General features: G+C 70.7%; 49 protein-coding genes and 1 pseudogene (1 of these 50 cut by a window edge). 14 read left to right on the top strand and 36 right to left on the bottom strand.

What is annotated here, in order from left to right; all coding sequences use genetic code 11:
• Positions 1–288: 288 nt before the first annotated feature.
• The 3 genes from ACFYST_RS32880 to ACFYST_RS32870 are packed head-to-tail and all read left to right on the top strand — an operon-like array spanning position 289 to position 2,731.
• Complete coding sequence (locus ACFYST_RS32880; RefSeq protein WP_387867689.1) at positions 289–1,323, top strand: hypothetical protein; 1,035 nt, start codon at positions 289–291, stop codon at positions 1,321–1,323.
• Positions 1,320–2,057 (top strand): DUF4166 domain-containing protein, encoded by a 738-nt coding sequence (locus ACFYST_RS32875; protein WP_387649374.1) that lies wholly within the window; start codon positions 1,320–1,322, stop codon positions 2,055–2,057. Before ACFYST_RS32880 ends, ACFYST_RS32875 begins: the two co-directional genes overlap by 4 nt.
• 32 nt (positions 2,058–2,089) lie before the next feature.
• Positions 2,090–2,731, top strand: a complete 642-nt coding sequence (locus ACFYST_RS32870; protein ID WP_387867687.1) for a TetR/AcrR family transcriptional regulator — start codon at positions 2,090–2,092, stop codon at positions 2,729–2,731.
• A 59-nt stretch (positions 2,732–2,790) separates the two neighbouring features.
• On the opposite strand, the gene ACFYST_RS32865 is transcribed toward ACFYST_RS32870, so the two are convergent.
• The 3 genes from ACFYST_RS32865 to ACFYST_RS32855 all read right to left on the bottom strand — a co-directional run bounded on the left by ACFYST_RS32865 (position 2,791) and on the right by ACFYST_RS32855 (position 6,770).
• Positions 2,791–4,314 carry a CoA-acylating methylmalonate-semialdehyde dehydrogenase gene (locus ACFYST_RS32865; protein WP_387649369.1) on the bottom strand — a complete coding sequence of 508 codons (1,524 nt, stop codon included), beginning with the start codon at positions 4,312–4,314 and terminating at the stop codon, positions 2,791–2,793.
• A gap of 106 nt (positions 4,315–4,420) precedes the next feature.
• A complete protein-coding gene (locus ACFYST_RS32860) occupies positions 4,421–5,182 on the bottom strand; it encodes a hypothetical protein (protein ID WP_387867684.1) in 762 nt (253 codons plus the stop codon).
• Positions 5,183–5,255: 73 nt separating this feature from the next.
• Positions 5,256–6,770: a gamma-aminobutyraldehyde dehydrogenase gene (locus ACFYST_RS32855; RefSeq protein ID WP_387649363.1), complete on the bottom strand. Its 1,515-nt coding sequence runs from the start codon at positions 6,768–6,770 to the stop codon at positions 5,256–5,258.
• 184 nt (positions 6,771–6,954) lie between these two features.
• Between ACFYST_RS32855 and ACFYST_RS32850 the strand changes: the two genes are divergently transcribed.
• The gene (locus tag ACFYST_RS32850) at positions 6,955–8,601 is read left to right on the top strand and encodes a PucR family transcriptional regulator (RefSeq protein WP_387867681.1); all 1,647 of its coding nucleotides are present in this window, start codon (positions 6,955–6,957) and stop codon (positions 8,599–8,601) included.
• A gap of 26 nt (positions 8,602–8,627) precedes the next feature.
• Here the strand turns inward: ACFYST_RS32850 and ACFYST_RS32845 are convergent, their stop codons facing one another.
• The 5 genes from ACFYST_RS32845 to ACFYST_RS32825 form a co-directional block, all read right to left on the bottom strand.
• On the bottom strand, positions 8,628–9,245 hold the full coding sequence (locus tag ACFYST_RS32845; protein WP_387867678.1) for a hypothetical protein: 618 nt from the start codon (positions 9,243–9,245) through the stop codon (positions 8,628–8,630).
• On the bottom strand, positions 9,242–10,270 hold the full coding sequence (locus ACFYST_RS32840; protein ID WP_387867677.1) for a WXG100 family type VII secretion target: 1,029 nt from the start codon (positions 10,268–10,270) through the stop codon (positions 9,242–9,244). The genes ACFYST_RS32845 and ACFYST_RS32840 overlap by 4 nt, the downstream gene beginning before the upstream one ends.
• On the bottom strand, positions 10,267–10,494 hold the full coding sequence (locus ACFYST_RS32835; RefSeq protein WP_387649353.1) for a hypothetical protein: 228 nt from the start codon (positions 10,492–10,494) through the stop codon (positions 10,267–10,269). The genes ACFYST_RS32840 and ACFYST_RS32835 overlap by 4 nt, the downstream gene beginning before the upstream one ends.
• 209 nt (positions 10,495–10,703) lie before the next feature.
• The gene (locus ACFYST_RS32830; protein WP_387867674.1) at positions 10,704–12,062 is read right to left on the bottom strand and encodes an aspartate aminotransferase family protein; all 1,359 of its coding nucleotides are present in this window, start codon (positions 12,060–12,062) and stop codon (positions 10,704–10,706) included.
• A 173-nt stretch (positions 12,063–12,235) separates the two neighbouring features.
• On the bottom strand, positions 12,236–13,681 hold the full coding sequence (locus tag ACFYST_RS32825; RefSeq protein WP_387649349.1) for a gamma-aminobutyraldehyde dehydrogenase: 1,446 nt from the start codon (positions 13,679–13,681) through the stop codon (positions 12,236–12,238).
• Positions 13,682–13,947: 266 nt separating this feature from the next.
• Between ACFYST_RS32825 and ACFYST_RS32820 the strand changes: the two genes are divergently transcribed.
• The 4 genes from ACFYST_RS32820 (at position 13,948) to ACFYST_RS32805 (ending at position 17,883) form a co-directional block, all read left to right on the top strand.
• Positions 13,948–14,421 (top strand): Lrp/AsnC family transcriptional regulator, encoded by a 474-nt coding sequence (locus tag ACFYST_RS32820; RefSeq protein WP_014138339.1) that lies wholly within the window; start codon positions 13,948–13,950, stop codon positions 14,419–14,421.
• Positions 14,418–15,812: an aspartate aminotransferase family protein gene (locus tag ACFYST_RS32815; protein WP_387649345.1), complete on the top strand. Its 1,395-nt coding sequence runs from the start codon at positions 14,418–14,420 to the stop codon at positions 15,810–15,812. Before ACFYST_RS32820 ends, ACFYST_RS32815 begins: the two co-directional genes overlap by 4 nt.
• 214 nt (positions 15,813–16,026) lie before the next feature.
• Complete coding sequence (locus ACFYST_RS32810; RefSeq protein WP_387649343.1) at positions 16,027–16,734, top strand: ABC transporter ATP-binding protein; 708 nt, start codon at positions 16,027–16,029, stop codon at positions 16,732–16,734.
• A gap of 9 nt (positions 16,735–16,743) precedes the next feature.
• Positions 16,744–17,883: a hypothetical protein gene (locus tag ACFYST_RS32805; protein WP_387867672.1), complete on the top strand. Its 1,140-nt coding sequence runs from the start codon at positions 16,744–16,746 to the stop codon at positions 17,881–17,883.
• Positions 17,884–17,942: 59 nt separating this feature from the next.
• Here the strand turns inward: ACFYST_RS32805 and rlmN are convergent, their stop codons facing one another.
• From rlmN to ACFYST_RS32790, 3 genes are all read right to left on the bottom strand, one after another.
• Positions 17,943–19,043, bottom strand: coding sequence for a 23S rRNA (adenine(2503)-C(2))-methyltransferase RlmN (gene rlmN, locus ACFYST_RS32800; RefSeq protein WP_387867670.1), 1,101 nt, complete (start codon positions 19,041–19,043; stop codon positions 17,943–17,945).
• Positions 19,044–19,176: 133 nt separating this feature from the next.
• A complete protein-coding gene (locus ACFYST_RS32795; RefSeq protein ID WP_387867669.1) occupies positions 19,177–19,731 on the bottom strand; it encodes a GNAT family N-acetyltransferase in 555 nt (184 codons plus the stop codon).
• Positions 19,728–20,495: a GntR family transcriptional regulator gene (locus ACFYST_RS32790; RefSeq protein WP_387867667.1), complete on the bottom strand. Its 768-nt coding sequence runs from the start codon at positions 20,493–20,495 to the stop codon at positions 19,728–19,730. Before ACFYST_RS32790 ends, ACFYST_RS32795 begins: the two co-directional genes overlap by 4 nt.
• Positions 20,496–20,718: 223 nt before the next feature.
• Here ACFYST_RS32790 and ACFYST_RS32785 point away from each other — a divergent pair, with 223 nt between their 5' ends.
• The 4 genes from ACFYST_RS32785 (at position 20,719) to ACFYST_RS32770 (ending at position 24,885) form a co-directional block, all read left to right on the top strand.
• On the top strand, positions 20,719–21,171 hold the full coding sequence (locus ACFYST_RS32785; RefSeq protein WP_387867664.1) for a hypothetical protein: 453 nt from the start codon (positions 20,719–20,721) through the stop codon (positions 21,169–21,171).
• 791 nt (positions 21,172–21,962) lie between these two features.
• Positions 21,963–22,271 carry a helix-turn-helix domain-containing protein gene (locus tag ACFYST_RS32780; RefSeq protein ID WP_387867661.1) on the top strand — a complete coding sequence of 103 codons (309 nt, stop codon included), beginning with the start codon at positions 21,963–21,965 and terminating at the stop codon, positions 22,269–22,271.
• Positions 22,272–23,383: 1,112 nt separating this feature from the next.
• Positions 23,384–23,641 carry a helix-turn-helix domain-containing protein gene (locus ACFYST_RS32775; protein WP_387867660.1) on the top strand — a complete coding sequence of 86 codons (258 nt, stop codon included), beginning with the start codon at positions 23,384–23,386 and terminating at the stop codon, positions 23,639–23,641.
• A gap of 2 nt (positions 23,642–23,643) precedes the next feature.
• Positions 23,644–24,885: a tyrosine-type recombinase/integrase gene (locus ACFYST_RS32770; protein WP_387867659.1), complete on the top strand. Its 1,242-nt coding sequence runs from the start codon at positions 23,644–23,646 to the stop codon at positions 24,883–24,885.
• Between the two features lie 149 nt (positions 24,886–25,034).
• On the opposite strand, the gene ACFYST_RS32765 is transcribed toward ACFYST_RS32770, so the two are convergent.
• The 6 genes from ACFYST_RS32765 to rpsB form a co-directional block, all read right to left on the bottom strand.
• Positions 25,035–25,223 (bottom strand): hypothetical protein, encoded by a 189-nt coding sequence (locus tag ACFYST_RS32765; RefSeq protein ID WP_387649337.1) that lies wholly within the window; start codon positions 25,221–25,223, stop codon positions 25,035–25,037.
• Between the two features lie 99 nt (positions 25,224–25,322).
• Entirely contained in the window at positions 25,323–26,336 is a 1,014-nt protein-coding gene (locus ACFYST_RS32760; RefSeq protein WP_387649388.1) for a phosphatidate cytidylyltransferase, read from the bottom strand.
• Positions 26,333–26,890, bottom strand: a complete 558-nt coding sequence (frr, locus tag ACFYST_RS32755; protein WP_014138333.1) for a ribosome recycling factor — start codon at positions 26,888–26,890, stop codon at positions 26,333–26,335. The genes ACFYST_RS32760 and frr overlap by 4 nt, the downstream gene beginning before the upstream one ends.
• An 81-nt stretch (positions 26,891–26,971) precedes the next feature.
• Positions 26,972–27,727 carry a UMP kinase gene (gene pyrH, locus ACFYST_RS32750; protein ID WP_387649334.1) on the bottom strand — a complete coding sequence of 252 codons (756 nt, stop codon included), beginning with the start codon at positions 27,725–27,727 and terminating at the stop codon, positions 26,972–26,974.
• A gap of 287 nt (positions 27,728–28,014) precedes the next feature.
• Entirely contained in the window at positions 28,015–28,854 is an 840-nt protein-coding gene (gene tsf / locus ACFYST_RS32745; RefSeq protein ID WP_387649333.1) for a translation elongation factor Ts, read from the bottom strand.
• A 131-nt stretch (positions 28,855–28,985) separates the two neighbouring features.
• Positions 28,986–29,846 (bottom strand): 30S ribosomal protein S2, encoded by an 861-nt coding sequence (gene rpsB / locus ACFYST_RS32740; RefSeq protein ID WP_387649330.1) that lies wholly within the window; start codon positions 29,844–29,846, stop codon positions 28,986–28,988.
• 592 nt (positions 29,847–30,438) lie between these two features.
• On the opposite strand from rpsB, the pseudogene ACFYST_RS32735 reads away from it, so the two are divergent.
• Positions 30,439–30,924 (top strand): annotated as a pseudogene (locus ACFYST_RS32735) (peptidoglycan DD-metalloendopeptidase family protein); the annotation flags it as partial.
• A 72-nt stretch (positions 30,925–30,996) separates the two neighbouring features.
• Here the strand turns inward: ACFYST_RS32735 and ACFYST_RS32730 are convergent.
• The 18 genes from ACFYST_RS32730 to proS form a co-directional block, all read right to left on the bottom strand.
• Complete coding sequence (locus ACFYST_RS32730) at positions 30,997–31,632, bottom strand: TetR/AcrR family transcriptional regulator (RefSeq protein ID WP_387867656.1); 636 nt, start codon at positions 31,630–31,632, stop codon at positions 30,997–30,999.
• 98 nt (positions 31,633–31,730) lie between these two features.
• Entirely contained in the window at positions 31,731–32,600 is an 870-nt protein-coding gene (gene whiG, locus ACFYST_RS32725; protein WP_387867694.1) for an RNA polymerase sigma factor WhiG, read from the bottom strand.
• A 1,273-nt stretch (positions 32,601–33,873) separates the two neighbouring features.
• On the bottom strand, positions 33,874–35,028 hold the full coding sequence (gene dprA / locus ACFYST_RS32720) for a DNA-processing protein DprA (RefSeq protein ID WP_387867653.1): 1,155 nt from the start codon (positions 35,026–35,028) through the stop codon (positions 33,874–33,876).
• 607 nt (positions 35,029–35,635) lie between these two features.
• The gene (locus tag ACFYST_RS32715) at positions 35,636–37,288 is read right to left on the bottom strand and encodes a YifB family Mg chelatase-like AAA ATPase (RefSeq protein WP_387867651.1); all 1,653 of its coding nucleotides are present in this window, start codon (positions 37,286–37,288) and stop codon (positions 35,636–35,638) included.
• Between the two features lies 1 nt (position 37,289).
• Positions 37,290–37,760, bottom strand: coding sequence for a YraN family protein (locus ACFYST_RS32710; RefSeq protein WP_387649382.1), 471 nt, complete (start codon positions 37,758–37,760; stop codon positions 37,290–37,292).
• Positions 37,761–38,049: 289 nt separating this feature from the next.
• Entirely contained in the window at positions 38,050–38,376 is a 327-nt protein-coding gene (locus tag ACFYST_RS32705) for a DUF2469 domain-containing protein (RefSeq protein WP_030458804.1), read from the bottom strand.
• A gap of 56 nt (positions 38,377–38,432) precedes the next feature.
• Complete coding sequence (locus ACFYST_RS32700) at positions 38,433–38,906, bottom strand: NUDIX hydrolase (RefSeq protein WP_387867650.1); 474 nt, start codon at positions 38,904–38,906, stop codon at positions 38,433–38,435.
• A 70-nt stretch (positions 38,907–38,976) separates the two neighbouring features.
• Positions 38,977–39,726: a signal peptidase I gene (lepB, locus tag ACFYST_RS32695; protein ID WP_387867647.1), complete on the bottom strand. Its 750-nt coding sequence runs from the start codon at positions 39,724–39,726 to the stop codon at positions 38,977–38,979.
• Between the two features lie 167 nt (positions 39,727–39,893).
• Positions 39,894–40,817, bottom strand: coding sequence for a signal peptidase I (lepB, locus tag ACFYST_RS32690; RefSeq protein WP_387867645.1), 924 nt, complete (start codon positions 40,815–40,817; stop codon positions 39,894–39,896).
• A 205-nt stretch (positions 40,818–41,022) separates the two neighbouring features.
• A complete protein-coding gene (gene lepB / locus ACFYST_RS32685; protein ID WP_387867642.1) occupies positions 41,023–41,787 on the bottom strand; it encodes a signal peptidase I in 765 nt (254 codons plus the stop codon).
• Positions 41,788–42,037: 250 nt separating this feature from the next.
• Positions 42,038–42,838 carry a signal peptidase I gene (gene lepB, locus ACFYST_RS32680; RefSeq protein ID WP_387867640.1) on the bottom strand — a complete coding sequence of 267 codons (801 nt, stop codon included), beginning with the start codon at positions 42,836–42,838 and terminating at the stop codon, positions 42,038–42,040.
• Between the two features lie 176 nt (positions 42,839–43,014).
• Positions 43,015–43,365 (bottom strand): 50S ribosomal protein L19, encoded by a 351-nt coding sequence (gene rplS, locus ACFYST_RS32675; RefSeq protein WP_030458810.1) that lies wholly within the window; start codon positions 43,363–43,365, stop codon positions 43,015–43,017.
• A gap of 155 nt (positions 43,366–43,520) precedes the next feature.
• The gene (trmD, locus tag ACFYST_RS32670; protein WP_380488282.1) at positions 43,521–44,339 is read right to left on the bottom strand and encodes a tRNA (guanosine(37)-N1)-methyltransferase TrmD; all 819 of its coding nucleotides are present in this window, start codon (positions 44,337–44,339) and stop codon (positions 43,521–43,523) included.
• Positions 44,340–44,344: 5 nt separating this feature from the next.
• Positions 44,345–44,977, bottom strand: a complete 633-nt coding sequence (gene rimM / locus ACFYST_RS32665; RefSeq protein ID WP_387867638.1) for a ribosome maturation factor RimM — start codon at positions 44,975–44,977, stop codon at positions 44,345–44,347.
• A gap of 251 nt (positions 44,978–45,228) precedes the next feature.
• Positions 45,229–45,468 carry an RNA-binding protein gene (locus tag ACFYST_RS32660; protein ID WP_043916171.1) on the bottom strand — a complete coding sequence of 80 codons (240 nt, stop codon included), beginning with the start codon at positions 45,466–45,468 and terminating at the stop codon, positions 45,229–45,231.
• A 2-nt stretch (positions 45,469–45,470) separates the two neighbouring features.
• Complete coding sequence (gene rpsP / locus ACFYST_RS32655) at positions 45,471–45,899, bottom strand: 30S ribosomal protein S16 (protein ID WP_043916170.1); 429 nt, start codon at positions 45,897–45,899, stop codon at positions 45,471–45,473.
• A gap of 398 nt (positions 45,900–46,297) precedes the next feature.
• On the bottom strand, positions 46,298–46,876 hold the full coding sequence (locus tag ACFYST_RS32650) for a hypothetical protein (protein ID WP_043916169.1): 579 nt from the start codon (positions 46,874–46,876) through the stop codon (positions 46,298–46,300).
• A gap of 422 nt (positions 46,877–47,298) precedes the next feature.
• A complete protein-coding gene (proS, locus tag ACFYST_RS32645) occupies positions 47,299–48,711 on the bottom strand; it encodes a proline--tRNA ligase (protein ID WP_387867635.1) in 1,413 nt (470 codons plus the stop codon).
• A gap of 243 nt (positions 48,712–48,954) precedes the next feature.
• Between proS and ACFYST_RS32640 the strand changes: the two genes are divergently transcribed.
• Positions 48,955–49,764: a class I SAM-dependent methyltransferase gene (locus ACFYST_RS32640; RefSeq protein ID WP_387867634.1), complete on the top strand. Its 810-nt coding sequence runs from the start codon at positions 48,955–48,957 to the stop codon at positions 49,762–49,764.
• On the opposite strand, the gene ftsH is transcribed toward ACFYST_RS32640, so the two are convergent.
• A protein-coding gene (gene ftsH, locus ACFYST_RS32635) for an ATP-dependent zinc metalloprotease FtsH (RefSeq protein WP_387867631.1) crosses the window boundary here: on the bottom strand, positions 49,751–51,484 show its 3' portion. It continues 171 nt past the right edge of the window; 1,734 of the gene's 1,905 nt are visible here — the last part of the coding sequence; the start codon falls outside the window, past its right edge — the gene reads right to left on this strand; it ends in the stop codon at positions 49,751–49,753. The genes ACFYST_RS32640 and ftsH overlap by 14 nt on opposite strands.

Here is a 51,484-nt window from a genome sequence, read left to right as displayed (position 1 = left end):
ACAGCAAATACGAACGGAGACGCGAAAAGGACGCGACCCGTCACGGATCAACTGGGTGGTTCTCAGGGATTGGCCGCCCCGGGACCGTCCACACAGATTGCGTGTCCGGTGCTCCCTGCCGAGCGACCAGTGAACACTACGCCAGATCCGCCCCAGGTGCAAACACCTCCCGCGGGCACCCCGCCATCCACCCCGCAGCGCCAACTCTTGAGCAGTCGCTCAAACCTCTGCCATGATGGCCGCGCCAAGCGTTGAGCGATCGCTCAAACTCGGAACAGGGGGACATTCATGCCTGGTCAGGGGCGACGCCCGACCAAACCGATCTATGTGGAGCTGTCGATCCGCACGGATCTGGACACGCTCTGGGAGCTCACCCAGCGGCCGTGGCACCACCAGCGATGGGACGCCCGATTCAGCCGCATCGACTACCTGAACTCCCCGAGCGAGCAGGGCGAGCAGGGCGAGCAGGGCGCGCGGAGCGAGCAGGGCGCGCGGAGCGAGCACCCGCCCGAGTCCGGTGCGGAGAAGGGGACGGAGAAGGGGACGGCGGAGGGAGCGGAGCCGGTCCGGTTCCGGTACCTGCTGGGGCTGGCAAGCGGGCCGGCGCTGACGGGAAGCGGGGTCACCACGGCCGAGCGGCGGCGACCGGACGGGCAGCGGGTGAGTGCGTTGCGCTTCGCGTCCGACTCGGGCTGGTCCCCGCTGCGGGAGGGTGCGGGGTACTGGCGCTACCTGCCCAGCGGTTCCGAGGGCCCGGCGGCTGATGGGACGTCGGCGGACGGAGAGCCCCACGTCGCGTTCGTCACCGGCTACGACTACCGCAGTTGGCGTTGGCCCGGCGGTGCGCAGCTGGACCGCTGGCTGGTGCGGCCGTTCGTGGGGTGGCTGACGGCCTGGTCGTTCGACCGGCTGCGGCTGTGGGCGGAGCGCGGGATCTCGCCGGAGCGGGCGTTGTGGCACGGGCTGGCCGAGGTGGCGGTCCGGGCGGGAGCTGTGGTGCTGGCGGGGGTGGTGGATGCGGCGGTCACGGGGCAGGCCGTCGCGGGCGTGCTCACGGCGGGGGTGATGCTGGTGTTCGCGGCGCTCGTCCCGCCCTCGCCGCTCACTCCGGCTGCCCGCCGCTGTCGTCGTCGCCCGCGTCCGAGTGCTCGCGGCCGGGCCGCCGCCCGCGCACCCCGTCTCCTGACGGCGCTCGCCCCACCGTCCGACCGCTCCGCTCCTTCTACGAGTTCTACGAGTTCTACGAGTTCTACGAGCCGGAAGCACCTCTCCCCACGCCGACCCAGCAGGAACCTGGGCACGATCACCCTGGAGCAGCCATGACAGTCACCCTTGCCGTCACCGACCCGGCCGGCTCCCCCACCGCCGCGGCTCCGACTCGTTCGATCTTCCATGCGGCGCTCGGCGCGGACTTCGAGCGTCTGCACCCGGAGTTGCAGCGCCGGTTCGGCTTCTCCAGTGCGGACGGGATCGCCTGCATCGGCACGGGACGAATGGATCGGATCGAGCGCGGGTCGCGGCTGCTGGTGCCGTTTCTCCGTGTGGGGGCGCGCCGCAACATCCTGTTTCCGGAGCAGGGGCGGGACATTCCGTTCACGATCGCCAATTACGCGTACCGGGACGGGTTCGGGCGGGAGACGGTGACGTTCGTGCGGACGTTCCAGTTCACCCGGCCGCGGCGGTTCGACGCGACGATGGTCGCGGCGGCGGGCCGGCCGGGGACGGTGCTCGACTATCTGGGCACGCATCAGGAGCTGGCGGTGGATCTGCGGCTGGGGGTGACAGCGCGTGGCGGGTTGACGATCTCCTCGGCGGCGCAGCGCTTGGCGCCGCTGGTGGGGGCGCCGGTGGTGCCGGAGTTGCTGACGGGGCGGGCGGAGTTGCACGAGTGGTTCGACGACGAGGCGGGGCGGTTCCGGATCAAGGTGCGGGTGAGCAATCCGCTGGTGGGGCTGGTGCTGGGGTACCAGGGGTGGTTCACGGCGGAGTACCCGCGGGTGGGGGCGGAGGGGATTCCGCGCCATGTCCGTCCGGTGCGCGAGAGCTTCCGGATGTAGTGCGACAACGACCGGCGGCTACGCTGCGGCCCATGAGCGACACACGTGAGCGATTGATGGATGCGGCGATCAGTGCGCTCAAGCGGCAGGGGATCGCGGGGGTGTCGGCGCGGACCATCGCCGGGGAGATCGGGGCCAATCAGGCGCTGGTGTTCTACCACTTCAAGACGGTGGAGGGGCTGCTCGCTGCGGCGGCGCTGCGCGAGACGGGTCTGCGGCTGGAGCGGTACCGCGAGCGGTTCGCGGAGGTGCGGTCGCTGCGCGAGTTGCTGACGGTCGGCCGGGAGCTGCACGCGCGGGAGCAGGAGGAGGGGAACGTCGCGCTGCTGGAGCAGTTCCTGGCGGGGGCGAAGGGCTATCCGCAGCTGGCGGAGGTGACGGCCGAGGCGCTGCGACTGTGGACGGTGGAGATCGAGGCCGTCCTGGTCCGGCTGTTCGTCGGTCATCCGCTGGCGGAGTTCCTCGACCTGAAGGGGCTGGCGCAGGCGGTGACGGCCGGGTTCATCGGCCTGGAGCTGTACGACGGTGTGGACCCGGCGGGCGCGGCGGGCGCGTTCGGGGCGCTGGACCAGCTGGGGGTGCTGGTCGAGGTGGTGGACGGCCTCGGCCCGGTGGTGTCGCGGGCGGTGCGGGCGACGGTGCGCCGGCAGGTGAAGAACAACAGCACGGAATAGCGGAACGCCGAACGGCCGGCCCCGGGCAGGGGGCCGGCCGTTCGGCTCGTACGGCGTTCTCAGCTGTTGGTGGGGAAGCCGAGGTTGATGCCGCCGTGCGAGGGGTCGAGCCAGCGCTGGGTGACGGCCTTGCCGCGGGTGAAGAACTGGACGCCGTCGGCGCCGTACGCGTGGCTGTCGCCGAACAGCGAGGCCTTCCAGCCGCCGAACGAGTAGTAGGCGACGGGGACGGGGATCGGCACGTTGATGCCGACCATGCCGACCTCGACCTCGTTCTGGAAGCGCCGGGCCGCGCCGCCGTCGTTGGTGAAGATGGCGGTGCCGTTGCCGTACGGGTTGTTGTTGATCAGTTCCAGGCCCTCGTCGTAGGAGGGGACCCGGACGATCGACAGGATCGGGCCGAAGATCTCGTCGTTGTAGACGGACATGCCCGGCTTGACGTGGTCGAACAGGGTGGGGCCGAGCCAGAAGCCGTCGGCGGTGGGGGCGCCCGAGGCGTCCTCGCCGGTGATGGCGTGCTTGCGGCCGTCGACGGCGAGTTCGGCACCGTCGGCGACGCCGGACTCGACGTAGGAGGTGACCTTGTCGCGGTGCTGGCCGGTGACCAGCGGGCCCATCTCGGAGTCGCCGTTGCAGCCGGGGCCGACCTTGAGGGTGGCCATCCGCTCCTTGATCTTGGCGACGAGTTCGTCACCGATCGGGTCGACGGCGACGAGCACGGAGACGGCCATGCAACGCTCGCCGGCCGCGCCGAAGCCGGCGTTGATGGCGGCGTCGGCGGCCAGGTCGAGGTCGGCGTCGGGGAGCACCAGCATGTGGTTCTTGGCGCCGCCGAGGGCCTGCACGCGCTTGCCGTAGCGGGTGCCGGTCTCGTACACGTAGCGGGCGATGGGGGTGGAGCCGACGAAGGAGACCGACTTGATGTCGGGGTGCTCCAGCAGGCGGTCGACCGCGACCTTGTCGCCGTGCACGACGTTGAAGACGCCGTCGGGCAGGCCCGCTTCCTTCCACAGTTCGGCGATGAAGTTGGCGGCGGACGGGTCCTTCTCCGAGGGCTTCAGGACGACCGTGTTGCCGGCCGCGATCGCGATCGGGAAGAACCACATCGGCACCATGGCCGGGAAGTTGAACGGCGAGATGATCGCGACCGGGCCGAGCGGCTGGCGGATCGAGTAGACGTCGACGCCGGTGGAGGCCTGCTCGGTGAAGCCGCCCTTGATCAGCTGCGGGATGCCGCAGGCGTACTCGACGACTTCCTGGCCGCGGGCGAGCTCGCCGAGGGCGTCGGAGTGCACCTTGCCGTGCTCGGCGACGATGATCGCGGCGAGTTCGTCCTTGCGGGCATTGAACAGCTCGCGGAAGTTGAACAGCACCTGGGTGCGCTTGGCGATGGACGCCTTGCGCCAGCTGGTGAATGCCTGGGCGGCCGCGGCGACCGCCTGGTCGACCTCGGCGATCTCGGCGAAGTCGACCTGGCCGGTGGTCTGGCCGGTGGCCGGGTCGAAGATGTCGCCCCGGCGGGGCGCGGTTCCGGCGGTGGCGACGGGCTGGCCGCCGATCCAGTGCGTGATGTGCTTGCTCAAGGTCTCTGCCTCCGACTGTCCACGGACGTCCCGCGCTCGTTGTCCAGTCTGCTCCGCGTACTTGGTCCACTCAACGAGCACCCTGACGGAGAACCGCGATTCACCCTTACAGGTCGTCGGGAGCCTCGGAATTATCGTCGACGGCGTCCAGGTAGGGGTCGTGCAGCCCGTCGGCGAGTTCGGTGGTCTCCAGCAGGTCGAGCCGCAGGTCCTGGGCCCAGGTCTCGGCCCACCGCCGGATGTCGGCGGCGCCGGCCGGGAGCAGCGCGGCGGCGCTCTCCAGCCGGTCGGCGAGCATCCCGGGGGTGAACTCCTCGTCGAACGCGCCTGCCAGGGCGAGGAGTTGGCCTTCGCGCAGCCGGGCGGTCAGGGCGTGCAGGGCGAACAGGTCGGTGGGCAGCGCGCGTTCGCAGAGGGTGAGGACGGCGAGCGCGGCGGTGTCCTCCAGCGCGGCGACCGGAAGCGGGGCGCCGTCGGACAGCACCGGCGGGTGGCGCAGCGGTTCGCGCCGCAGTTCGATGCCGAGCGCGGGCCGGGCCGGGTCCGGGAGCCCGAGTCCTCCGGAGGCGGTGACGGCGAGTTGGTGGCGGCGGGCGGTGCCGGGGGTGTCCTCGGTGCGGTGTCCGGCGGCGCGCAGCGTTTCGGCGAGTCCGGTGGCGAGGTCGGCGAGCGGCGGGCCGCCGGCGCAGACCAGCAGCAGGTCGGTGCCGTGCAGCCGGACGGGCAGGCCGTGCAGCCGGAGCGCGTCGGCTCCGGCGAGTGCGAGGGCGTGCTGCAGGCAGTACGGCTGGGCGTCGGTGAGCAGCCGGGTGCGGTCGGCGTGCGGGTCCAGGGCGGGTGGCCCGGGGTCGGCGGTGCTGGTGTCCATGGGGACAGTGTGGGCCGCCCGGGCCGCCCGGTGCGGCGGCGCGGCTGCCCGACACGCTGCGCCGCCCGCGTGGTCAGCGGTCGCCGAAGATGGTGCGGTGCCAGTCCTTGCGGGCGACCGCGGTGGTGTCGAACATGACGTGCTTGACCTGGGTGTACTCGTCCAGCGAGTACTGCGACATGTCCTTGCCGTAGCCGGAGGCCTTGTATCCGCCGTGCGGCATCTCGCTGATGATCGGGATGTGGTCGTTCACCCAGACGCAGCCGGCGGCGATCTCCCGGGTGGCGCGCAGCGAGCGGTGGATGTCGCGGGTCCAGGCGGAGGCGGCCAGGCCGTAGGGGGTGTCGTTGGCGAGCCGCAGGCCCTCCTCGTCGCTGTCGAAGGGCAGCACGACGAGCACGGGACCGAAGATCTCGCCCTGGACGACCTCGCTGTCCTGGGCGGCGCCGGCGATCAGGGTGGGGCGGTAGTAGGCGCCGAGGGTGAGGTCGGTGCCGTCGTGGCCCTTGCCGTCGGCGGGGCCTCCGGTGACCACGGTGGCGTAGGCACGGGCGCGTTCGACGAAGCCGGCGACGCGGTCGCGGTGGGCGAAGGAGACCAGCGGGCCCAGGTCGGTCTGCGGGTTCATCGGGTCGCCGAGGCGGATCGCGGCGTACAGCTCGGCGACGCCGGCCACGAAGGCGTCGTACAGCGGGCGCTGGACGTAGGCGCGGGTGGCGGCGGTGCAGTCCTGGCCGCTGTTGATCAGCGAGCCGGCGACGGCGCCGTGCACGGCGGCGTCCAGGTCGGCGTCGTCGAAGACCACGAACGGGGCCTTGCCGCCGAGTTCGAGGTGGGTGCGCTTGACGGTGGCGGTGGCGATCTCGGCGACCCGCTTGCCGACGGCGGTGGAGCCGGTGAAGGACACCATGGCGACGTCGGGGTGGCCGATCAGATGCTCGCCGGCGGTGCGTCCGGCGCCGGTGATGACGTTGACGACGCCGTCGGGGATGCCGGCGTCGGTGCAGGCCCGGGCGAACATCAGCGAGGTGAGCGGGGTGAGCTCGGCGGGCTTGAGGACGATGGTGTTGCCGGCCGCGATGGCCGGGAGGATCTTCCAGGCGGCCATCTGCAGCGGGTAGTTCCACGGCGCGATGCTGCCGATCACGCCGATCGCCTCGCGGCGCACGTACGAGGTGTGGTCGCCGCTGTACTCGCCGGCGGCCTTGCCTTCGAGGTTGCGGGCGGCGCCGGCGAAGAACGCGGTGTTGTCGATGGTGCCGGGGACGTCGAACTCGGTGGACAGCTTGATCGGCTTGCCGGTCTGCGCGGTCTCCACCCGGGCGAACTGGCCGGCCCGCTCGCCGAGGATGCCGGCCAGCCGGTTCAGCGCCTCCGAGCGGGCGCCGGGGGTGGCGCCGGACCACTCGGGCAACGCGGCGCGGGCGGCGGCGACCGCGGCGTCGACATCGGCGGTGGTGGCGAGCTCGACCTGCTGGACGGTGCTGCCGTCGGCGGGGTTGACCACGCTGAACGGCTCACCGCCGGAGGCTCGGGTCAAGCGGCCCGCGATGTACTGCGCGCCGTCGTTGAAGCTGGTCAGGTCCATGAGTTGCCTCCATTGCCTACTCGACCCGGCCGACGATGCCTCGATTCGGGTGGCCGGGGCAAGCGTCACTCAGCAACGGCCCTCCCGACCCTCCTTACACGCTGCAAGGCCCGCACCTGGGCGACAGGGCGTTGCTCACGAGCATGATTCACTTGACACCCTGAAACCCCTGGAGGTATCCGCGATGCTCCCCACCGTCGCCCGCGTGCTCGATCTCGACGTGATGCGGCGCGGCCTGCCCCAGGTGGTGGCCGGCGCCTCCGCGCTGGAGCGGCCGGTGCGCTGGGTGCACGTCAGCGAGCTGCCGGACCTGGCGGGGCTGCTGCACGGCGGTGAGCTGGTGCTGTCCACCGGCATCGCGCTCCCGGAGGACCGGGAGGGGCTGGCCCGGTACGTGCGGGAGCTGGCCGAGGTCGGGGTGGCCGGGCTGGTGATCGAGTTCGGCCGGCGCTACTTCGACTCGCTGCCACGCGCGCTGGTGGCGGCCGCCGAGCGTCACAACCTGCCGCTGGTGGTGCTGCGCCGCGAGCTGAAGTTCGTCGCGGTGACCGAGGCGGTGCACGCGCTGGTGGTGAACGCGCAGCTGGAGCAGCTGCGCGTGTCCGAGGCGGTGCACCAGGTGTTCAACGAGCTGGCCACCGAGGGCGCGGAGCCCTCCGAGGTGGTCCGGCAGGTCGGCCGGATGGCGGGCGCGCCGGTGGTGCTGGAGAACCTGGCCCACCAGGTGCTGGCGCACGACACGGCGGGCCGCGGCGAGCAGGAGCTGCTGGAGAACTGGGAGCACCGCTCGCGCGGCGTCCACCCGCCCGGCCGCACCGGCTACGACCCGCGCTCGGGCTGGCTGGTCACCACGGTCGGCGCGCGCGGCCAGGACTGGGGCCGACTGGTACTGGTCGACGAGCCCGCGCCGCTCCCCCAGGACATGCCGCACAAGCACGCGATGCTGCTGGAGCGCGGCGCGGCCACCCTCGCGCTGAACCGGCTGGTGGTCCGCGACCGCGAGTCGCTGGAGCGGCAGACCCACCGCACCCTGCTGTCGGGCATCCTCACCCACGCCCTCACCGTCTCCGAGGTGTCGCTGCGCGCCCAGGCGCTCGGCGTCCCGCTGGAGGGCCGCCGCCTGGTCGGCGTGGTGCTGAGGCAGCGTCAGGGTCCGCTCCCCGCCGCCCTGGAGGCGCAGGCCCGCCTGCGCGACTTCACCGAACTGGCCGCCACCGCGATCCGCTCCGCCCGGCTCTCCGCCCTGGTCGGCGCGCTGGACGACGAGGGCGTGGGCGTCCTGATCGCGCTCGGCTCGCAGCAGGACGAACACACCTCGCTGGAGGCCTTCGCCGCGGCGCTGCGCCGGCTGTCCGCCGAGGCCGGCCGGGACGGCGCGGCCGCCGAACCGGTCATAGCGGTCGGCTCCTCGGTGGGCTCGGTCCGCGACGCCCGCCGCGCCCTGCTGGAAGCCACCCAGGTCGCCGACGCCGCCCTGCACGACGCCCCCGGCAGCCGGGCCGCCTACTACCGTCTCCCCGACGTCCGCCTGCGCGGCCTCCTGCACCTGCTGCGCGACGACGAGCGCCTGCAGACCTACGTGGAACGCGAGCTCGGCCCCCTCCTCGCCTACGACGCCGAGCACGGCGGCCAGTTGGTGCAGATGCTGCGCATCTACCTGGAACAGGGCCGCAACAAGTCCGCCGCCGCGGACGCCGCCCACCTGTCCCGCCCGTCCTTCTACGACCGCCTCCACAAGGTCGAACGCATCCTCGGCGTCGACCTGGACCAGGTGGAGTCCTGCCTCTCCCTGCACGTCGCACTGCTGGCGCTGGACGCGGTGCGCCGCTGACACGATGTCAGCGACGCACCCTGGAATCAGCGCGGTCCGAGGGCGACCAGCCCGGCGAGTTCCTCCTCGTAGATCTCCAGCGCGGCCAGCGAGCCGTCCGCGAGGTGCAGGTCGGCGCGGTTGGAGAGCCAGGTGTGCCGGGGCTCGACCCGGACCAGGTGGGCGTAGGGCAGGTCGCCGAGGGCGTACATGGTGCGGCTGTTGACCGCGGTGGCGGCCAGTAGAATCCGCCGGTCGGTGAAGACCATCAGCACGTCGTCGTTGTCGAAGTCGCCATGGGCGGAACGCACCGCGATGACGAACTGTCCGGCTTGACTCTGCCAGCCGCGGGTAAGACCGCGGCCGCGGAAGAGCCGGCGGAAGGTGCGGATCAGGCCCCAGGTGCAGTCCTCGACCAGGTCGGAGAGGAACCCTCCGAAGTCGAGCACCACGGACAGGCAGCCGACCCCAGCCTCGGCGCCCCGCCCGAAGCGCTCCTTACGGTAGCGGCGCGGGGGGCGGCGGATCAGGTCGCAGAGGTCGGCGTCCACGATGCCGCGCACTTGCTCGCCGGGGGCGAGCAGATGGACGATCTCCGACAGGTGCTGTCCGCCGTACTGGACGGTGCCGTACGTCGGCGGGGTGTCGTACGGGAGATGGTTCATCCGAAAGCCTCCTCGATGCGGTTCTTCGGAACCCGGTAGGGCTGTGGCTTGCCGGGACCGTCGAGGGCGCCGGTGACCGTGTCGACGTTGCGGTCGTCGCGGAAGGTGTCCCCGAGCAGGCCGCCGTAGTCGCCCGCACCGATACCGGCGCCAATCACCGCCTTGGTGCCGCCCTTGATCGGGGAGAACACCTGCTTGACTCCGATCTGCACGCCCGCCTTCAACAGGCGCTCCTCCAGCGGCAGGTCATCGGCGTTCTTGATCACACCCCAGCCGGCCTTCAAGGGCTTCTTGCCCATCTTGCGGACCGCCTTGGCCGCCTCCGTCGCCTTCTGCAGGCCCTTACGGTTGCGGTCGATGGTGCGCAGGTCCTTGACAGCCTTCTGAAGCGTCCTCAACGCCTTGGCGAGGTCGACCGAGACCTTCTCAACCCGAGCGATGAAGATCGCGATCTCGGCCTCGGCGACCAAGGCCTCCACGATGGTGGCCAGGCCGACCGTGACGATGTCGATGACCACCATGACGGCCAGGCTGACGATCAGGGTCTCGATCGCCTCCCGGATGATGCCGATCACCAGGTTCTCGGCGAGCTGGCACTGGGCCGCGCCCTGCCCGATGATCTGTGCGACCTGCTCCATGTCGGCCGCGGTCGCGTCGATGCTCTCGACCACCTCGCCCATGTATCCGGCAAAGGATACGGAGGCGTCGCCGCGCCAGTCCTCGGCCAGCGGTGCGGCGCCGGCCCGCAGATCTGCGGCAATGGCGCGCATCTCCTTGGCCTGGGCCTGCCACTCCTGGGCGGCGGCGGTCAGTTCGGCCAGGTTGCCGGTGACCTTCTCCAGCATGCCCATGAGGCCGGTGGCGTCGAGCGCGGCCTTGACGATGTGGTCGAGACCGGCGTCCAGCCCCTCGCTGACCGGGTTGCTCAGGTCTGGCAATGGCGCGGTGATCACGTCGACCCGGTCCCGGGTCCACTTGTAGGCCTCGCCGACCTGGCCGAAGTCGTTGATCGCGAGCCTGCTCACGGCTGGCCCCCCAGTCCGACTGCGAGTTCCTCGTCGGTGTCCCGATAGTGCCCGGCCACCCCGTGCAGCGCCTCCCCAGCGCCGTCGAGCAGTTCCGTCAGGTCGGTGAAGTTCTGCCCCTCGGCCTGCGCGTGCTCCAGGTACGCCTGGTGCAGCGATCCGGAGCCGGGCAGCTTGCCGAAGTCCTCCGGGGCCAGCGGGAAGCCCGCGAGCCTGGAGCGCACCGCTTCGACCCGAGCAATCTGATCGTGGATCAGTTGCCCGTACCTCTCCAACTGTTCCGGATGAACCTGAAAGCCCTGTCCCCCCATGATTCCCCCAAGATCGTGCCAAGTTTAAGCCGATCATCGTACATATCTGCGCGTGGTGTGCTGACTTCAGCACGAAGGGGCCCCGGGCGGTCGCCCGGGGCCCCTTCGTTGCCAACATGTCGTCAGATCACGTGCGCGTCGGTGAGGGTGAGCACCTCGTCGAGGACGGCCAGGCCGGTCTTGGCGTCCTCCTCGCTGATGTTGCACGGCGGGACCACGTGGAAGCGGTTCATGTTGGTGAACGGCCACAGGCCGCGCTGCTTGCAGGCCGCGGCGAGCTGCGCCATCGGCGCGTTGTCGGCGCCGGCCGCGTTGTAGGGCACCAGCGGCTCGCGGGTCTCACGGTTCTTCACCAGGTCGAGCGCCCAGAACACGCCGAGGCCGCGGACCTCGCCGATCGAGGGGTGCCGCTCCGCCAGCTCGCGCAGGCCGGGGCCGAGCACGTTCTCGCCGATGTGCTTGGCGTTCTCCACGATGCCCTCCTCGGCCATCGTGTTGATGGTGGCGACCGCGGAGGCGCAGGCCAGCGGGTGGCCGGAGTAGGTGAGGCCGCCGGGGAACGCCTTCTGCGCGAAGGTCTCGGCGATCGCCCCGGAGATCGCCACGCCACCGAGCGGCAGGTAGCCGGAGTTGACGCCCTTGGCGAAGGTCAGCAGGTCGGGGGTGATGCCCCAGTGGTCGGCGGCGAACCACTCGCCGGTGCGGCCGAACCCGGCCATCACCTCGTCCAGGATGAACACGATCCCGTACTTGTCGCAGATCTCCCGCACGCCCGCCAGGTAGCCGGCCGGCGGCACCAGGATGCCCGCGGTGCCGACCACGGTCTCCAGGATGATCGCCGCGACGGTGCCCGGGCCCTCGAACGCGAGGGTCTGCTCCAGGTGCGCGAGCGCACGCTCGCACTCCTGCGCCTCGTTCTCGGCGTGGAAGTTCGAGCGGTAGGCGTACGGGCCCCAGAAGTGCACGATGCCGGAGACGCCGGCCTCGTTCGCCCAGCGGCGCGGGTCGCCGGTCAGGGCGATCGCGTTGGCGGTGGCGCCGTGGTACGAGCGGTAGGTGGAGAGCACCTTGTGCCGGCCGGTGTGCAGCCGGGCCATCCGGATCGCGTTCTCGTTCGCCTCGGCGCCGCCGTTGGTGAAGAAGATCTTGTCCAGGTCGCCGGGGGTGCGCTCGGCGATCAGCCGCGCGGCCTCGCTGCGCGACTCCTCGGCGAAGCCCGGGGCGATGGTGCACAGCTGGGCGGCCTTCGCCTGGATCGCGGCGACCACCTTCGGGTGCTGGTGACCAATGTTGGTGTTCACCAGCTGCGAGGAGAAGTCCAGGTAGCGGTTGCCGTCGTAGTCCCAGAAGTAGGAGCCCTCGGCACCGGCCACCGCGAGGGGGTCGATCAGTGCTTGGGCGGACCACGAGTGGAAGACGTGCGCACGATCGGCGGCCTTGACGGCCTGCCCGGCGACCGAGTCAGCGGTGGGAGTGCTCATGCGCCCAGCGTAGGGAGCCGGCTCCTCCCGGGGCAGCTGCATCGTGTCACGGAGCTCGTGTCGCACCCTGACAACGTGAAGGGGCGCGAGGAACTGCGCGCCCGACCATGCACTCACGTAGAGCGATGGTCGGTGGCCCAGTTCCTCGCGCCCCTCTTCCGTCCGCTACCGCGTCAGATCGCGGTCATGACGTGCTTGATCCGGGTGTAGTCCTCGAAGCCGTAGGACGACAGGTCCTTGCCGTAGCCGGACTTCTTGAAGCCACCGTGCGGCATCTCGGCGACCAGCGGGATGTGGGTGTTGATCCACACCGCGCCGAAGTCCAGGCGGCGGGACATCCGCATCGCGCGGGCGTGGTCCTTGGTCCACACCGAGGAGGCGAGCGCGAACTCGACGCCGTTGGCGTAGTTGACGGCCTGCTCCTCGTCGGTGAACTTCTGCACGGTGATGACCGGGCCGAAGACCTCGTTCTGGATGATCTCGTCGTCCTGCTTCAGGCCGGAGACCACGGTCGGAGCGTAGAAGTAGCCGACCTCGCCGACCCGGTGACCGCCGGCCTCGACCTTGGCGTGCTCGGGCAGGCGCTCGATGAAGCCGGTGACCTGCTTCAGCTGGTTGGCGTTGTTGAGCGGGCCGTAGAGCACGTCCTCGTCGTCCACGCCACCGGTCTTGATGTCCTTGGCGGCCTTGGCGAGCGCCTCGACGAACGCGTCGTGGATCGACTCGTGCACCAGCACGCGGGTGGCGGCGGTGCAGTCCTGGCCGGCGTTGAAGTAGCCGGCGACCGAGATGCCCTCGACGGCCTCGGCGATGTCGGCGTCGTCGAAGACCACCACGGGGGCCTTGCCGCCGAGCTCCAGGTGGACGCGCTTGACGTCCTTCGCGGCGGACTCGGCGACCTGCATGCCGGCCCGGACCGAGCCGGTGATGGAGGCCATCGCCGGGGTGTGGTGCTCGACCATCAGGCGGCCGGTCTCACGGTCGCCGCAGATCACGTTGAAGATGCCGGCCGGCAGCTCCATCTCCTTCAGCACGCCGCCGATGATCTCGGCCAGCAGCACGGTGGAGGCGGGGGTGGTGTCGGACGGCTTGAGAACCACGGCGTTGCCCGCGGCAATCGCCGGGGCGAACTTCCACACGGCCATCATCATCGGGTAGTTCCACGGCGCGACCTGCGCGCAGACGCCGACCGGCTCGCGGCGGATGATCGAGGTCATCCCGTCCATGTACTCGCCCGCGGCCTTGCCCTCCAGCAGGCGGGCGGCACCGGCGAAGAAGCGCAGCTGGTCGACCATCGGGCCGATCTCCTCGGAGAGGGTCAGCGCGCGCGGCTTGCCGGTGTTGCGGACCTCGGCGTCGACGATCTCGTCGGCCCGGGCCTCGACCGCGTCGGCGATCTTGAGCAGCAGCTTCTGCCGGGTGGACGGGGTGGAGTCCCGCCAGATCGGGAACGCGGCGGCCGCGGCCTCCATCGCGGCGTCCACGTCGGCGGCACCGGACAGCGGGGAGGTCGCGTACACCTCACCCGTGGTCGGGTCGACGATGTCGAGGGTGCGGCCGTCCGCCGCGTCGACGAACTCACCGTTGATGTAGTTGCGCAGCGTACGAAGCTCGCTCACGGGTCTCTCCTCGGTCTGGGCCTGCCTCGTTGCATCCCCGGGCGCCAGATTACTCCGGACCGGCGCAGACACAGCATGTAAGCGACAAGCCACGATCGGCGGTGTGCACGCTCGCGCGTGTACGTCGTCAGACTACCTCCGACACTGCCGGAATCGACAGGGACCCGCCCGGAGCGCCACGCATTTCGTTCTTGATCATCGGATCGACGACGAAATCAGCAGAACCACCGCTTGCGAATCCTTGCCATGTCGGGCACAGTGTCGGCGTGGCCAACCGTGACCGGAACGCCAGCGTTCCCCTCGACGCCGCCTCCAAGGCGATCATCGAGCAACTCCAGGAGGACGGGCGCCGTCCGTACGCCGCCATCGGCAAGGCTGTAGGCCTGTCCGAGGCGGCCGTTCGACAGCGCGTCCAGAAGCTGCTCGACCAGGGCGTGATGCAGATCGTCGCCGTGACCGATCCCCTCACCGTCGGCTTCACCCGCCAGGCGATGGTGGGCATCCGGGTCGAGGGCGACATCGAGCCGGTCGCGGACGCGCTGGCCGCGTTCGACGAGGTCGACTACGTGGTCTGCACCGCGGGCTCGTTCGACCTCCTCGCAGAGCTGGTGTGCGAGGACGACGAACACCTCCTCGAACTGATCAACAAGCGCATCCGCTCGCTTCCCGGCGTGCGGAGCACCGAGAGCTTCGTTTACCTGAAGCTCCGGAAACAGACCTACACCTGGGGCACCCGATGACAGCCGAGCCGGCGCAGAAGGACCTTTCCAAGACCGCCTACGACCACCTGTGGATGCACTTCACCCGCATGTCGTCGTACGAGAACTCCCCCGTGCCGACGATTGTCCGGGGCGAGGGCACCTACGTCTGGGACGACAAGGGGCGCAAGTACCTCGACGGGCTCGCCGGCCTGTTCGTCGTCCAGGCCGGCCACGGCCGCGAGGAGCTGGCCGAGGCCGCTGCCAAGCAGGCCAAGGAGCTCGCCTTCTTCCCGGTGTGGAGCTACGCCCACCCGAAGGCCGTCGAGCTGGCCGAGCGCCTGGCCAACTACGCCCCGGGCGACCTGAACAAGGTCTTCTTCTCCACCGGTGGCGGCGAGGCCGTCGAGACCGCGTGGAAGCTCGCCAAGCAGTACTTCAAGCTGACCGGCAAGCCGACCAAGTACAAGGTCATCTCCCGCGCGGTCGCCTACCACGGCACCCCGCAGGGCGCCCTGTCGATCACCGGCCTGCCGGGCCTGAAGGCCCCGTTCGAGCCGCTGGTTCCGGGCACCCACAAGGCCCCGAACACCAACATCTACCGCGCCCCGGCCTTCCTCGAGGGCCCCGACGGCACGGTCGACCCCGAGGCCTACGGCCGCTGGTGCGCCGACGAGATCGAGGTGGCCATCCTCAACGAGGGCGCCGAGACCGTCGCCGCCGTCTTCGTCGAGCCGGTGCAGAACGCCGGTGGCTGCTTCCCGCCGCCGCCCGGGTACTTCCAGCGCCTGCGCGAGATCTGCGACCGCCACGACGTGCTGCTGGTCTCGGACGAGGTCATCTGCGCCTTCGGCCGCCTGGGCACCATGTTCGGCGCCGAGAAGTTCAACTACATGCCCGACATGATCACCTGCGCCAAGGGCATGACCTCGGGTTACTCCCCGATCGGCGCCACGATCATCTCGGACCGCCTGGCCGAGCCGTTCTACAAGGGTGACAACACCTTCCTGCACGGCTACACCTTCGGTGGTCACCCGGTGTCCTCCGCGGTGGCGCTGGCCAACCTCGACATCTTCGAGCGTGAGGGCCTGAACCAGCACGTCCTCGACAACGAGTCGAAGTTCCTCGGCACCCTGAACAAGCTGCGCGACCTGCCGATCGTCGGCGACGTTCGCGGTAACGGCTACTTCTACGGCATCGAGCTCGTCAAGGACAAGGTCACCAAGGAGTCGTTCAACGACGAAGAGGTCGAGCGCGTTCTGTACGGCTTCCTGTCGAAGGCGCTGTTCGACAACGGCCTGTACTGCCGTGCCGATGACCGTGGCGACCCGGTCATCCAGCTGGCCCCGCCGCTGATCTCCGACCAGTCGACCTTCGACGAGATCGAGCAGATCCTGCGGACCAGCCTGACCGACGCGTGGGCGAAGATCTGATCACCTGAGCTTTCTTCCCCACCCTCCACCGAAGGGCGGCCCCGACTCCTCACGTCGGGACCGCCCTTCGGCGTATCCGGAAGCAAATCTGCGGGCAACACGCCGCTTTCGCGGCGATTCGCCCCCGTTCGGGCCAGTGCGGCGCACCCGCACCACCGTCCGATCGTTCTAATCTGACGACTGTCATATCCCCGTCGGCACCTGGATGGATCACATGTCAGCGGCCCCGCCCGACAACGACGTGCTCTGGGCCCGAGGGATCGTCAAGTCCCACTACGGCACCCCCGCACTGCGCGGCGTCTCCCTCCGCGTCCGCGAGGGCGAGATGCTCGCCGTCACCGGCCCGCGCGGCTCCGGCAAGTCCACCCTGCTCGGCTGCCTGTCCGCGCAACTCCCGGTCGACGAGGGCGAGGTCTGGTTCCACAGCTCCCCCGTGCACACCCTCGGCCGGGCCGGACGCGAACGGCTGCGCCGCGAACGCTTCGGCTACGTCGGCCCCGAACCGCACCTGGTACCGGAACTGACCGCCCGTGAGAACGTCGCCCTGCCCCTGCTGCTGGCCGGCGCCGGCCACCGGGCCGCCCACCGGGCCGCCACCGAATGGCTCGACCGCCTCGACGTCGCCGACTGCGCCAAGCTCCGGCCCGCCGACCTCCCGCAGGACCGCCGCCAACGGATCGCCGTCGCCCGCGCCCTCGCCCCCGAGCCGCCCGTGGTCTTCGCCGACGACCCCACCGCGCCGCTGCACCGCGACGCCCGCGAGCAGGTCCTCCGGATACTGACCAGCGCCGCCCGCTCCCACCACCTGACGCTGGTACTCGCCACCCACGACCCGGAACTCGCCCGCTACGCCGACCGCACCGTCCACCTGATCGACGGCCGGATCGCGACCGAACCCGCCGCCGTCCCCGCCGGGCGCTGAGAGGCCGACGTGTACTATCTCGGACTCGCCCGCGGCTACCGCGCCCCCGACCTGGTCCGCTGGCTGCTCACCGCCACCGCCGCCGCCGTGGTCGCCGCCTTCCTGCTGCGCGCCCTCGGCCGGGCCCTGGCCGAACCCGCCGGCGGCGCCGACCGGCTGCTGTGGTGCCTGCCCCCGCTGGCCGCCGTCGCCTGGTTCGCCGCCGTCGCCGCCCGCGCCGTCCCCGCCCAGCACCCCGAGCGGATCACCGGCCTCACCGCCGCCGGCGCCGGCCCCCGCCGGATCCGGCTGCTGATCGCCGGCGAGATCGCCCTCGCCTACGCCCTCGGCTCCGGGCTCACCCTGGTGCTCTTCCTGGTGCTGCGCAACGACATCGCCGGGCCCTCGCTCGCCTCCGACATCGGCATGGGCATCCCGCTGCCCACCGCCGCACCCGTCACCCTGCTCGCCGTCCCCGCGCTGGTCGCCGGAGTCTCCGCGGCCTGCGCCGTCCGGTTCCCCGACACCCTGCCCGGCCGCCCCGCCGAACCCGCCCCGGCTCGCTGGAGCGCCCGGCGGCTCGCCCTGCCGGGCCCGCTGCTGCTCGCCGGCATCGGCCTCGAACTGTACGGACTGCGGCCCGGCGCCACCGACGCCGAAAAGACCCTCGACCTGCCCGGCGGCCTGCCCGCCACCAGCCCCGCCCTGCTGGCCGGCTGGACGCTCGCCGCCCTCGCGCTCGCCCTGTGGACCGGCCCGCTGCTCGCCCTCGCCGGACGGCTGATGGTGATCCGCCGGCCCGCGCCGCTGCGCCTGCTGGCCGGCCGCGCGCTCACCGCCCAGGCACCCCGCCTCGGCACGCCGCTGGCCGTGCTCACCGCGATCGCGGCGCTGCTGCTGGTGGCCGGCCGCGAGTGGGCCCGCGCCGACGCCGACGTCCCCACCCTCACCCTGGTCGAGGGGCTGCTGATCCTGGCCTGCGCCGTCGCCGCGCTCGCCGCCCGGCTGCTGGAACTGCGCGCCGACCGCCGCACCACCCTCGCCACCCTGGACCGGCTCGGCACCCCGCCCGGCCTGCTCACCGGCACCCTCGCCCTTCGCGCCCTCGCCGCCGGCACCGTCCTGCTGGTGACCGGCGGACTGACGCTGGCGCTCTGCCCGCTGAGGTAGCACCCACGAACGCGGAACGCCCCGGTGGTTTCCACCGGGGCGTTCGTGCTGCTGCGGCCTCAGCCCGCCGCGGCCAGCTGACCGCAGGCGCCGTCGATCTCCTGGCCGCGGGTGTCGCGGACGGTGGTCGGCACGCCGTGCGCCTGCAGCCGACGGACGAACTCGCGCTCGTCCTCCGGGCGGGAGGCCGTCCACTTCGAACCCGGCGTCGGGTTGAGCGGGATCAGGTTCACGTGCACCCGCTGGTTCTTGATCAGCCGGCCGAGCAGGTCCGCCCGCCACGCCTGGTCGTTGATGTCCTTGATCAGCGCGTACTCGATCGACACCCGGCGACCGGACTTCTCCGCGTAGTTCCACGCGGCCTCCAGCACCTCGGCGACCTTCCACCGGGTGTTCACCGGGACCAGCTCGTCCCGCAGCTCGTCGTCGGGGGCGTGCAGCGACAGCGCGAGACGGCAGCTCAGGCCCTCGTCCGCGAACCGGTGCATGGCCGGGACCAGGCCGACCGTGGAGACCGTGATGCCGCGCTGGGAGAGCCCGAAGCCGTCCGGCGCCGGGTCGGTGAGGCGACGGATCGCCGACAGCACCCGGTTGTAGTTCGCCAGCGGCTCGCCCATGCCCATGAACACCACGTTGGACAGCCGGGCCTCGCCGCCGGGAACCGTCCCGGTCTTCAGGTCGCGCATGCCGGCGGCGATCTGCTCGACGATCTCGGCCGTCGACAGGTTCCGGGTCAGCCCGGCCTGGCCGGTCGCGCAGAACGGGCAGTTCATGCCGCAGCCGGCCTGCGAGCTGATGCACATCGTCACCCGGTCCGGGTACCGCATCAGCACCGACTCGACCAGCGTGCCGTCGAACAGCTTCCACAGCGTCTTGCGGGTCGCGTCGTCGTCGCACGACACGTGCCGCACCACCGACATCAGCTCGGGCAGCAGCGCTTCGGTCAGCTTGCCCCGGCTGGCCGCCGGAATGTCCGTCCAGCTCTCCGGGTCGTTCGACATCCGGCCGAAGTAGTGGTTCGACAGCTGCTTCGCGCGGAACGGCTGTTCGCCCAGCTCGGCGACGGCCTCCTTGCGCTCGGCAGGGCTGAGGTCGGCAAGGTGTCGCGGGGGCTTGGCGCCACGCGGCGCGACAAAGGTCAGTTCTCCGGGCTTAGGCATGGTCCGTCCAGTGTCGCAGACCGCGAGTGCTGGCCCTTGCCCCACCAGGGGGAGCGAACTCAACACCCGCCGTCATCTGTCATCGTTGGTCACCTCCGGACGGCCCACAGGCGGCCCGGAGCGGGCCGTGTCCTCAGGCCACGACCTGGGCGGTTCGGTCCACGAACCCGTGCTCGGCCGGAGCTGCGGCCCGCTGGGCCAGCCAACCCGAGACGCGAGGGCCGCCGTTCACGGCCCCGCCTTCCCGCACCGTCCGGACGTAGGTGAACCCGTGGTCCAGGTAGTAGCGCTGGAGACGGTCGTTCGTCGTCCACGCGTCCAGCCTGAGCCACAAGGCACCCTCGCTGGCCGCGCGCGTGCCCGCCCAGTTGAGCAGGCGTCCGCCGAGATCACGACCCGCGTACGACCGGGCCACGGTCAGCTTGTTGATGAAGCGGGTCGGCTCGCTGAGTTCAGCCTCAGTCCAGAGCCCGGGCTCCTCCTCCGGCGTCACCGTGATCGTCCCGGCCGTGTCGGCCCCGTCTCGCAGCATGAAGACCGTGCCAGCCTCGATCGTGGCCAGCAGCTTGTCTGCCGGGTAGTCCCGACTCCACTGGTCACTCCCCCGGGCCGAAAGCCAGTTGGCTGCCTCTCGGCGGAAGGCCAGCAGGTGGTCAAGGTCGGCGGGGGTAGCAGTCTCGATGATCACTCGGCACCGCCCCGCGCGACCAGGTTCCCGATCTCGTAGTTCATGTGGTTCAGGTCGCCGCGGAACGTCGTGACCGTGCAGCGGATCGGCTTCGTCTCCGAGTAGCCGGTTCGCCGCCAGACGAGCACCGGCACGCCGGCACCGGTCTGGAGCAGACGGGCCTCCTCGGGGGTTGGCATCCGGGTCGAGATGTCGTCGAAGTAGCCGACCTGCTCAACTCCGACGCCCGCCAGGTAGCGGGTCGTCCCCTCCGCGATGTCTCCCGGCTCCGCCAGGCGCGGAGCCATTTCGACCAGCCACGCCGGGTAGGTCGTGGCCTGCGTCGACCACGGCACGTCGTCAACGTACCGGTGGCAGAAGCGCAGGACCGTCGTCGCGCCCTCCGTGATGCCGAGCTGCTCGGCCACCTCGGCGGTCGCTGGCTGCATCTCCACCCGGAACTCCTGGTGCGGCCGGCGGCCGGACAGCGTCACGTCCGTGTTGTAGGCGTCCCCGTTCTGCGGGAACGTCAGGTTCTCGAAGCGAGAGGCGTTCAGGTTGAAGACCTCATGGGACCTGACCTCGTAACCCAGCCCCTGGCTGGGCGCGATCAGGCCCTCGGACACGAGAACCTTCAGGCCCGAGCGGACCGTGTTCCGTGAGGCCTTGAAGCGGTCGCAGAGATCCCGCTCAGAGGGCAGGCGGTCAGCGGGGGCGAGCACGCCAGAGCTGATCTCGCCCCGGAGAACGTCGGCGATGCGGTGGTACAGCGGCTGAGAGCTCATGCGTCCATCATGACGCATCCAGTCAACTGGTTCCTACATGTTGGACCAATGGGCTTGACGGTGGCGGTCCGTAGCGGCAGCATCTTCCTCAGCAGCTTGTACCTACCAGTTGAGCCAGTAGCTCAACAGGAGAAGCTGCGCCCTGGCCTGCCAAAACGTGTGGAGCGGTGCCCTAACCGCCAAGTGAGTACACCGCTCCACGTCCCTTGAAGGGAGTTCCATCATGCACGGAACGCTTGCCACTCAGCCACTGACCGCCGGTCCGGTCCGCCCCTTCGTTGACGTCTTCGGCGACTCGGACGAGACCGAGGCCACCCCGCGCGTGGCCGTCCAGGTCACCATCAACCTGACGTTCGCCGAGATCCTCGGGCGGCTGCTGTTCGCGCCCAGCGCCGCCCTGCTGGGTGAGGACCTGGACTGCCCGGACACCGAGGAGCGCGTCAGGGTCCACCTGTGGTTCGCACTGACCGACACCGGCGTGGCCGAGGCCGACCAGTTCGCCAAGATGGCCATGGAGATCTACACCGGCCACCGAGCCTCGAACCTGCGGCCCCTCGCGCTGCGGCTCGGCCCGATCATCACCCACATGTTCGGCGTCACCGCCCCGCAGCCGCCGATCGCGGCGTCCGCCCCGGCGCTGTCCCCGGTGCGCGGTGTGAAGACGATGGCGGCGTGAGCTGACCCGCTCACGAGCGCTCACCGGCCGCTCACCGAAGCAGAGCTGAAGCGCCCGGGGCTGTCGCCGAAGCACTCGCCGCCGGACCTGAAACGGGGCCGGGCGTCGCCGAAGCGCAGGCCCTCGGGCGGGGTGCTCACGGTCTGCTCAAGGGTACGTTCCCGAAGCCCGGGAAGCGCTTCCCGCAGCCGGGGCCGCTGCGCCTGAAGCGGGCCGGTGCGGACCCGAAACGGTCACCCCTCCCGGCGGTGCTCACGGCCCGCTCACGGGACCGTTCCCGAAGCCCGGGAACGCTTCCCCGATCGCGGCTGAAAGGCCGGTAGCGCTCTACGGAAACGCCTCGTGCGTGTCCGTACCTGATCCAGGAGCGAGCGCCGGCAGGGCCGTCGAGCGGGCGCTTCGGGAACGCTTCCGGGCCGGTTCCCCGCCCCTTAAGAGCGCTTCTCCGGCCGCCCCGCCCGCCCCTGCTCTGACACCCCTGACACCTCCTGACGCCTGACACCCCCTGACACCCAAACCCCTAGGCAAACGGGGTGTCAGACGGCCGCTGACACCGTCTGACACCCGACTCTGACGCCACGCCTGACAGTCCCGCCAAGGGCCGGAGAAGCGCTCTTGAGCGGGCAGCACCGGCCGGATGAGCGCCCGTGAGCACCCGGGGCGGGCCGGTCGTTTCGACCCCGCACAGCCGCCCTTCGGGCACACCGGCCAAAGCTTCGAACGCGCCCGCCACGCCACACCGTGAGCACCCGCCGACCACCACCCCACCACTGCCCGACCCAGGAGCCCGCATGCACACCCCCGCCACCCCGGCCACCGACCAGACCTCGACCCCTCCGGCGGACCTGATGGACTGCCTCACGGTGCCCCAGGTCGCCTTCGCCCTGCGGCTGTCGCAGGAGACCGTCTGGCGCATGGCACGCAGCGGCAATCTGGCCGCCTACCGGGTCGGCAACGGCCGGGGCCAGGTCCGCATCTCCCGCGACGCGTTCCGCGCCTACCTGGCCGCCAACCGGCTGCCCGCCGGCCTGTCTGCCGTCGCCGCCGTCGCCCCGTCCAGCAGCCGGGAACGCGCGCCCTGGACCAAGCCCCGCAAGTGACCGGCCCGCCCGCAGGACTGCCCGCGCTCGAACAGCAAGAAGAGCACCGGCGCCCGGGTGCTCCTCTTGCTGTTCGGCGAAGCCGCCCGAAGGTCGTGCCGCGAAGCGGCTCCTCCTTTCGCCCTGAGGGGCACCGGACCCACTACAGAAAGCCCCTCCTTTTTTCCTAAGTAGGAAGACGCTGCGTCATGTTCGTCATGCGGACGGAAAAACGGCCTCTGACCTGCGCGGAAGGGCATGACGCAGACGGATTTCCCTGCGTCATCGTGCGTACACCTGCGTCATGCCATGACGCAGGCCATGACGGACGCATGACGCACGCCCCGACCGCTGCGTCATGCAAAGCCGCAGGTCACGGGCCACGCATGACGAACATGACGTGATGACGCAGAAATCCCCACCTCGGACACCACCAGGGCCCGGGCACCCGGCTGCGTCATGCGACCGCGCGGCCCGCCCGCGCTCCGCGACCTCGCGGCCGCACTACAAGAACTGCCCCTCCTTTTTCCTAAGTAGGAAGACGCTGCGTCACCTGCGACACCGGAGCCGAAAAACGACCCCTGACCTGCGACGGAAGGGGTGACGCAGACGGATTTTCCTGCGTCACCGTTCGTACACCTGCGTCACCCCGCGACACAGCCCGCGTCACCCGGTGACGCAGGCACCGAAACCCGCAGGCCGCTGCGTCACCCGAAAACCGCAGGTCAAGGGCCAAGAGTGACGCAGGTGTCGCAGTGACGCAGAAATCCCCACCTAGGACAGCACCGCCCCACTCCCACCCCGGCCTGACACCGCTGGCACCCCGGCAACATCCAGAAACTGAACGCCCCGACGCCCGGCCCGATCCTCACCGCGCCCCGGCCGGGCCCCGGAAGCGTCGCTAGGTCTAGCGTCCACCCTCGCTAGACCTAGCAAGCCCGCTAGCGACCCATATAGCCCCTGATCAGCGACCTAGCGTCTAGCGGACCCACCGTCGAACCCCCGAATACCGCTCCACACGCCCTTTCGACACCCAGCCGCCCACGCGGCAGAGCAGCTGCCCCGTAGGGCGTGGCGACCTAACCGCCAAGTGAGTTCGCCACCCCGCCCCTTGAAGCCAGGAGACCAGTTCCATGACCAGCCGTCAGCGGCTCAGCGCCGTCCGACCGCTCAGCCCGCCTCAGCCCCCGGCGCTGCCCGCCCTGCCGCAGCGCTACCTGACCCCGGAAGACCTGGCAGCCCTGTTCGGCGTCCCGTTGGAGACCGTCTACCAGTGGCGGCGCAAGGGCACCGGCCCCGGACCACTCGGATTCCGCATCGGCCGGCACCTCCGGTTCGACCCCAACGCGGTCGCCCAGTGGGTGGCCAACCAGACCGGAGAGGCGGCCTGACCATGGCAGGACACGTACAGGACCGCTGGTACAAGACCGAGACCGGGCCCGACGGCAAGCCCCGCCGCGTCAAGACCGAGCGATACGGCACAGGCCTGCGCTACCGGGCCCGCTACGTCGGCCCCGACGGAGACGAGAAGTCCAAAAGCTTCCCCGACCGCCAAAGGCGCAGGGCGGAGAACTGGCTGGCCGAGATCGAGGCCGACATGTCGCGCGGCCAGTACATCGATCCGAAGGCCGCCCGGACGACGTTCCAGCAGTTCGCGGAGCGGTGGCTCAAGGCCCAGACCACGGACCCCGCCAGCCAGGTTCTGGTGGAGACCCGGCTCCGGCTGCACGCGTTCCCCAGGATCGGCCGCCGGCCGCTCGACTCGTTCCGGCCGTCCCACATCCAGGAGCTGGTGAAGGAGCTGGAGCAGAGCCCGATCTCCGGCGGGTACGCCCGGAACATCTACTCGGACGTTCGGGCGGTCCTGTCGGCCGCCGTGGACGACGGCCTCCTGAACAGGAACCCGTGCGGCGCCGCGTCGGTCCGCCCCCCGTCCGTCGAGGCGCGCCGGATCGTGCCCTGGCTTCCGGAGCAGGTGTTCGCGGTGCGCGGTGCCCTGCCGAAGCGGTACCGGGCGATGGCCGACCTGGGGGCCGGGTGCGGGCTTCGACAGGGCGAGATCATCGGCCTGGCGGAGGATGACGCGCTCGACTTCGAGACGGGGACGGTGCGGGTCCTTCGACAGGTAAAGCTCATCAGGGGCAAGGCGGTGTTCGCCCCACCGAAGTGCAACAAGGAGCGCGACGTCCCGTTCCCCGACTCGGTGGCCGACGCCGTCCAGGCCCACATGGACTCGTGCAAGCCCGTCCCGGTCACGCTGCCGTGGAAGACCCCGGACGGACCGCCGGTGACCTTCCGCCTGTTGTTCAGCAACACCGCCGGCGGTCTGGTCTGGAAGAGCAACTTCAACATCCAGGACTGGAAGCCCGCTCTTGCCGCCGCAGGGCTCATCCCGACGCCGGGCCCGGGCGAGTCGTACGCGTCGGCCCGCGAGCACGGCATGCACGCGCTGCGGCACTTCTACGCCTCGGTCCTGCTGGACTCCGGGGAGAGCATCCGGGCCGTCAGCGACTACCTGGGGCACGCCGACCCCGCCCTGACGCTGCGGGTGTACGCCCACCTCATGCCGAACAGCCAGGACCGGGCACGGAAGGCCGTCGATCGGCTCTTCGGGCGGGGTGAGCCGACCACCTGACGGCCCCAGCACGGCCCAGCGCAGACGAAAGGGCCCTCTCTCAGCGGTGAATCCGCTGGTAGAGGGCCCTTTTTGCGTTCGCCCTGTGATGTTCTCCGGGCTTAGGCATGGTTCATCCAGTGTCGCAGACCGCGGCCCCTGCCCCGTCGCTACCTCTTCGCCGCCCGGTACCGCTTGAGCAGCGCCGTCAGCGTCGGATGGTCGACTCCCGCGTTCAGGCCCGCCACCAGCTCGTCCGGGCACAGCTCGTACAGGTCTCCCCACCACCGCCGCGACCGGTTGTCCCAGATCCGGTACCCGCCCGGGACGCCGCGTGCCACGTACCGCCGTCTGCTCATCGCACCCCCTCCGCCACAGCGGACGGTAGCGGGCCGACGGCCTGCGCTCAACTGAAAAACGGCCCCCGGAAACCGGAGGCCGTAGCGGTCGCGCGCGCGTCAGTTGCCGACGAAGACCGTGAGCAGCAGCCAGACCACCGGGGCGGTCGGGAGCAGCGAGTCCAGGCGGTCCATGATGCCGCCGTGGCCGGGGAGCAGGGTGCCCATGTCCTTGATGCCGAGGTCGCGCTTGATCATGGACTCGGCGAGGTCGCCGAGGGTCGCGGTGACGGCCGCGCAGCCGCCCAGGATCAGGCCCTGCCACCAGGCGCCGCCGTCGATCAGGAAGTGCATCAGCAGCGCGCCGGCGATCATCGACAGGCCGATGCCGCCCGCCAGGCCCTCGCGGGTCTTGCCGGGGCTGATGGTCGGGGCGAGCTTGGTCCGCCCGAACTTGTAGCCGACGGCGTACGCGCCGGTGTCCGAACAGATCGTGACGACCAGGAACAGCAGGATCCGCCAGGCGCCGTCGTCGGCGGACAGCATCAGCGCGACGAAGGTCGCCAGGAAGGGCACGTAGAACGCGGTGAACACGCCTGCCGTTATGTCGCGCAGGTAGTTCTCCGGCGGCGTGGACATCCGGGCGACCATCATCGCCAGGCCGGTGAGCGCCAGGATCGCGGCGGCCCACTGGCCGCCCTCGAAGTAGCCGGTCACCACCATGCCGACGCCGCCGACCAGCAGCGGGATCTGCGGGACGTGGATGTCCTTGCGTTCGGCGAGCCGGCTGGTGAGCTCCCAGATGCCGACGGCGACGGCGGCGGCCACCACCACCATGAAGACCGCCTTGACCACGAACAGCGAGGCCGCGATCACCGCCCCGAGGCCGACTCCCACACCTATCGCGGCGGGCAGGTTGCGGCCGCCGCGCGGCTTGCGGGGCTGCTGGTCGGTTTGGGCCACGGAGGTCTCCTGGGCGGGGGGCATGAACTGAGTCTGTGCCGCGCCGCCCCCTGTGCCATACCGGAGGCCGCCGCGAGTGACCCGTTTGGTGCCGGCCCGGGTCGAGCCGCGCCCCGGGCCGGGCGGACAGAGCCGCCGGACCGGGGCGTACGCGCGGGGGTCTGGGGTCAGACCTCCAGCAGCTCGGCTTCCTTGTGCTTGAGCAGCTCGTCGATCTGCGCCACGAACTTGGCGGTCAGGTCGTCGAGCTCCTTCTCGCCGCGGCGGCCGTCGTCCTCGCCGATCTCCTTGTCCTTGACCAGCTTGTCGATCGCGTCCTTCGCCTTGCGGCGGATGGAACGGACCGAGACCTTGGCGTCCTCGCCCTTGCCGCGGGCCTGCTTGATGTACTCGCGGCGGCGCTCCTCGGTGAGCTGCGGGAGCACCACCCGGATGACGGAGCCGTCGTTCGACGGGTTGACGCCCAGGTCCGAGTCGCGGATCGCGGTCTCGATGGCCTTCAGCGCGGTCTTGTCGAACGGGGTGACCATGGCCATCCGCGGCTCCGGGACGGAGAACGAGGCCAGCTGGTTGATCGGCGTCAGGGCGCCGTAGTACTCCGCGACGATCTTGGCGAACATCGCCGGGTGTGCACGGCCGGTACGGATGGCGGCAAGGTCGTCCTTGGCGACCCCGACGGCCTTCTCCATCTTTTCCTCGGCCTCGAGGAGGGTCTCGTCAATCACTGTGTGCTCCCTGTCCGGTTCATCTGCTGTTGTTCCGTACCGGTGCCCCGGACGGCTGTTGCTACTCAGTGCCCCCGGCGACTAGGCCTGGGCGGAGTCCTCGCTGATGAGTGTGCCGATCTTCTCACCCTTGACCGCACGGGCGATATTGCCTTCGGCGAGCAGCTCGAAGACCAGGATCGGCAGGCGGTTGTCCTTGCACAGGGTGATCGCGGTCAGGTCGGCGACCTTGAGGTCGCGGGAGATCACCTCGGTGTAGTCCAGCGCGTCGAACCGGACCGCGGCGGGGTTGGTACGCGGGTCGGAGTCGTAGACCCCGTCGACGCCGTTCTTGCCCATCAGCAGGACGTCGGCGTGGATCTCCAGGGCGCGCTGCACGGCGGTGGTGTCGGTGGAGAAGTAGGGCATGCCCATGCCCGCGCCGAAGATCACCACGCGGCCCTTCTCCAGGTGCCGGATGGCGCGCAGCGGCAGGTACGGCTCGGCGACCTGGCCCATCGTGATGGCGGTCTGCACGCGGGTCTCCATGCCCTCCTTGATCAGGAAGTCCTGGAGCGCGAGGCAGTTCATCACGGTGCCCAGCATGCCCATGTAGTCGGAACGGGCCCGGTCCATGCCGCGCTGCTGGAGTTCGGCGCCGCGGAAGAAGTTGCCGCCGCCGATCACGATGGCGACCTCCGTTCCCGCGCGCACCACCGTGGCGATCTCACGGGCGATGGCGTGCACCACGTCCGGGTCGACGCCGAGGCCGCCTCCGCCGGCGAACGCCTCGCCGGACAGCTTGAGCAGTACCCGGCGGCGGGTGCCGTCCGGTGCGGTCTCCTGCGTCTCCTGCATGGACTTTCCCTTCTCCGCCTGCTGGTCAGCAGATCTGCAAGTGCTACTCACGACGCCGGGCGTGCGGGCCCGGTGCCGTGTATACGCGAGGAGGCCACTGCCGCGGGAACCGGTACGGTCTCCTGCACGGCAATGGCCTCCTCGTCGTTCATGGTGCCGACGCCGCCCCCACGGGGTGCTGGAGGGCGCGGTCGGCGCGTTCCTCCGTCCTTACGGACGGGCGTGTCCTCCTACCTTATGTCCGGCCCGGGGCCGGTCCTGGCGGGGAGGAACTGCGCGGAACGGTCTCAGGCGCCGACGCGGAAGCGAACGAAGCGCTTGAGGGTGACGCCGGCCTCTTCGAGGACCTTGGCGACGGACTTCTTGTTGTCCTTGGCGAACGCCTGCTCCAGGACGGCGTTCTCCTTGACGAAGCCGGTCACGCGGCCTTCGACGATCTTCGGCAGGGCAGCCTCGGGCTTGCCCTCCTCGCGCGCGGTGGCCTCGGCGACGCGGCGCTCGTTCTCGAGCTCCTCGGCCGGGATCTCCTCGCGGGAGAGGTACTTCGGCGCGAACGCGGCGATGTGCTGCGCGACGTCCTTGGCGGTCTCGGCGTTCTCCTGGTCGAGCTCGACGAGGACACCGATGGTCGGCGGCAGGTCCGGGTCCGACTTGTGCATGTAGACACCGACGAAGCCGTCGTTGTCGAACTGCGCGAAGCGACGGAAGACGATCTTCTCGCCCAGGGTCGCGTTGGCCTCGTCCACGAACTGCTGGACGGTCTGGCCCGGGTTGATCTCGGAAGCCAGCGCGGCCTCCAGGTCGGCCGGGGAGGTGGCGGCAACGTGCGCGGCGATCGCGTCGGCGACCTCGACGAACTTGCCACCCTTGGCGACGAAGTCGGTCTCGCAGTTCAGCTCGACCAGAACGCCGGACTTCTTGTCCTCGGCGATCAGCGCGGCGACGGCGCCGTTGGAGGCGTCACGGCCCTCGCGCTTCGCAACGCCCTTCTGGCCCTTGATGCGCAGGAGCTCGACGGCCTTCTGAACGTCGCCCTCGGCCTCGTCCAGAGCCTTCTTGCAGTCCATCATGCCGGCGCCGGTGAGCTCACGGAGCTTCTTGACGTCCGCGGCGGTGAAGTTCGCCATCGTGTGATCTCTTCTCACGTCTCGCGTGTCTGCGTGGGAAAGTGCCGGGGCCCGGGGTGCGGTACCCCGGCACGGGAGAGAGGGGCACCCACCGGCTCAGCCCGGCCGGTGCCCCTCACCCTGGTGGTACGTCAGGCCTGCTCGGCCTCGGCGGCCGGAGCCTCAGCCTCGGCCGGGGCCTCGGCAGCAGCCTCGGCGGCGGGGGCCTCGGCGGCCTTCTCGCCCTCGAGGATCTCCTTCTCCCAGGCGGCCAGCGGCTGGTCGGCGCCCGGCTCGGCCTTCGCGTCGCCCTTGGCGACACCGGCGCGGGACTTCAGGCCCTCGGCGACGGCGTCGGCGATCACGCGGGTCAGCAGGGTGACGGAGCGGATCGCGTCGTCGTTGCCCGGGATCTTGTAGTCGACCTCGTCCGGGTCACAGTTGGTGTCGAGGATGGCGACGACCGGGATGTTGAGCTTCCGGGCCTCGCCGACCGCGATGTGCTCCTTCTTGGTGTCCACGATCCAGACAGCGCTGGGAACGCGCTGCATGTCGCGGATACCGCCGAGGGTCTTCTCCAGCTTGTCGTACTCGCGCTGGAGGACCAGGAGCTCCTTCTTGGTGAGGCCAGAGCCGGCCACATCCGTGAAGTCGATCTCGCCGAGCTCCTTGAGGCGCTGCAGACGCTTGTAGACGGTCGAGAAGTTGGTCAGCATGCCACCCAGCCAGCGCTGGTTGACGTACGGCATGCCCACGCGGGTCGCCTGCTCGGCGATGGCCTCCTGGGCCTGCTTCTTGGTGCCGACGAAGAGGACGCTGCCGCCGTGGGCAACGGTCTCCTTGACGAACTCGAAGGCGCGGTCGATGTAGTTCAGCGACTGCAGGAGGTCGATGATGTAGATGCCGTTGCGCTCCGTGAAGATGAAGCGCTTCATCTTCGGGTTCCAACGACGGGTCTGGTGACCGAAGTGGACGCCGCTCTCCAGCAGCTCCCGCATCGTGACGACGGCCATGTGCCGTACTCCTCTGTGTTTCCCGGCGCGCCGCGAGGCAGGTGCACTCTGCGGGGTGCCGGGGCTCTCGGTTTGTCCGTGCCGGTCGGGCGACCGTCACGCCTGACGCCCCGACGTGCCAAGCCGCTTGGCCTACTCGGGGCTTGCGGCCTCGGCAGGCTCGGCGGACCGAGCGGCACTCGCACCTTTCGACCGTTCCCCGGAGGGGCGGGCCGTCGGTGGCGGGGCGTGCGAAGTCGACCCGGCAGACCGGGTCGCGTGTGAAGTGTACGGGAAGCCCCGCGCGGCGGGCGACTCCGTGCGGTCCCGCCGCCCTGTTCAGCACCGCTACGGGCGGCCCGCCGCCCACCGTTCACCCCTGTGGGGGACGGCAGTTGTCCACAGCCCCCGGTTTGTCCACAGCCCCCGGAATCGGCGGGCGACGCCGACGCTCCGACCTCCATGGTGGGGGTCGCGCCTGCTGAGCGGGCTTGTCGTGGTTTGCGCCGGGTGCTGGCGCTGTGCCGGTTTCGTCTCGTTGAGGGAGGTTGGCGTGAGGTGCGGGCGGGATTCGTTCAGGCGGGTGGCGGTTCGCGTCGGTGTGGTGCTGGTGATGGCGGGTCTTGCGTCCGCGATCACCGGTGGGAACGGGGCGGGGACCCCGGTGGCGGTGGTCCCGGTGGGGTTCTCCACGGCGGCGGGGCCGGGGGCGGTACGGCTCGGGGCGGCCGGGCCGGGGCCGGGGAGGGTGTGGCCGGTGGGTGATCGGTCCGGGTTGCTGCGGCGGTTCGATCCGCCTCCGGTGCGCTGGGCGGCCGGGCATCGCGGCGTCGACCTGGCAGCCGCGGCCGGTACGGCGGTGCGGGCTGCCGCGCCCGGCGTGGTGACCTTCTCCGGGCAGGTGGCCGGCCGCCCGATCATGGTGGTCACCCACACCGGCTCGGGCACTCCCCCGCTGCGGACCACCTACCTCCCGGTGGCCGGGTCCGTCCCGGTCGGCGCTGCGGTCGCGGCGGGCGAACCGATCGGCGAACTGACCGCCGACTCCGGGCACTGCCCCGTCGACTGCCTGCACTGGGGCCTGCTCCGCGGCACCCGCTACCTCGATCCACTCGCCCTGCTCGGCACCGGCCGGGCCCGCTTGCTGCCGCTCGACTCCCCCGACGCCGGATCAGCCCGCGCCCGAACCGGAGTCCGCGTCGACCCCGGCGGTTCCCGCGGCACCGGACCGGAGGCCGTCCAGAGCGAACCGCACCGCGGCGTCGGCGATCTCCGGCACGTCGGCAGCCTCCCGGGCCCGCTCGATCTGGCGGACCGCCGCCTCCACCACGCCCTGCAGCAGCGAAGCCGCGACGGCCGGCCCGGTGTGGCCGAGTTCCTCCAAGGTGCGCACCACCAGCGCGGTCAGGCCGGTGTGCGCGGCCCTGATCCGCGCCCGCGCCGCGTCGTCGAGTTCGTACTCGGCGACGGCCACCAGGGCGCGGTGCACCGGATCGGTGGCCAGCGCGACCTGCCCCCGGACGTACGCCTCGATCCGCTCGGCCGGACCGTCGCAGGCCGCCATGCCGGCTTCGATCTCGGCGGCCCACAGCGGGAGGTCCACCGCGCACAGGGCTTCCACCAGCTCCGACTTGGACCGGAAGTACTCGTACACCGAGGACCTGGCCAGGCCGGCCCGCGCGGCGAGGGCACCGAAGCTCAGCGCCTCCCTGCCGCCCTCCGCCAACAGGACGCGCGCGGCTTCCAACAGTGCTGCCTGCTGCAACTGTCGATGCTCGGCCACCGTGGCCGCCCGGATTTTCGGCACGCACCAACTCTACGGACGCCAACGGCCGACGGGGGCGCACACCGCGTACCCGCCGATCCGCCGACCTCGCGAGCGGTCCCCGCCTTCGCATCCTCGTCTCAGCGGGCGTCGGACATCTTCGCCCGCAGTTGCAGCACCGACTTGGTGTGGATCTGGCTGACCCGGCTCTCGGTCACCCCGAGCACCTGGCCGATCTCGGCGAGCGTCAGGCCCTCGTAGTAGTAGAGCGTCACCACCGTCTTCTCCCGTTCGGGCAGGGTGTTGACCGCCGAGGCCAGCAGGCGGCGCAGCTCGCGGTCCTCGGCGATCTCGACCGGGTTGTCGGCACCGTGGTCCGGCAGCGTCTCCATCAGAGTCAGCCGGTCACCGCTCTCGCCCGCCGAGTGCAGCAGTTCGTCGAGCGCCACCACGTTGGCCAGCGACAGCTGGCTGAAGATGGTGTGCAGCTCGTCCAGCGCGATGCCCATCTCCGCCGCCACCTCGGGGTCGTGCGGCGTCCGCCGCAGCCGGGCCTCCAAGGTGGCGTAGGCCCGCTCGACCGCCTTCGCCTTCTGCCGCACCGACCGCGGGATCCAGTCCAGCGCCCGCAGCTCGTCGATGATCGCGCCGCGGATCCGGCTGATCGCGTAGGTCTCGAACTTGATCGCCCGATCGATGTCGAACTTCTCGATGGCGTCGATCAGCCCGAAGACCCCCGAGGACACGAAGTCCGCCTGCTCCACATTGGCCGGCAGTCCGACCCCGACCCGGCCCGCGACGTACTTCACCAGCGGCGAGTAGTGCAGGATCAGCTGGTCGCGCAGCCCCTGGGCGCCCGTCTCCTTGTACGAACGCCACAGCATCTGGAGCGCCGACTGGTCCGCCCCGCCCTTTGTGCTGCCCCGACTCGCCGCCGCTGTCTTCCCCTCAACCTCCGCCCCCTCGGGCCCGGCACCACCCACCGTGGGCGCCGCCACCGGCGCAGGCACCACCGCGCCAACACGTGCGCCCGGCCCGGTCCCCGTATTCGCCAAGCCCTCGCCGTCCGCGGACGCGGACGCCGGCGTCGCAGTCGCCGGCGTCGCGGACACGGGAGTCTCGGACACGGGCGCAGGCCTGGACGTCGACGCCGAGGCCGGCCCGGGCAGCGCGACCAGCCGCGGACCGGCCGGCGGCGGCTCGGCCAGAAGCTGGGGCTGAGGCTGCGACTCGCCCTGCCCTGGCTCCGGCGCCGTTGCCGACGCGGCGGCTGCCGCATCCGAGGAACGTTCCGCCTCCGGCCCGCTCGTCTGTCGGCGAACCTGCGAACTCCGGGCGGGAAGCTCCCCCGGCTTCACCTTCGAACGCGCGCCGCGCCTGGACTGGCCCCGCACCGGCCTGGCGTTCGCGGGCGACGCGTCGACGAAGGAGGCACCCGCCGCCTGCGCTTCGGCCGCAGCCCGCCCGGGCGTCGGCCCATCGTCGCCCTGGCCTTCGCCGAGCTGACTGCCGCCCGGCTGATCGGCGCCCGGCTGATCGGCACTCCCACCACCGACCGGCGCCGGCCCACCCGGCGGGGTGCTGGTGGTCTCCTCCCCGCGCGGCCTCGGTTTGGCCACACTGGACGGCACTGCTTGTGGGCAGGGCAGCAACTGGCCGGGCCGTTCGATGGACGGGCGCGCCGGGGACTGCCGGTCCGACGGCCCCAGCGGGACGGGAGGACGGGGAAGGGGCGAGGGCGAAGCGGGACGGGCCTGGGACTGTGGGGTCGCGGTCGGGGGGTTGCCCGGCCTCGCCATTCCCACGACTCCCGAGGGCCTGGCCCGCAGCTCCGCGGCGTTGCGGGTCTCGGCCCCGGTCCCGTCCGGGGACCGACCGTCACCGGTCACCCTGTGTCCGGGAATGTGAGTGGGCATGCGTTGGTCTGCGCCGTTCTGCCGAGTCATGTGCTGATAGGGACGCCATAAGGGAGCGTAGCGTGACCAAGTCGCTGCACAGTGCTACCGCCACTCGGGCGTCGCCCGATCCGGTGGCAGCAACGGGCTCCACCGGCGCGTCGCGGGTCGGGGCCCGGCCGGCTGCCGGGCACCCCACCTCCGCCGAGCCGCCGACCAGCACAGACCTCCCTCAACACGTCGGAATCTTTGCGTCACTCCCGCTCGCCGCTGTCGCCCTCCCGGGCTCACCCGTCTCAGCGTCGCTCTCAACTCACCTGGGGTTCCTTCCTGTTGACGGGATGCTCCGTTCGGTCGACCTTCCATGTCCGCTATTGCTCAGATCCGATCACTTGCGTCGTACCAACCTCCAGTGCGCTCCGTGCCTCTCGACGAAGCCCAGCGAGCTCAGCTCGTGCAGGTGGTGCACGGTCTCCTGCGGGGAGAGCGCGGCGTACTGGGCGAGTCGCTGCACCGGCGCGCCGTCCGCACTCGCCGGCACCGCTTCCAAAACCCTTGCCACCGATGGCACCAGCGCGTCTCTCGGCAGGATCGGACCGACCCGCTCCGGTGCCAGATCGTTGCCAATGGAGCCGATCAGCTCGCCCACTTCGGCACCGTTGGTGACCAGAGTTGCGGCTCCGCTTCTGATCAACGCGTGGACTCCCGCCGAAAGTTCGGACGTCACCTGGCCGGGAACACCCATCGTGTGCCTGTTGAGATCCATCGCACGACGTGCGGTGCTGAGCGCGCCGCTGCGAGGTGCCGCCTCGACCACGACCGTGCCTCTGGTGAGCGCCGCTATCACGCGGTTGCGCAGCACGAATCTGAACCTGGTCGGGTTCATCCCGAGCGCCAATTCACTCACCAGCAACCCGGCATCTCCGATCCGCTCGATCAGTGACTCGTTCCCGCGCGGGTAGCAGATGTCGACCCCACTGGCCAGGACCGCGATCGTCATCCCGTTGACGGCCAGCGCACCCTGATGGGCGGCCGTGTCGACGCCGTACGCGGCTCCGGAGACCACCACCCAGCCGCGCTCGGCCAGTTCCGAGCCGAGCTGGCCGGCGATGTGCCGCCCATAGGCGGTGCAGGCCCGGGATCCGACAATGGCGACCGACCTGAGCGCCAGCAGACGCAACGAGGGGAGCCGCGTCCGCGGCCGGCCGCGGATCCACAGTCCGACTGGGCGGCTGTCGCCGAGGTCGTCCAGCTGAGAGGGCCACTCCGTGTCGCCCGGAATGATGAACTTCCCACCGAGCTTGGCGATTCGTTCAAGGTCGGTGGCCGGGTTGAACTTTCGCAGCCTCTCCTGGTAGGCGGAGATCCGGTCCGCTCCGAGCCCAAGTCGGCTCGGCGATGCTCCGTGGTAGAAGCCCTGCACCAGGCCAACCACACCGAGGCGCTGAATCGCCCGGCCGATGGCCGCGTCGCCCGGTTCGATCAGCCGGGTAAGCGCCGCTCTGGCGACCCGCTCGGTCTCGGGCGGGTCCGGCGTGGTCACCGCTGCGGCCCACCCGACGGGACGGATGACCCGGTGTGCGGAGTGGCCCGCGGCGCCCGGTTCGGTCGTACAGTGCCGACTCGTCGCGGCACTGTGTGCGGCAGGGCCTGTGGTCACCGCACAGTCCGGAACCGCAAGCCGGGAATCGACGGTGTCCGAGCCCGCTCGATGAACGGCGGGTGGGCCGGCTCCGCGGATCAGGTGGCGCAACCGGTCGTGGCCGTCACCCGCCGCACGGTCGTCGGGCGGGTGGGGCGGACAGGGGCTGTCAGGTGGACCCGGCAAGGTGGGCTCGCCAACGAAGTGACGTCTGCCGCGCTGGGCTCGCCCGGCGTGGGCCGGGCTGCCATGCGGGCCTGCGGTCTCGCGGTCGCGGGCCGGGCTGTTGGGCACCGAGGTGAGCGTCGGTGGGGCGGCGGAGTCGGCATGCTGCTGGGGTGCGGGAAGTGCTGCGGTCACGGGAAGGTCCTCCTGCGATGGCTTGTCCGGCGGGGGAGTTGGCGCACGGGCCGCTTCACGGTCTGGTGCGCTGCGTGGCGCCTTGTGCTGCGGGTCTGCGGGCCTGCCGGCCTGCGGACTTGCCAGCCGCAGCACAGGTGATGCCTGGTCAGGACTCGGCGCCCAGGTCGGCATCCACGTCGTAGTACGGGTCGGATTTGCGGTCGTTCGGGCGGGTGACGCGCTGGACTCCGGTGCGGAGGGTGAGCGCGGTCTGGACGTCGGTACGGGTGGGGCGGGGACGGTGGGCGAGGTCGGCGACCGTCCAGGCGACGCGGAGAATTCGGTCGAGGCCTCGTGCGGTGAGCAACCCCCTGTCGAGGTCACGCTCGGCGTCGATGAGCGAGCCGGGCGCGAGTTGCCAGCGCGTGCGCAGTTCGTGCCCAGGCACTTCGGCGTTCGTCCGCCACGGGGTGTCGGCGAGGCGAGCGGCGGCCCGCTCGCGGGCCTCCCTTACGCGTTCGGCGACCGTAGCTGTGCTCTCGACTTTTCCGCCCTGCTGCAGCAACTCGGCTCTGCTGACCCCGGCCACCTGTACTTGGAGGTCTACTCGATCGAGCAGCGGCCCGGACAGTCTGGCCTGATAGCGGTTGACCATGACGGGTGTGCATTCGCAGCCTTCTCCTCTCAACGAATAGCGGCCGCAGGGACAGGGGTTGGCGGCCAGACAGAGCAGGAATCTGGCGGGTAGCCGCATCGAACCCGCGGCTCTGGCGATCATCACCTCCCCCGATTCCAGGGGTTGTCGAAGGGCGTCGAGGACCCGGACCGGGAATTCGGGTGCCTCGTCGAGGAAGAGCACGCCGCGGTGGGCCAGGGAGACGGCACCGGGTCTGGGCAGTCCCGTTCCGCCGCCCACGATGGCGGGCATGGTGGTCGAGTGGTGCGGTGCGCAGTACGGCGGGGTGTTGATAAGCGGGCGGTCGGGTGGGAGCAGGCCGGCCACGGAATGGATCGCGGTCACTTCGAGGGCTTCGGCCTGGGTGAGTGGTGGGAGCAGGGCGGGGAGCCGTTCCGCCAGCATGGTTTTGCCGGCTCCGGGCGGCCCTTTGAGGTACAAGTGGTGGCCGCCCGCTGCGGCGATCTCCAGGGCCTGCCTGGCTTCGGACTGCCCGGCCACGTCGGCGAGGTCGGGTCGGCAGGCCTGGTCCGAGCTGAAATCGCGGACGCCGAGCCCGGGGAGCATCAGTCCGGCGAACGAGGAGTCCGGACGGCCGATGGACGGATCGGGTGGTTCGTCGGGGATGGGGGCGTTGGTGAGGATGGCGATGAGTTGACGCAGGCTTCGTACGCCGAGGACGGAGACACCTGGAACCAACTCGGCTTCGGCGGCGGTCTGTTCGGCGACCACGATCTGGCGGTAGCCGGCGTCCGCCGCAGCGAGTACTGCGGGCAGGACGCCGCGCACCGGGCGCACCCGGCCGTCCAGTCCGAGTTCGCCGATGATCAGCAGGCCGTCGATCGACGCGGGGTCGAGCCGTTCGGCGGCCGCCAGTACGGCACAGGCCACTGCCAGGTCGTACCCGCTGCCGCTCTTGGGTACGGAGGCCGGGGTGAGGCCCACGGTGAGTTTTCGCAGCGGCCATTTCTCGCCGCTGTTGGAGACGGCTGCGCGGACCCGGTCGCGGGCTTCGAGGAGGGCCTTGTCGGCGAGGCCCACCAGGCTGAAGGCTGCGAGTCCGGGTTCGAGGTCGGCCTGGACCTCGACCACGACGCCGTCCACCCCGACCAGGGCGACCGAGCAGGTGCGGGCGAAGGCCATCTCACACCGCCCCCCGCAGGTGCTCGACCGCGGCGGCGCCCTTGCGGGGGTTGACCACGGCGACCAGGTCGATGCGGACTCCGCCCGGCGGTGGGGGCGCCGGTCCGCCGACCGAGGCTTCGTCCGTCGGTTCGCCGCCGTCGACCCGCTCGGCAGCCAGCACCAGTCGGGAGAAGTGCACGGGCCAGCGTTCGACGAGCCACCGTTCGGCAAGGTGGCGCAGCCGATCGGCCTTGCTCTGGTCGATCGCTTCGGACGGCTGTTGGAAGCCCCGCTCGGACCTGGTCTTCACCTCGCACACCGCGAGGGTGTCCCCGTCCAGCGCGACGATGTCGAGCTCGCCCTCGGCGCAACGCCAGTTGCGCTCCAGGATGCACAGCCCGCCCTCCGTGAGCCGGCGGGCGGCGACCTCCTCGCCGTAGCGTCCGAGGCCGTTGGTGGAAATCTTGTTGGGATTCTGCACGGCAATCACCTCCGGCCGGAAGGTTGCCGTCACAGCCGGGAGATGGGCCAGCGAAATCGTCGAGCCTGTGGATAACTCGGGCCTGTGGATAACTTAGCTCACTCGTTCGAGTGGCAAATCCAAAATGCGCTGGACATCCGACGATTTCAACGACCAGTCTCGGTGGCCCGGGCGTCGCCGCAGGCCATCGTGGTGCGGCCGCTCCGGTGGAAGGGCGCGGTCGGCCGCGCCGTTCCCCGCCCACCCTGGGCTGTCGGGCCCGGGGCACTCCCGGGCCGGCCGTTCAGCCGCAGAGCGGTCAGTTCCCGAACGCGGAGTCGTCCGAGGGCAGCTCGAGATCGCTCTTGGCCAGCTCCTCGATATTCACGTCCTTGAAAGTCAGCACGCGGACCTTCCGAACGAACCGGGCCGGTCGGTACATGTCCCAGACCCACGCATCCGCCATCGACACCTCGAAGAACACCTCGCCCTGCACCGAATGCACCTGGAGGTCGTAGTCGTTCGTCAGATAGAAACGCCGCTCGGTCTCGATCACGTACTTGAACAGGCCGACGACATCCCGGTACTCCCGGTAGAGCTTGAGCTCCATCTCGGTCTCGTACTTCTCGAGGTCTTCGGCACTCATTCCAAGCGTCCCCTCACTCGTCACGTCCACCCCATTGTGGACCACCGGGCCCGTGCTCAGAGCCGTACTGGCGGTTCTGGCGGCCCTTCCGTCAGAACCTGCTCCATCAGCGCGGCCAGTCCGCGCGGGTAGACGGTCTCCTCAGTGGTCCTCAACTCCCCCACCGTCCACCAGCGGACGGAGAGCAGCAGCGCGTGCTCCTCCGCCCCGCTCTGCCGCAGTACCACCTCGCTCCGACCGATGCGGGCCAGGTGGAACCACTGCTCCTGTTCGTAGTCCCTGCCCTGGAAGGAGAACTTCACCGTGCCGTACGCGACCAGCGGTCCCCACTCCACCTCGGTCAGCCCGATCTCCTCGGCCAGTTCACGCCGGGCCGCTTCGGCCGGGCTTTCGCCCGGCTCGATGCCGCCACCGGGGGTGATCCACCAGTCGATGCCCGGCGCGGCCGGATCGGTCCCTTGCAGCAACAGGACGCGCCCGTCCGGGTCCAGCAGCAGCACGCGGACGGCTCTGCGACGTTCGACCGCCACCTGGTTCAGCTCCGTCCTGAGGTTCTGCGCCCGTTTCCGGGCCGGCCCCGAGATGCCGTCGGCCCCCGATTCAGGCCTTCCGCCGCCCCTGCAGCTTGCGGCTCAGAGAGACCGCCCAGCCCGCCGCGGAGGCGAGCACGATCAGGACCGCCCCGCCGACCGCCGTCCAGCTGGCCGGCACCAGCACGCCCGCCTGGTGAGCACGCGGCGCACCCAGTTCATCGAAGGCTGCGGTGCGCCCCTCCAACCCTGCCCGGGACAGCGGCAGGATCACCGCCTCGACCCTCGCCTTCACTCCGGAGGCAGGAACGGAGCCGAAGGCCACATCCAGGTGGCTGCGCGAGTCCATCGAGTTCCCGCGGAAGTCACCGAGCAGGAACAGCCGCCCCTCGGGCACCGTCACCGAGAACGCGGTGGCGGGCGCTGTGGCCTTCGCCAAGTAGGGCTCGTCCACCTGGTGGCCGTTGACGGTGATCCGCCCCTCGCGATCGCCGGAGACGGTGTCGCCACCGACGGCGGCCACCCGCTTGACCAGGGTGGCGTTGCCCCAATCCGCGTCCTGGAAGACCACGATGTCGCCGCGTCCGATCGACTTCCCGTCAGCGGTGTGCGCAAGGACGGTATCGCCGACCTCCAGAGTGGGGCTCATCGATCCGGTGGGGATCTTGAAGGGCCGGTACTGGATGGCGAGCATCGCGAAGCCTCCGACCAGCATCACGAATCCGATCGCGATCACCACACCCTGCACGATCGACGCCGGGTTCCGGCGGCGGGCCGGTTGGGCCTCGGCGGGCGGTGTCTGCTCCACGACGCTGCTCATCGGCTTCGCCCTCTCCTGGCGCTCACGCGCTCCGGGCGAGCGCTCGCTACCTGCCTGGGCCTCGCCGTCCTGGGCTGGACAGCACTGCGGGCCGTGACACGTGCGAGCAGATTACTCACGAGTACCACGGCCCGCGCAAGAGTCAGTCGCGGACGGTCTGCGACCGGTCAGCGACGGCGCTTGCGCACCCACCACACGGCGGGGGCAACCAGGGCCGCGCCGGCCAGCGGCGGCGCGAGCGGCCCGCCGGCGGCCAGACCCTTCTGGTCGAAGGTCTCGGGGACGGGCAGCGTCGCCCAGTCGCCGATCGGCCAGGCCACCACGAACGCGCGGCCGACGACGTTCCCGACCGGCACGGTGCCGCCGCCCGGCTGGTCCATGTGGAACCGGGAGTCCAGGGAGTTGGCGCGGTGGTCGCCCATCACCCAGATCCGGCCGTCCGGCACCTTCACCGGACCGAACGGCTTCTCCCCGCACGGGGTGTTGCCGGGGAAGATGTACGGCTCGTCGAGTGCGATGCCGTTCACCTTGACCGGGCCGGTGCCCTGGCACTCGACGGTGTCGCCGCCGACCGCGATGACACGCTTGATCAGGTCCTTCTCGTCGCTGGACGGCATCAGCCCGATGAAGCTGAAGACGTCCTGGACTCCACGCACGAAGGAGTTGCTGCTGCGCTGGGCGGGCTCGTCGTTCAGCCAGCCACCCGGGTCCTTGAAGACCACCACCTCGCCGCGCTCCGGCTCCGAACCGAACCACGGGGTGAGCTTGTCGACCAGCACGCGGTCACCGACCTGGAGCGTGTTCTCCATCGAACCCGACGGAATCGAGAACGCCTGGACGAAGAAGGTCTTGATCACCAGGGCCAGGATCAGGGCGATGCCGACCAGGATCGGCAGTTCCTTCCAGAAGGAACGCTGCTTGGGAGCCTTCTTGGCCCCCGGCGGCGCCGCCGAATCGCTCTCCTCGGCCGCATCGGACTCGGCCGCCCGCAGGGCGTCACCGTCCTCCGCGTGTCGCCCATCGGAGTTGCCCGAAGGCTCCCCGTCGGGCTCCGGAGCACCTGAGCGGGCACCGATCACCAGATCCCCCACGACATCTCCTCCCTGCTGTGCGGACGCCTGCGCGTCCGCGCTCACCAGTGCCGCACAGCGGGCACCACACTCTGCGATCGACCGACAACCCGCCTCTGGCTTGCCCTACCCGGGCACGCCCGACACCAGGCCGGAACCGAGCACTTCAGCACTTCTCTATCACTCCCGGTCAGCCAGCCCGTGTTCCCACGCGCCGACCGAACCGTCAGTCGGCCGTTGGCCCGACCCGCCGGTGCACTCTCCACCGCCCGACAACGACCGGGAGGACGCCCAACACACCCATAACGAGCGGGGGTTCCGCAGGAATCGGTCCAACGGCCGATGATCCTGCCACTTGCACCGGCACAGCGGAGAGTGAATGGGGAACACCCAGTTGACCGAAGTGGGAGAGCGGCCACGCGACCACGAACGCACGACCCACCACATTCGCCACCGGGACGGTCCCGGCGCCCGGATTGCCCATGTGGTAGCGGGAGTCCGCGGACAGGTCGCGATGGTCCCCCATCACCCACAACCGCCCCTGAGGGACTGTCACTTTGAAGGTGATCCGCGAGGGCACGTTGCCGGGCGCAATGTACGGCTCGTCCAGCGGGGTGCCGTTCACGCTCAGCCGGCCCTGGGCGTCGCAGCACTCCACGGTGTCGCCCGCGACACCGATCACCCGCTTGATCAAGTCTCGCTCGTCGTCGGAAGGAAGGAGCCCCACCGCGGAGAACACCGACGTGACCTTGTGCAGCACGGATCCGTCCGCAGCCGGCTTGTGGTCGTTCTCCAGCCAGCCGCCGGGGTCCTTGAAGACCACCACCTCGCCGCGCTCCGGCTCCGAACCGAACCACGGGGTGAGCTTGTCCACCACGACCCGATCGCCGACCTGCAGGGTCGGCTCCATCGAACCGGAGGGAATGACGAACACCTGGACCAGGAAGGTCTTCAGCACCACGGCAATGATCAGCGCCACCAGCACGATCACCGGCAGTTCACGCAGAAAGGAGCGCCGTCCGCGACGCCCAGCCCGCTTTGCGGCCCGCCGCCGCTCGGCGCGGCCCCTCACGGCCCGGCTGCCCCCGGCACCGCCCCCACCGCCGTCGGCCGCCCCCTCGGCCTCCTCGGCTCCCCCAGCCTCCTCGGTTCCCCCAGCCCCCGCTCCCCCGGCCGTGTCAGCAGCCTCGGCGCCATCGGCCTGGTCAGCACCGTCCGCTCCGTCGGTGGCGGCCCTGGGTCTACCTCTGCTCCCCATGACCACCGGTCCCCTCTATCGCGGCGAATGCCGCCGGCCGGTCGAGCGAGGTCGTCCGGCCGAGGGGGAACAGCAGCCAGTCGGCGCGTCCGATCACCCGGTCCACGGGAACGGTGCCGCCGCCGGGCTCGCCGAGGTGGTCCCGGGAGTCGCGGGACGCGCTGCGGTGGTCGCCCATCACCCACAACTTGCCGGAAGGAACCACGATGTCGAACGGCACTGCCGACGGTGCGTCGCCGGGGAGCAGATAGCCGCTCTCGTCCAGCGGCACCCCGTTGACCCGGAGACGGCCGTCAGAGCCGCAGCAGGTGATCCGGTCGCCGCCGACACCGATCACTCGCTTCACGTAGACCGTGTTGCCGGCCGGGGCCAGCCCGGCTCTGGTCAGCAGTCGCTTCACCCCGGACGGTTCGTCCTGGTACGGCAGAAAGGAGCCGATGCCGTCGAAGACCACTACATCGCCCCGCTGCGGGTGCTCGCCGAAGGCGTAGGCGAGTTGGTTGACCAGCACCCGGTCCCCCGGTTGCAAGGTCCCCTCCATGGAGCCGGACGGCACCGCGAAGGGCCGGGCCACGAAGGCGTTCACCAGCAGCAGCGCGGCCACACACACCGCACCGATCCACAGCAGGTCCCGCGACCACCGCCGCCCGACACCGTCCTCGGCGTCGTCTCCGGCATCGTGTCCGGCGTCGTCTCCGGCGTCGTCCTCGGCATCGTCTCCGGCGTCCGGTTCACTGGCCCGGCGCCCACTCGCAGCGTCGCCCTCGGTTCCACCGTCGATCACGGCCCCGCTGCCGATCACGGGCCCGGAAACGGCAACGGACCGCGTCGGCGTGTCCGCACCCGTGGGTACGGGACTGCCGTCGCGGTCCGTCGGTGGCTCGTGCGTGCTCATCGGGGGTGAGCTTATCCTCCCGGTCTAAACCGGTCGGAGGGCCTTCCCCCGTCGAGCCTGCGCGATCACGCGTCGCGCTTCTCCTTGATCTTCGCGGCCTTGCCGCGGAGGTCACGCAGGTAGTACAGCTTGGCGCGGCGAACCGCACCGCGGGTCACGACCTCGATCTTCTCGACGACCGGGGTGTGCACCGGGAAGGTGCGCTCGACACCGACGTTGAAGCTGACCTTGCGAACGGTGAAGGTCTCACCGATGCCGGCGCCGTGACGACGGATGACAACGCCCTGGAAGACCTGGACGCGCGAGCGGTTGCCTTCGATGACTCGGACGTGCACCTTCAGGGTGTCGCCGGGGCGGAAGGCGGGGATGTCGGTGCGCAGCGAGGCCGCGTCGACAGCAGCGAGCTTGTTGCTCATCGTTGCTCTCCATCGCAGGCGCCACGGGCCGCCCACGGAAAATCGTCTCAACTGGGTGGTGCTGCGGGCCGCTTCGGTTGGCGATGAACCCCCCGTGGCGGGGGCACCGGTCCACTGACCCCCACGAGGGGAGTCCGGCGACAGACAGCAGTCGCCTATTCTTCCACAGGCTCTACCGCAGACCGAAATCGGCCTGCGGCGTCGTCCCAGGCCAGGCCGAGGACGCTGAGTGCTTCGCGTTCCTTCTTGGTGAACGCGTCGCGCTGCCAACGGGCGACCAGGTCGGGCCGGTTGGCAAGGGTGCGGGCGAACGCCTGCTCGCGCCGCCACTGGGCGATCTTCCCGTGGTGGCCGCTGAGCAGGATCTCCGGCACCTCACGGCCGCGCCACTCGGCGGGCTTGGTGTACACCGGGCCCTCCAGCAGGTCGGCCATGGCGCCGGGGGCGAAGGAGTCGTCCCGGTGCGACTCGGCGTTGCCGAGCACGCCGGGCAGCAGCCGGGCGATCGCCTCGACCATCACCAGGACGGCGACCTCGCCGCCGGCCAGCACGTAGTCGCCGATGGAGGCTTCGACCACGGGCATCCGGGTCGCGGCTTCCTCGATGACCCGGCGGTCGATGCCCTCGTAGCGGGCGGGCGCGAAGGCCAGCCAGTTGCGGGCAGCCAGGTCCTGCGCGAGTTCCTGGGTGAACGGCCGGCCGCTGGGGGTGGGCACCACCAGGGTCGGCACCTCGCCCTCGGGCCCGGCCGCGAGGACGGCGTCCAGCGCCGCGCCCCAGGGCTCGGGCTTCATCACCATGCCGGGGCCACCGCCGTAGGGGGTGTCGTCCACGGTGCGGTGGATGTCGGTGGTCCACTGCCGCAGGTCGTGCAGGTGCACGTCGAGCTGACCGCGGGCCCGGGCCTTGCCGACCAGCGAGACGTTCAGCGGCTCCAGGTACTCGGGGAAGATCGTGACGACGTCGATCCGCATGTCGGTCACGCCGCATCCCCGGTCGAGTCGTCGGAGCTCTCGGAGCCCTCGGAGTCGGCAGAGTCGGCCGACTCTTCAGCGCCGGCCTCCGCGTCCGCGTCGTCCCGGGACGAGACGACCACCGCGTCAGCGGGGTCGATCAGGCCGGGCGGCGGGGTGATCACGGCGCGCTGCTCGTCCAGGTCGATGACGGGGACGATCTGTTCGACGAACGGGATGAGCACCTCGGTGCCGTCGGGGCGCTGGACGGTGAGCAGGTCCTGGTACGGGAGGTGGACCACCTCGGTGAGTTCGCCGATCAGGGTGCCGTCGGTGAGGACGACGTCCAGGCCGATCAGCTGGTGGTCGTAGTACTCGTCGGGGTCCTCGGGGGTCTCGTCCGGGTCGACCTCGGCGATCAGGAAGGTACCGCGCAGCGCCTCGGCGGCGGTGCGGTCCTTGACGCCGGCGAAGCGCAGCAGCAGGCGTCCGCTGTGCACCTTGCCGGACTCGACGGTCAGCGGTCCGATGCCTGCCGGGTCGGTCATGAGGACCGCGCCGGGTCCGAGCCGCAGTTCCGGCTCGTCGGTGCGGACCTCGACGCTGACGTCCCCTCGGATGCCGTGGGCGCGGCCGATCTTGCCGACGACGAGCTGCACGGTGATCGTTCTCCTGAGATGAGCCTGGGTGAGGCGAGCGAGGTGGTGCGGTACATGAAGCGAACGGCCCCGAGAAGAACGGGCCACCCGAACGGAGTTGTCCGACCGGGGTTACCCGAACGGGGTTACCCGAATGGAGCCGCCCGGAGGGGCCGGAAAACGGGAAGGACCGGCCGGGACGGATGCGTCCCGGCCGGTCCGGAAACCCGGTGGTCGACCTGTCGATTGACGTTGCCGGTCGATCGAGGAGGTCAGCGAATGCTGTCCACGTCGACCAGGTCGACCCGGACGTTGCGACCGCCGAGGGCGCCGACCACGGTGCGCAGTGCGCGTGCCGTGCGGCCGCCCCGGCCGATCACCTTGCCGAGGTCGTCAGGGTGTACCCGCACCTCGATGGTGTGGCCGCGGCGCAGGTTCCGCGAGCGGACCTGCACCTCGTCCGGGTGCTCGACGATGCCCTTCACCAGGTGGTCGAGGGCTTCCTCGATCATGCTCAGGCCTCGGTGGAAGCGGCCTCGGCCTCGTCAGCCTTGTCCGACTTCTTGGCCTTCGGGGTGATGGCGACACCGGTGGTGGCGTCCTCGAAGCCGGCGACGGCCTTGGCGAACAGGTGCGAGAAGTCCTCGACCTTGGGCTCGGCAACCTTCAGCGGCTCCGGAGCCGGCAGGCCCTTGAACTTCTGCCAGTCGCCGGTCAGCTTGAGGATGGCGAGAACCGGCTCGGTCGGCTGGGCGCCGACGGACAGCCAGTACTGCGCGCGGTCGCCGTCGACCTCGATCTTCGAGGGGTTGTAGGTCGGCTGGTAGATGCCGATCTCCTCGATGGCGCGGCCGTCACGCTTGGTGCGCGAGTCGGCGACGACGATGCGGTAGTGCGGGGAGCGGATCTTGCCGAGACGCTTCAGCTTGATCTTGACAGCCACGGTGGATTCTCCTGGTCTTGACGTGGGTGAGCAGCGCTCCGCCGCGTGGGGCTGCGGCGCGAGCTGCCGTTCAAGGGACACGCCAGCCGTTAGGAGAGAGGGTCCTGCCTGGCTGCCGAGTACTCAGCTGTCCATTCTGCCACATTGCCGAGACCCCCCGGACCGCGCCCCCGCACGGCCCGGCAGGCCCTCCAGGCACCATCGGACCGACCGACCCCGGCACGCGGCAAGCGGCGAGCGGCGAGCGGCGAGCGACAAGGCAGGCGGCACCACGACAGCGCCACAACAAACAGGGCCGGAAAAAGTTGCGTCGACCGCCCCCCGGAGGGGTCGGCCGACTCATGGCCGGTCCGCGGACACCCCGCCCGCGGCCCGGATCAAGCGTTCTTCAGCAGCTGTCAAGCGATCTTGAACGGCTGCTGGCAGGCGCCGCAGACGATCGAAGCCTGCGCCAGCACGGACGGGACGACGCGGACGTTGCGACCGCAGCCGCACACCGCCTTGACCCGCACGCCGCCGCCCGAGGAACCGTGCCGGGCGGCCGGTCCGCGGAAGGCGCGGTGGTTGCCCTCGCCGGCGACGGCGAGCTGGTGCGCCCCGAGCGCGCGGTCGAGACGCTCGATGGTCTCGGCGTAGCGTTCGCGGGTCTCGTGGCCCATCGTGACCTGGGAGAAGCCGCTGCTGGCGTGCGGCTCGACCGGGTGGGCCAGGCCCAGCTCGGAGGCGAGCAGCAGGAAGCGGCGGTTGTGGTAGCGCCCGGCCCGCGAGGTGTCGCGGATCTCCCGCGCGGCGGCCAGGCCGTGCGCGGCCTCGTGCAGCAGTCGCTCGAAGTTGAGGCGGGTGCCGCAGGCCGACGAGGACTCGCCGATCAGCGCCTCGGGAGACGCCAGGTCGGGCAGGTCCCGGTGGTGGGCCTGGATGTCGCTCCAGGCGGCGGCCAGTTCGGCCGCAAGGACGAGGGGCTGTGTCGTGCTCACGCTGTACCAACGATGGGGAGAGAGCCGATGTTCCGCTGGACCCCGTGGTTCGGGAATTCCCAGCGAACTCTCAGGAATGCACTTCCGCACGCGAATTGCGCGGTTCCGAACTGACGCAAGACCAACCCCCTGCACGTTTGGACCCGGCGCCTTCGCCGGGCTCTCGGCACCCGCCGCGGAGCCCAACATCCCCACGACGGACGGCCCGCGACCTGTCCGAAAATTGACAGGGCCACGGGCCGTATACCGTACCGCTTGTCAGGTACTCCCGGGAGTTGACTGGTGAGTAGTCTCAACTACCAACACACGAACCGGGGTTCGGGTTCGGCGACGGCCGGCCCGGACAGCCGCAGCTCATCCCGGTGATCACGCTCCGCACAGGGCCCCCGGGCCGGAGCCCGGGGACGCCGTCGGCGGTCGGATCAGTACGCGCGGGCCACCAAGGCGAGGTTGCCCTCCTGGTCGTCGGTGGCCGGCACGGTGCCGTCCGCAGCGATGATGCAGCGCACCGACACACCCTGCTCGGCCAACTTGGCCTCGCCCTCGGGGCCGAGGTCGGCCCAGGAGATCCGGCCCCAGCCGGTGGCGGCGGCCTCGACGGCCTCGTCGATGGTCTTGACGTCCACGGTGCGGGCCTCACGGCGCTCCCGGGACTCGCGCAGCAGCTGCGCCTGGTCCTCCTCCAGGATGCCGGGGACGATCGCGGCCAGGGAGTCGACCTGGACCGGGGCCTTGCCGCCGGCGATCCGGCGGGCCAGCATCGCGGTGCCGGCCTCCAGGTCGCGCGGGCCGACCTCGATGCGCAGCGGCACGCCCTTGAGCTCCCAGTCGACGGCGCGGCGGCCGAACGGGGTGTCGGTGCGGTCGTCGACTACCACCCGGACGCCGGCGGCCTCCAGCTGGGCGCCGATCTCGCGGACCTTGGCCAGCACCGCGTCCTCGCCCTTGATGGCGAGCACCACAACCTGGACGGCGGCCAGCCGCGGCGGGACCCGCAGACCGTTGTCGTCGCCGTGGGACATGATCAGGCCACCGACCATGCGGGTCGAGACGCCCCAGGAGGTCTGCCAGACGAACTCGCGCTCGGCGCCCTGGAGCTGGTAGGTGGTGTTGAAGGCCTTGGCGAAGTTCTGGCCCAGCTCGTGGCTGGTGCCCATCTGCAGGGCCTTGCCGTCACGCATCATGCCTTCGAGCGTGAGGGTGTTGATGGCGCCGGCGAAACGCTCGCGGGCGGTCTTGCGACCGAGCACCACGTCGATGCCGAGCACGTTGGTCATGAAGTCGCCGTAGACGTCCGTGTGGATCCGCGAGGCGTAGTCACGGGCGTCCTCGTAGGTGGCGTGGGCGGTGTGGCCCTCCTGCCAGAGGAACTCGGTGGTGCGCAGGAAGACGCGCGGGCGCAGCTCCCAACGGACCACGTTGGCCCACTGGTTGATCAGCAGCGGCAGGTCGCGGTGGCTCTGCACCCACTTGGAGAAGTACTCGTTGATGATCGTCTCGGAGGTGGGCCGGACGACCACCGGCTCCTCGAGCTCCTTGCCGCCGCCGTGGGTGACCACCGCGAGCTCGGGGGCGAAGCCCTCCACGTGCTCGGCTTCCTTGGTCAGGTAGGACTGCGGGATGAACATCGGGAAGTACGCGTTCTGGGCGCCGGCCTTCTTGATCCGCGCGTCCATCTCCTGCTGCATCCGCTCCCACAGGCCGTAGCCGTACGGTCGGATGACCATGGTGCCCCGCACCGGACCGTTGTCGGCCAGCTCTGCCTTGTTGATGAGGTCCTGGTACCAGCGCGGGAAGTCTTCCGCCTGGGGGGTGAGAACGGGTGCCTTAGCCATGGGCCGAATGGTACGGGGAGCGGCGGCCGGACCGTGAATCCGTTTTCCCCGCCCCGGCCCTCGGACGGGGCGGGGGGCGCCCGCGCACACCCCGGGGCGCACACCTGCGGCGCGCGGAGTCCTGCTCGCACCCCTCTGGACGACGGCGGCGACCCGCTGTTCGCTGAGAGGGGCCGGGGGGTGCCGGGCTGCGGCACACGCAGCCGATTCCGAGGACCGACGTGGACCGATTGGGAGGCCGCGATGGCTTCAGCGCGAGTGACCGGCAGCACCGTGGACCGGGTCCGGGCGGACGGTCCGGCGGAGCGGTGCGGCCGGGCGCGGGACTGGGCGGAGATCCAGGAACGCATGCTCGTCCCCCTCTACCAGGACGTTTACCGGCGGCTCGAGGTCGGCCCGGCGACCAGCCTGCTCGGGGTGGGGTGCCGGTCCGGGCTGGCGCTGCTGCTCGCCGAGGGGCGCGGCGCGCAGGTCTCGGGGGTGGAGTGGGACGACGAGCTGCGCGAGCTGGCGGCGGCCCGCGGGCTGCAGGTGGCGCCCGGTAGGAGCCTCGCCCGTTCGGCGCACCCCGTCCCCCGGCCGGCGCACTCCCTGGTGACGGTTTTCGAGCAGTCGCCGACGCCCGCGCTGGTCGCCTGGTCGGCACAGCGCACGCTCCCCGGCGGGCTGCTGGTGCTCGCGGACCGGGGCCCGGCGGCGCGCTGCGAGAGCACGGCGGTGCTGGAGGTGGCGCACCGGCACGCCCCGCCGGAGGACCGGCCGGAGCCCGCTCCGGCGGCGCTGGAGTCGCTACTGGTCTCCGCCGGTCTGCGCCCGTCCACCGCCGACCGGGTGGTCTGCCCGTTCGCGTACGCGGACCTGGACTCGGCGGTCCGCGGGCTGCTGGCCACCGGCCTGTTCGACCGGGCGGAGCAGCAGGCCGGGGCGGCGCTGGTGGCCAAGGAGCTGGAGGAGGCGCTGCACCCGTACCGGCTCCCGGACGGCTCGGTGCGGATGGTGAACGAGTACCGCTGGGTGGCGGGCCTCCGGCCGGAGGACGCTACTCGCGGGTGATCCCGGCGGCGGCGTAGGCGGCGTCCTCGTCCAGCGTTTCGGCCTCCAGCAGGGCGGCGGCGAGGGCGTCGAGGCGGTGGCGGTGGCGGTTCAGCAGCACGATCGCCTCCTCCCAGCATTCGGCGACGATCCGGCGGGCCTCCTCGTCGACCGCGTCCAGCGTGGTGGGCGCGGCGGACAGGCCGTACGGGGACTGGCCGTCGTTGGGGATGGCGGTGACCCGGCCGACCAGGCTGCTCATGCCCCAGCGGCCGGCCATCGAGCGGGCGATGGTGGTGAGCTGTTCGAGGTCGCTCTCGGCGCCGGTGGTGACCACGCCGTACACCACCTGCTCGGCGGCCATCCCGCCGAGCGCGCCGATGATCCGGCCGCGCAGGTAGGGCTCGGTGTAGGAGTAGCGGTCGGTGTCGGGGGTGGAGAGGGTGACGCCGAGGGCGCGGCCGCGCGGCACGATGGTGACCTTGCGGACCGGGTCGGCGCCGGTCTGGAGCATGCCGAGCAGGGCGTGCCCGGACTCGTGGTAGGCGGTGCGTTCGCGTTCCTGCTGGGGCATCACCAGCGGGCGCACCGCGCCGAGTTGGACTTTCTCCAGGGCCTCTGACAGGTTCTCCTGGTTCACCGCGTCCTGCTGGTTCTTGACCGCCAGCAGCGCGGCCTCGTTGACCAGGTTGGCCAGGTCGGCGCCGGTCATGCCGGGGGTGGTGCGGGCGACGACGTCCAGGTCGGTGCCCTTGGCCAGCGGGACTTCGCGGGCGTGGATCCGCAGGATCTGTTCGCGGCCGGCCCGGTCGGGCGGGCTGACGGTGATCCGCCGGTCGAAGCGGCCGGGACGCAGCAGCGCGGGGTCGAGGATCTCGGCCCGGTTGGTCGCGGCGATCACGATGACGCCCTCGGAGCCGGAGAAGCCGTCCATCTCGGTGAGGATCTGGTTGAGCGTCTGTTCGCGTTCGTCGTGGCCGCCCATGCCGCCACCGCCGCCGCGCTGGCGGCCGATGGTGTCGATCTCGTCGATGAAGATGATCGCGGGGGCGACCTTGCGGGCCTCGGCGAACAGGTCGCGGACCCGGCTGGCGCCGACGCCGACGATCATCTCGATGAACTCGGACGCCGAGGCGGAGAAGAACGGGACGTCCGCCTCCCCCGCGACCGCGCGGGCGAGCAGCGTCTTGCCGGTGCCGGGCGGGCCGGACAGCAGGACGCCGCGCGGCATCTTCGCGCCGAGCCGGCGGTACGCCTGCGGGTTCTTCAGGAAGTCGACGACCTCGCTGAGTTCGGCCTCCACCTCGTCGATGCCGGCCACGTCCTGGAAGGTGCTGCGCCGGCCCTGACTGGTGTCCACCGGCTTCGGCGGGGCCTTGCGGCCGAGCGCGCCGCCGCCCAGACCGCCGGCCATCCGGCGGGCCAGGAACACCCAGACCGCGATCAGCAGCAGCATCGGGGCGAGCGAGATCAGCAGGTTGGCCAGGAAGCTGCGCTGCTGCACCACCGGCCGGGCGGTCACCTCGACGTTCTGTGCCTGGAGGGTGCCCCACAGGTTGTCGGTGGCGAACGCCGGGCGCTGGGTGGTGAATTCGGTGTAGTCGCCCTTACCGCCGTCCGGCTTGGGCTGCTTGTTCTTCAAGGTGCCCTCGATGGAGTCGCCCTTGGAGTAGATCTTGGTGATGTTTCCGCTGTCGAGCTGCTTGCTGAACTCGGTGTACGAGATGGTGGTGGAGCCGCC

Source organism: Kitasatospora sp. NPDC004614 (assembly GCF_042873675.1).
Lineage (GTDB): Bacteria > Actinomycetota > Actinomycetes > Streptomycetales > Streptomycetaceae > Kitasatospora.
Note: the sequence above shows the minus strand (reverse complement) of the source record. Positions and strands in the feature narration are given on the sequence as shown.

What these genes read in the sequence shown, in the direction of transcription:
- ACFYST_RS32790 (WP_387867667.1), bottom strand. Translation starts at nt 20,495, where the DNA reads ATGAGCTCTCAGCCGCTGTACCACCGCATCGCCGACGTTCTCCGGGGC.
- ACFYST_RS32870 (WP_387867687.1), top strand. Translation starts at nt 2,090, where the DNA reads ATGAGCGACACACGTGAGCGATTGATGGATGCGGCGATCAGTGCGCTC.
- ACFYST_RS32660 (WP_043916171.1), bottom strand. Translation starts at nt 45,468, where the DNA reads ATGATCGAGGAAGCCCTCGACCACCTGGTGAAGGGCATCGTCGAGCAC.
- rlmN (WP_387867670.1), bottom strand. Translation starts at nt 19,043, where the DNA reads ATGCCTAAGCCCGGAGAACTGACCTTTGTCGCGCCGCGTGGCGCCAAG.
- ACFYST_RS32765 (WP_387649337.1), bottom strand. Translation starts at nt 25,223, where the DNA reads ATGAGCAGACGGCGGTACGTGGCACGCGGCGTCCCGGGCGGGTACCGG.
- ACFYST_RS32705 (WP_030458804.1), bottom strand. Translation starts at nt 38,376, where the DNA reads ATGAGTGCCGAAGACCTCGAGAAGTACGAGACCGAGATGGAGCTCAAG.
- ACFYST_RS32845 (WP_387867678.1), bottom strand. Translation starts at nt 9,245, where the DNA reads ATGAACCATCTCCCGTACGACACCCCGCCGACGTACGGCACCGTCCAG.
- tsf (WP_387649333.1), bottom strand. Translation starts at nt 28,854, where the DNA reads ATGGCGAACTTCACCGCCGCGGACGTCAAGAAGCTCCGTGAGCTCACC.
- ACFYST_RS32860 (WP_387867684.1), bottom strand. Translation starts at nt 5,182, where the DNA reads ATGGACACCAGCACCGCCGACCCCGGGCCACCCGCCCTGGACCCGCAC.
- ACFYST_RS32810 (WP_387649343.1), top strand. Translation starts at nt 16,027, where the DNA reads ATGTCAGCGGCCCCGCCCGACAACGACGTGCTCTGGGCCCGAGGGATC.
- rplS (WP_030458810.1), bottom strand. Translation starts at nt 43,365, where the DNA reads ATGAGCAACAAGCTCGCTGCTGTCGACGCGGCCTCGCTGCGCACCGAC.
- trmD (WP_380488282.1), bottom strand. Translation starts at nt 44,339, where the DNA reads ATGCGGATCGACGTCGTCACGATCTTCCCCGAGTACCTGGAGCCGCTG.
- ACFYST_RS32815 (WP_387649345.1), top strand. Translation starts at nt 14,418, where the DNA reads ATGACAGCCGAGCCGGCGCAGAAGGACCTTTCCAAGACCGCCTACGAC.
- ACFYST_RS32875 (WP_387649374.1), top strand. Translation starts at nt 1,320, where the DNA reads ATGACAGTCACCCTTGCCGTCACCGACCCGGCCGGCTCCCCCACCGCC.
- ACFYST_RS32785 (WP_387867664.1), top strand. Translation starts at nt 20,719, where the DNA reads ATGCACGGAACGCTTGCCACTCAGCCACTGACCGCCGGTCCGGTCCGC.
- rpsB (WP_387649330.1), bottom strand. Translation starts at nt 29,846, where the DNA reads ATGGCCGTCGTCACGATGCGGGAGCTGCTGGAGAGCGGCGTCCACTTC.
- ACFYST_RS32780 (WP_387867661.1), top strand. Translation starts at nt 21,963, where the DNA reads ATGCACACCCCCGCCACCCCGGCCACCGACCAGACCTCGACCCCTCCG.
- lepB (WP_387867647.1), bottom strand. Translation starts at nt 39,726, where the DNA reads ATGAGCAGCGTCGTGGAGCAGACACCGCCCGCCGAGGCCCAACCGGCC.
- ACFYST_RS32775 (WP_387867660.1), top strand. Translation starts at nt 23,384, where the DNA reads ATGACCAGCCGTCAGCGGCTCAGCGCCGTCCGACCGCTCAGCCCGCCT.
- ACFYST_RS32715 (WP_387867651.1), bottom strand. Translation starts at nt 37,288, where the DNA reads ATGGCCTTCGCCCGCACCTGCTCGGTCGCCCTGGTCGGGGTGGACGGC.
- ACFYST_RS32640 (WP_387867634.1), top strand. Translation starts at nt 48,955, where the DNA reads ATGGCTTCAGCGCGAGTGACCGGCAGCACCGTGGACCGGGTCCGGGCG.
- ACFYST_RS32850 (WP_387867681.1), top strand. Translation starts at nt 6,955, where the DNA reads ATGCTCCCCACCGTCGCCCGCGTGCTCGATCTCGACGTGATGCGGCGC.
- pyrH (WP_387649334.1), bottom strand. Translation starts at nt 27,727, where the DNA reads ATGCAGGAGACGCAGGAGACCGCACCGGACGGCACCCGCCGCCGGGTA.
- ACFYST_RS32770 (WP_387867659.1), top strand. Translation starts at nt 23,644, where the DNA reads ATGGCAGGACACGTACAGGACCGCTGGTACAAGACCGAGACCGGGCCC.
- proS (WP_387867635.1), bottom strand. Translation starts at nt 48,711, where the DNA reads ATGGCTAAGGCACCCGTTCTCACCCCCCAGGCGGAAGACTTCCCGCGC.
- ACFYST_RS32880 (WP_387867689.1), top strand. Translation starts at nt 289, where the DNA reads ATGCCTGGTCAGGGGCGACGCCCGACCAAACCGATCTATGTGGAGCTG.
- ACFYST_RS32855 (WP_387649363.1), bottom strand. Translation starts at nt 6,770, where the DNA reads ATGGACCTGACCAGCTTCAACGACGGCGCGCAGTACATCGCGGGCCGC.
- ACFYST_RS32830 (WP_387867674.1), bottom strand. Translation starts at nt 12,062, where the DNA reads ATGAGCACTCCCACCGCTGACTCGGTCGCCGGGCAGGCCGTCAAGGCC.